The sequence below is a fragment of the Massilia suwonensis genome (assembly GCF_042655665.1).
Taxonomy (GTDB): domain Bacteria; phylum Pseudomonadota; class Gammaproteobacteria; order Burkholderiales; family Burkholderiaceae_D; genus Telluria; species Telluria suwonensis.
The window spans coordinates 225,909-283,579 of the sequence record NZ_JBHSMR010000001.1; the positions used below are offsets into that span (position 1 = coordinate 225,909).

Annotated in this window: 34 protein-coding genes (2 of these 34 cut by a window edge); 11 read left to right on the plus strand and 23 right to left on the minus strand. The window is 64.6% G+C overall.

The window, feature by feature from the left end; translation table 11 throughout:
* The 10 genes from nusA to aroG all read right to left on the minus strand — a co-directional run.
* Positions 1 to 934 carry the 5' portion of a transcription termination factor NusA gene (nusA, locus tag ACFPQ5_RS01075; RefSeq protein ID WP_379751047.1) on the minus strand. It extends 632 nt beyond the left edge of the window, so the window shows 934 of its 1,566 coding nt (coding positions 1-934); its start codon is at positions 932 to 934; its stop codon lies beyond the left edge, outside the window.
* Complete coding sequence (rimP, locus tag ACFPQ5_RS01080) at positions 931 to 1,419, minus strand: ribosome maturation factor RimP (protein ID WP_379751049.1); 489 nt, start codon at positions 1,417 to 1,419, stop codon at positions 931 to 933. Before rimP ends, nusA begins: the two co-directional genes overlap by 4 nt.
* Before the next feature lie 490 nt (positions 1,420 to 1,909).
* Complete coding sequence (gene rluB / locus ACFPQ5_RS01085; protein ID WP_379751616.1) at positions 1,910 to 3,865, minus strand: 23S rRNA pseudouridine(2605) synthase RluB; 1,956 nt, start codon at positions 3,863 to 3,865, stop codon at positions 1,910 to 1,912.
* On the minus strand, positions 3,852 to 4,586 hold the full coding sequence (gene scpB, locus ACFPQ5_RS01090) for an SMC-Scp complex subunit ScpB (RefSeq protein ID WP_379751051.1): 735 nt from the start codon (positions 4,584 to 4,586) through the stop codon (positions 3,852 to 3,854). The genes rluB and scpB overlap by 14 nt, the downstream gene beginning before the upstream one ends.
* Before the next feature lie 380 nt (positions 4,587 to 4,966).
* The gene (locus ACFPQ5_RS01095) at positions 4,967 to 5,980 is read right to left on the minus strand and encodes a glucokinase (RefSeq protein ID WP_379751053.1); all 1,014 of its coding nucleotides are present in this window, start codon (positions 5,978 to 5,980) and stop codon (positions 4,967 to 4,969) included.
* Between the two features lie 142 nt (positions 5,981 to 6,122).
* On the minus strand, positions 6,123 to 7,067 hold the full coding sequence (locus ACFPQ5_RS01100) for a DedA family protein/thiosulfate sulfurtransferase GlpE (RefSeq protein ID WP_379751055.1): 945 nt from the start codon (positions 7,065 to 7,067) through the stop codon (positions 6,123 to 6,125).
* 79 nt (positions 7,068 to 7,146) lie between these two features.
* Entirely contained in the window at positions 7,147 to 8,838 is a 1,692-nt protein-coding gene (locus ACFPQ5_RS01105) for an ABC transporter ATP-binding protein (protein ID WP_379751057.1), read from the minus strand.
* A complete protein-coding gene (locus tag ACFPQ5_RS01110) occupies positions 8,835 to 9,842 on the minus strand; it encodes an ABC transporter permease (protein WP_379751059.1) in 1,008 nt (335 codons plus the stop codon). The genes ACFPQ5_RS01105 and ACFPQ5_RS01110 overlap by 4 nt, the downstream gene beginning before the upstream one ends.
* Entirely contained in the window at positions 9,839 to 10,777 is a 939-nt protein-coding gene (locus ACFPQ5_RS01115) for an ABC transporter permease (protein WP_379751061.1), read from the minus strand. Before ACFPQ5_RS01115 ends, ACFPQ5_RS01110 begins: the two co-directional genes overlap by 4 nt.
* 128 nt (positions 10,778 to 10,905) lie before the next feature.
* Positions 10,906 to 11,967 carry a 3-deoxy-7-phosphoheptulonate synthase AroG gene (gene aroG / locus ACFPQ5_RS01120; protein ID WP_379751063.1) on the minus strand — a complete coding sequence of 354 codons (1,062 nt, stop codon included), beginning with the start codon at positions 11,965 to 11,967 and terminating at the stop codon, positions 10,906 to 10,908.
* On the opposite strand from aroG, the gene ACFPQ5_RS01125 reads away from it, so the two are divergent.
* Positions 11,966 to 12,286, plus strand: a complete 321-nt coding sequence (locus ACFPQ5_RS01125; RefSeq protein WP_379751065.1) for a hypothetical protein — start codon at positions 11,966 to 11,968, stop codon at positions 12,284 to 12,286. The genes aroG and ACFPQ5_RS01125 overlap by 2 nt on opposite strands.
* A gap of 165 nt (positions 12,287 to 12,451) precedes the next feature.
* The gene (locus ACFPQ5_RS01130; RefSeq protein WP_379751067.1) at positions 12,452 to 15,307 is read left to right on the plus strand and encodes a TonB-dependent receptor; all 2,856 of its coding nucleotides are present in this window, start codon (positions 12,452 to 12,454) and stop codon (positions 15,305 to 15,307) included.
* A 230-nt stretch (positions 15,308 to 15,537) separates the two neighbouring features.
* Here the strand turns inward: ACFPQ5_RS01130 and tldD are convergent, their stop codons facing one another.
* The 3 genes from tldD to ACFPQ5_RS01145 form a co-directional block, all read right to left on the minus strand.
* On the minus strand, positions 15,538 to 16,998 hold the full coding sequence (gene tldD / locus ACFPQ5_RS01135; RefSeq protein WP_379751069.1) for a metalloprotease TldD: 1,461 nt from the start codon (positions 16,996 to 16,998) through the stop codon (positions 15,538 to 15,540).
* Between the two features lie 89 nt (positions 16,999 to 17,087).
* Positions 17,088 to 17,885 (minus strand): carbon-nitrogen hydrolase family protein, encoded by a 798-nt coding sequence (locus tag ACFPQ5_RS01140; protein WP_379751071.1) that lies wholly within the window; start codon positions 17,883 to 17,885, stop codon positions 17,088 to 17,090.
* A 3-nt stretch (positions 17,886 to 17,888) separates the two neighbouring features.
* Positions 17,889 to 22,052, minus strand: a complete 4,164-nt coding sequence (locus tag ACFPQ5_RS01145; protein WP_379751073.1) for a YhdP family protein — start codon at positions 22,050 to 22,052, stop codon at positions 17,889 to 17,891.
* A 165-nt stretch (positions 22,053 to 22,217) separates the two neighbouring features.
* On the opposite strand from ACFPQ5_RS01145, the gene glnE reads away from it, so the two are divergent.
* Together glnE and ACFPQ5_RS01155 are read left to right on the plus strand one after the other, a co-directional pair.
* Positions 22,218 to 24,950: a bifunctional [glutamate--ammonia ligase]-adenylyl-L-tyrosine phosphorylase/[glutamate--ammonia-ligase] adenylyltransferase gene (glnE, locus tag ACFPQ5_RS01150; protein WP_379751075.1), complete on the plus strand. Its 2,733-nt coding sequence runs from the start codon at positions 22,218 to 22,220 to the stop codon at positions 24,948 to 24,950.
* Between the two features lie 235 nt (positions 24,951 to 25,185).
* Positions 25,186 to 28,002: a TonB-dependent receptor domain-containing protein gene (locus ACFPQ5_RS01155; RefSeq protein WP_379751077.1), complete on the plus strand. Its 2,817-nt coding sequence runs from the start codon at positions 25,186 to 25,188 to the stop codon at positions 28,000 to 28,002.
* On the opposite strand, the gene ACFPQ5_RS01160 is transcribed toward ACFPQ5_RS01155, so the two are convergent.
* A complete protein-coding gene (locus ACFPQ5_RS01160) occupies positions 27,990 to 28,397 on the minus strand; it encodes a hypothetical protein (RefSeq protein ID WP_379751079.1) in 408 nt (135 codons plus the stop codon). The genes ACFPQ5_RS01155 and ACFPQ5_RS01160 overlap by 13 nt on opposite strands.
* On the opposite strand from ACFPQ5_RS01160, the gene ACFPQ5_RS01165 reads away from it, so the two are divergent.
* The 4 genes from ACFPQ5_RS01165 (at position 28,385) to ACFPQ5_RS01180 (ending at position 37,389) form a co-directional block, all read left to right on the plus strand.
* Complete coding sequence (locus ACFPQ5_RS01165) at positions 28,385 to 31,363, plus strand: TonB-dependent receptor domain-containing protein (RefSeq protein WP_379751081.1); 2,979 nt, start codon at positions 28,385 to 28,387, stop codon at positions 31,361 to 31,363. The genes ACFPQ5_RS01160 and ACFPQ5_RS01165 overlap by 13 nt on opposite strands.
* Positions 31,364 to 31,471: 108 nt before the next feature.
* The gene (map, locus tag ACFPQ5_RS01170) at positions 31,472 to 32,239 is read left to right on the plus strand and encodes a type I methionyl aminopeptidase (RefSeq protein WP_379751083.1); all 768 of its coding nucleotides are present in this window, start codon (positions 31,472 to 31,474) and stop codon (positions 32,237 to 32,239) included.
* 251 nt (positions 32,240 to 32,490) lie between these two features.
* A complete protein-coding gene (locus ACFPQ5_RS01175; protein WP_379751085.1) occupies positions 32,491 to 35,262 on the plus strand; it encodes a TonB-dependent receptor in 2,772 nt (923 codons plus the stop codon).
* A 99-nt stretch (positions 35,263 to 35,361) separates the two neighbouring features.
* A complete protein-coding gene (locus ACFPQ5_RS01180; RefSeq protein WP_379751087.1) occupies positions 35,362 to 37,389 on the plus strand; it encodes a S9 family peptidase in 2,028 nt (675 codons plus the stop codon).
* Between the two features lie 101 nt (positions 37,390 to 37,490).
* On the opposite strand, the gene gap is transcribed toward ACFPQ5_RS01180, so the two are convergent.
* The 3 genes from gap to ACFPQ5_RS01195 all read right to left on the minus strand — a co-directional run bounded on the left by gap (position 37,491) and on the right by ACFPQ5_RS01195 (position 43,619).
* Entirely contained in the window at positions 37,491 to 38,501 is a 1,011-nt protein-coding gene (gene gap / locus ACFPQ5_RS01185) for a type I glyceraldehyde-3-phosphate dehydrogenase (protein ID WP_379751089.1), read from the minus strand.
* Positions 38,502 to 38,583: 82 nt separating this feature from the next.
* The gene (gene tkt, locus ACFPQ5_RS01190; RefSeq protein ID WP_379751091.1) at positions 38,584 to 40,581 is read right to left on the minus strand and encodes a transketolase; all 1,998 of its coding nucleotides are present in this window, start codon (positions 40,579 to 40,581) and stop codon (positions 38,584 to 38,586) included.
* Between the two features lie 170 nt (positions 40,582 to 40,751).
* Positions 40,752 to 43,619, minus strand: coding sequence for a TonB-dependent receptor domain-containing protein (locus tag ACFPQ5_RS01195; RefSeq protein WP_379751093.1), 2,868 nt, complete (start codon positions 43,617 to 43,619; stop codon positions 40,752 to 40,754).
* Between the two features lie 307 nt (positions 43,620 to 43,926).
* Here ACFPQ5_RS01195 and ACFPQ5_RS01200 point away from each other — a divergent pair, with 307 nt between their 5' ends.
* Entirely contained in the window at positions 43,927 to 44,655 is a 729-nt protein-coding gene (locus ACFPQ5_RS01200) for a 16S rRNA (uracil(1498)-N(3))-methyltransferase (protein ID WP_379751095.1), read from the plus strand.
* Between the two features lie 110 nt (positions 44,656 to 44,765).
* On the opposite strand, the gene ACFPQ5_RS01205 is transcribed toward ACFPQ5_RS01200, so the two are convergent.
* The 3 genes from ACFPQ5_RS01205 to ACFPQ5_RS01215 all read right to left on the minus strand — a co-directional run bounded on the left by ACFPQ5_RS01205 (position 44,766) and on the right by ACFPQ5_RS01215 (position 52,149).
* Complete coding sequence (locus ACFPQ5_RS01205) at positions 44,766 to 47,888, minus strand: TonB-dependent receptor (RefSeq protein ID WP_379751097.1); 3,123 nt, start codon at positions 47,886 to 47,888, stop codon at positions 44,766 to 44,768.
* Between the two features lie 661 nt (positions 47,889 to 48,549).
* Positions 48,550 to 51,621, minus strand: coding sequence for a TonB-dependent receptor (locus ACFPQ5_RS01210; RefSeq protein WP_379751099.1), 3,072 nt, complete (start codon positions 51,619 to 51,621; stop codon positions 48,550 to 48,552).
* A 351-nt stretch (positions 51,622 to 51,972) separates the two neighbouring features.
* Positions 51,973 to 52,149, minus strand: a complete 177-nt coding sequence (locus ACFPQ5_RS01215) for a hypothetical protein (RefSeq protein WP_379751101.1) — start codon at positions 52,147 to 52,149, stop codon at positions 51,973 to 51,975.
* Positions 52,150 to 52,400: 251 nt separating this feature from the next.
* Here ACFPQ5_RS01215 and ACFPQ5_RS01220 point away from each other — a divergent pair, with 251 nt between their 5' ends.
* Together ACFPQ5_RS01220 and ACFPQ5_RS01225 are read left to right on the plus strand one after the other, a co-directional pair.
* Entirely contained in the window at positions 52,401 to 54,038 is a 1,638-nt protein-coding gene (locus ACFPQ5_RS01220) for an NAD(P)/FAD-dependent oxidoreductase (protein WP_379751103.1), read from the plus strand.
* Positions 54,039 to 54,040: 2 nt separating this feature from the next.
* Positions 54,041 to 54,895, plus strand: a complete 855-nt coding sequence (locus tag ACFPQ5_RS01225; RefSeq protein ID WP_379751105.1) for an EamA family transporter — start codon at positions 54,041 to 54,043, stop codon at positions 54,893 to 54,895.
* On the opposite strand, the gene corA is transcribed toward ACFPQ5_RS01225, so the two are convergent.
* From corA to glnL, 3 genes are all read right to left on the minus strand, one after another.
* Entirely contained in the window at positions 54,892 to 55,860 is a 969-nt protein-coding gene (gene corA, locus ACFPQ5_RS01230) for a magnesium/cobalt transporter CorA (protein WP_379751107.1), read from the minus strand. The genes ACFPQ5_RS01225 and corA overlap by 4 nt on opposite strands.
* Positions 55,861 to 56,035: 175 nt before the next feature.
* Positions 56,036 to 57,502, minus strand: coding sequence for a nitrogen regulation protein NR(I) (ntrC, locus tag ACFPQ5_RS01235; RefSeq protein WP_379751109.1), 1,467 nt, complete (start codon positions 57,500 to 57,502; stop codon positions 56,036 to 56,038).
* A gap of 61 nt (positions 57,503 to 57,563) precedes the next feature.
* On the minus strand, positions 57,564 to 57,671 hold the 3' portion of the coding sequence (gene glnL / locus ACFPQ5_RS01240; RefSeq protein ID WP_379751111.1) for a nitrogen regulation protein NR(II). It continues 975 nt past the right edge of the window; the window shows 108 of its 1,083 coding nt (coding positions 976-1,083); its start codon lies off the right edge, out of view; its stop codon occupies positions 57,564 to 57,566.

Consider the following 57,671-nt stretch of genomic DNA (forward strand, 5'->3'; position numbering starts at 1 on the left):
CGACCACGACGTCCATCGCGTGCTTTTCTTCGTCGACCATGATTGACGACACGTTCGCCGGCGCCAGGGCGCCGATCACGAACTGGGCCGGATCGTCCGACCACAGCACGATGTCGACGCGCTCGCCGCCCAGCTCGCCGGTGACGGCCTGGACGCGCGAACCTCGCATGCCGACGCAGGTGCCGATCGGGTCGATGCGCTTGTCGCTGGTGAAGACCGCGATCTTGGCGCGCACGCCGGCGTCACGGGCCGCCGATTTGATTTCCAGCAGGCCCTGCTCGATTTCCGGCACTTCCAGCTCGAACAGCTTCATGATGAATTCCGGCGCGGTGCGCGACAGGATCACCTGCGGGCCGCGCATATTGCGGTCCACGCGCAGGATGTAGGCACGGACGCGGTCGCCGATGCGCAGGTTTTCCTTCGGGATCATCTGGTCGCGCGGCAGGCGGGCTTCGATCTTGCCCGACTCGACGATCGCGTCGCCGCGTTCCATGCGCTTGATGGTGCCGGTGACCAGCGAATCGCCGCGCTCGAGGAAGTCTTGCAGGATCTGCTCGCGCTCGGCGTCACGCACGCGCTGCAGGACGACTTGCTTGGTGTCCTGGGCGAAGCGGCGGCCGAACTCGACCGATTCCACCGGCTCTTCGATGTATTCGTCGACTTCAATGTCGGCGATCTGCTCTTTCGCTTCGAAATGCAGGATTTCCTGGTCCGGCAGCTGCAGGCCGGCTTCGTCCGGCACCACGTGCCAGCGGCGGAAGGTTTCGAATTCGCCCGTGTCGCGATCGATGCTCACGCGAATGTCGACCTCGCCTTCATAGCGTTTTTTCGTGGCCTGGGCCAGGGCGAATTCGAGCGCCCCGAACACCACTTCCTTATCGACGTTTTTTTCGCGCGCAAGCGCATCAACCAGTAACAAAATTTCGCGACTCATGCTTTGCGACTCCTAAAATCCACCTGCGGCACCAAGCGTGCCTTGTCCAATTCGGCCAGCGTAAATTCCAACAACGCCGGCCCATCTTTACCTTCAAATTCCAGACCGATCTTGTCGCCTTCCGGCGCGACCAGGATGCCCGTATAGGTCTTCCGGTTCGCGGTGCCCGGCATGGCGACGCGCAGCTTCACCGTGCATTCGTGGCCGGCGAAGCGCTCGAAATCGGCCAGGGTGCGCACCGGGCGGTCCAGTCCGGGCGACGAAATCTCGAGACGCTCGTAATCGACGTTCTCCACCGTCAGCATGTGCGACAACTGGTGGCTCACCGTTGCGCAGTCCTCGACGGTAATCAAGCCCTTTTCTTCCGCGACTGCAGCCGGGAAATCGATAAACACGCGTAGAACCCCGCGCTCGCCCCGTTCGACATCAACGAGCTCGTAGCCCAGGCCAGACACTGTCTTGGCGATCAAATCAAACTGCTGCACGACACTTCTCCAAGGGCGTTAAAACGTTTTACCAAAAAAAAAATGGGCATCTGCCCATCTTTTTGTATTCACAACCCAACCAGATGTAAGCACTTGCACCAAATTAATACTGGGGAAGGACTTCGATTAGGCTGCAAATTATAACGTATTCGAGGGCGTGCTGCAATCGACATACCATTTTATGAGCAAGCAAACAACGGCCGCGCACGTTATCAAAGCAAAAACAGGCGGTATCGGGAACACAATGAATCCTTGGCGCCTGATTTCACCCCGGAACCGTTGCGTAACGTACGGGGTCACTGAGGCCAATGGCCTCAGTGACAGGTTCACCGGGCATGCCCACGCGTTCAACATCGGCATAGAGCTAGCGGCGAGCCAGGTCCCTTACATAAGGACATGGCGCCGAAATTCAACCGTTGTTAACGCGTGGGCATGCCTACCCTACGGTGCACCGCCGTCGCGGGCAATAACCGGCGACGGCGGCGTGCCATCAACCCCGACGACCGCGGCGCGGCAGGCCGTGCTCGGAACCGCGCGGACCCTGGCCGCCGCGACGGCCACCGCCGCCCGTGCCGGCAAAGCCGAAGGTCGTCTGCAGCGGATCCGGCTGCTTCGGACGGCTGCTGCCGCCACTGCCCGGGCGGCCCGAGCCGCCGCCGAAGCCGCCGGCATTGCCGCGGCCCTTGCCACCCGCAGGACGCCCCATCGGCGCCGCAACACCACCGCGCGGCGGCACGCCGGCGCGCGCCACCGGCGGGCCGAACGGATCGACGTTGCGGTTGGCGTCGGCGCGGTCGATGCGATTGCCGTCCGAACGGCGCGGATCGGCCTGCTGGGCGCCCTTGCCGCCCTTGCCGCCTTTGCCCTGATCGGCGCCGCCGCCCTTCTTCTCGATGCCGAAGGCGGCCATGAAGTTGCGCACGTCGTTTTCTTCCAGCTCTTCCCAGCGGCCGCGCTTCAGGCCCGACGGCAGGGTCATGGCGCCGTAGCGGGTACGGATCAGGCGCGAGACGGTCAGGCCGACTGCTTCGAACATGCGGCGCACTTCGCGGTTGCGGCCTTCGCCGATCACCACGCGGTACCACTTGTTGATGCCCTCGCCGCCGCCATCGGCGATCTTGGTGAAGTTGGCCAGGCCGTCTTCCAGCTCGACGCCGGCCAGCAGCTTCTGGCGCATGCCTTCTTCCAGCTCGCCCAGCGTACGCACGGCGTATTCGCGGTCGATGTTGTAGCGCGGGTGCATCAGGCGGTTGGCCAGGTCACCGGAGGTCGTGAACAGCAGCAGGCCCTCGGTGTTGAAGTCGAGACGGCCGACGGCCAGCCACTTGCCGGTCTTCATGGTCGGCAGGCGGTCGAATACCGATGGACGGCCTTCCGGGTCGTCGTGGCTGACGATTTCGCCGGCCGGCTTGTGGTACACCAGCACGCGCGGCGGCTTGCTGCTGTTGACGCGGCGCTGGATCAGCTTGCCGTTGATGCGCACGGCGTCGGTCGGCAGGATGCGCTGGCCGATGTGGGCCGGCTCGCCGTTGACCGACACGCGGCCGGCGACGATCAGTTCTTCCATGTCGCGGCGCGAGCCGAGGCCGGCTTCGGCCAGCACCTTGTGCAGCTTCGGCGCGTCATCGTCCGCGGTCAGGTCGCGCCGTGCCGGCTTCGACTTCTGCTGGCCCTGGCCGCCTTCGTTGGCGTCGAAGGCATCCGAGGTGACGAAGGAGAACACGGCGTCGGCGTCGTTTGGTTTACCGCCCTTGCCCTTGCCTTTGGCATGCTGCTTGCCGCCCTGCTGACGGCCTTGCTGGCCTTGCTGGCCGGCTTGCTGGCCGCCCTGCTGCGCGTTGCGCTGGCCGTTCTTGCCATTCTTGTTCTTGCCCTTGCCCTGACGCTGTTCGCGGCGGACTTCGCCGCCCTGCTCGCCCTGTGCCTGGACCGGCGCCGCATCGGCTGCCTGGTCCTGGGCGACAGCTGGCTGGCGCGCTTCGCGGCCGGCGCGCTGCTCGCGCATCTGGCGCGGACCGCGCGGCTTGCGCTGGCCGTCGGCCTGGTTCCGTTCCTGACGCGGCGTATCGGCGGCGGCCATGTTGTCCGTCGTCGGAGCGACTGCAGGCGCGGCGGACGGCTGCGGCCAGGTTTCCATCGCCTGGGCCGGGGCCGGCGCCTCGGCGGCCGGCTTGGCCTTGGCGGCGCGCGGCTTGCGGGCCGGCTTGAGGTCGGCAACAGGCGCGGCGGCAGGCGCAGCAACTTCGGCGGCTGCCGGTGCGGCGGCCTCGGCTGCGGCTGCAGCCTTGGTGCGGCGTTTCGGCTTCTCTACGGTCGGCGCTGCGGCCGGCGCAGCATCGGCAGCAGGCGCGGCCTTCGGTGCGGCCGCCTTGGTGCGGCGCTTCGGCTTGGCCGCCTCGTCCTGGCCAGGTGCGCCAGGCGTGGTATCGGTGTCAGTAGGATTCATCATTGGTTTCGTTGTTGTCGACCCTGTCCACGCCGTAGGCCGGTTGCGGGTCGTGTATCGGGACTTCAACGGGTGAAGTAGTTTGTTCTTCTTCGACGTCCGCCGCTGCGTCCGTCTTTTCGAAATTCTGTTGCAGGGCCGCTTCCAGCGCCTCCAGGCTGCGCCCGTCCTGGGCATCGGCAATGCTCTCAAGTGGAGGCAATTGCCCCAGCGATGCCAGGCCGAGGTCGTCCAGGAACTGCTTCGTCGTGCCCAGCAGGGCCGGCCGTCCGACCACTTCGCGGTGGCCGACGACGTCGATCCAGCCGCGGTCTTCCAGCATCTTGATCGTCTGCGAGTTCACCGCGACGCCGCGGATCTCCTCGATGTCGCCGCGCGTGACCGGCTGGCGGTAGGCGATGATCGCCAGCGTTTCCAGCGTTGCCCGCGAATACTTGGGCGGCTTTTCCGGCGTGATGCGGTCGAGATATTGCTTCATCTCGGGGCGGCTCTGGAAGCGCCAGCCCGAGGCCAGGCTGACGATCTCGATGCCGCGGTCCTGCCAGTCGTGGCGCAATTCCTCGAGCAGCAGCTTGATCGTATCGAGCCCGACCGGCGTGCCGAGCATGCGCCCATTGGCGTCGACGTCGGCAAACAGCTTCTTCATGCCGTGCAGCGACATCGGCTCGCGCGCGCATAGCAAGGCGGTCTCGAGGACCCGCTTGGCCTCATCAGTCTTCATTCTCGATGTCGTCAGGCCCGGGGCCAGGAAACGTTCAAACAAATACGCGATCGGCGGGCAGCGGCTGGCCGGAGTCGGCGCAGCGCAGGCCATCACGCCGACGCGGTTCGCGGTGCTGCTCGCTAAAACTGGAATCAGTGGCCCGCGCTTGGACGCGGCGGGCGCAATAACGGTGGCGGGACAGGACCCGGCCACAGTGCTCTCCGCGTGCCAGGCGGACAGCCACAGGTGATTATTCAGCGAAACGCGGACGTGTCACGCGGCTTCGAGGTGCGCGTACCATGACAGCAATCGACGTCGTTTCTTCCAACTGCGGGCCATTGTAACCGATAAAACCCAGGTCGGGCCACTTGCGCAAGGGTGCGCGCCCGGCATTGGCCTTAAGCCGACAGTTTTTCGGCCAAAACGGCGGACACGCCAAGGAAAGCCGGATATTCGGCAGTGATGACGTAGGTCGGCACCCCGGCCAGGTAGGAAGCGAAGCGGCCCTTCTGTTCGAAGCGGCTGCGGAAAGGCGAAGCGGCGAAGCGTTCGCCCAGGCGCGGCACGATGCCGCCGCCGATGTAGACGCCGCCCTGCGCGCCCAGCGTCACGGCGAGGTTGCCGGCCACGGTGCCGAGCATGCCGCAGAAGACCTCGAGCACCTGCTTCGACAGCTCGCACTCCCCGGCCAGCGCGCGGCGCGAGATTTCCGGCGCCGCCAACGGTTCCAGCGCCAGGCCCTGCACGTGCGCCAGTGCGCGGTAGATCAGTTCGACGCCGGCGCCGGACAGGAAGCGCTCGGCCGAGACGTGTTCGAACTCGCGCCAGGCGTATTGCAGCACCGCGACCTCGAGTTCGTTGGCCGGCGAAAAGGTGACGTGCCCGCCTTCGCTGTTGAGCGCGGTCCAGCTGTCGCCGGCCGGGATCAGGCCCGACACGCCCAGGCCCGTGCCCGCACCCAGCAGGCCGAGCGGCGCGCCGGCGCGCGGACTGCCGCCGCCGACCTGCACCTTGTCGCCTTCGCCCAGGTGCGGCAGCGAGCGCGCCAGCGCATAGAAATCGTTGACCACCAACAATGTCTGCAGCCCTACTTCGCGACGCACGGCCTCGATCGAGAATTGCCAGTGGTGATTGGTCATGCGGATCCGGTCGCCATCGACGGGATTCGCAATCGCCACCGCCGCATGCTCGACCTTGCCGAAGGCAGCCACTTCCGGCGAGGCCAGGTAGGCGCGCATGGCGTCGGCAAAGCTCGCATGGTCGCCGCAGGCCAGCACCTGCACCGCCTCGAAGCTGCCCGGCGCCAGCTCGAGCGCGAAGCGCGCATTCGTGCCGCCGACGTCGGCCAGCAGGCGGGCGCTATCGAAAGACGCGGCGTGGGAAGCGGAGTGTGCAGGCAGAGAAGCAGTCATTGCAGGACATAAGGCTGGGGATGTCCAAGCTTACTGGATTTCTTTGCTGACTTACAAGAAGATTTTGTAGTTTAGGTACAGAGTTGCCCTACCTATGTGTCGATTAGCCGCAGCGAGTCAAGTAGTACGACTACGCGGGGCCTCAGCACGGCGCCGGCTGCGCTCCCTCCGGCCGGGCATGGTGCGCATGCCAGGCGTCGAGCCCGCCATGCAGCGGACGGGTGCGGTGAAAACCGTTGGCCAGGAACGCCTTGGCCACCTGCGCCGCCGTGACGTCGTTCGGACAGCTGCAATAGACGACGATGTGGCGGTCCTTGTCGAGGCTGGCCATCAATTGACCCGGCTCGCAGCTGTTGTACAGCAACGCACCGGGAATGGCGTGCTCGAGCGCCTGGGCGGTGACGCTGCGCGCATCGATGATCAGGGGATCGTGCCCGCCTTCCATCAGCGCCTTGAGTTCGGCAATGGCGATGCGCGGTATGGCGAGCGTGGCGCGGTGGCGCCGGCGCTCCACATATTTATAGACGACGAACAGGGCCAGCAGCCCGGCCAGCACCATCAGCGCGGCGCTGCCCATGGTGTCGAGCATGGCCAGGATGCCGTCGACGCTGTCGTGGAAGATGGCGCCCAGCGCGATGCCGGTGCCGCCCCAGAGCAGCGCGCCGCTGGCCGAAAAGCCGAGGAAGGCGCGCGTGCGCGTGCCGAGCGCGCCGGACATCGGCGCGGCGATGGTATTGAAGCCGGGGACGAATTTCGAGACCAGCAGGGATTTCGGACCGTAGCGGCGGAAGCGGTCTTCGGTCTGGTTGACGCAGGAATCGGGCGACAGCGAAATGCGGCACAGCAGGCGCAGCACGCGCTTGCCGTAGTAGCGCCCGGCGCTGAACCAGAAATAGTCGCAGATCAGGCAGGCCAGCAGCACGGCCGCCAGGCACAGCTGCCAGCTGGCGCCGCCGTCGACCGCCATCGCCCCGGCCAGGATCAGCACGGGAAAGGCGGGAATCGGCAGGCCGAACTGCTCCAGCAGCACGGTGCCGAAGACGAGGATGACGCCGTATTGCTGGATCAGGAGAGTGAGCTGGGACATCCGTTCATGGTAGCCCAAATCCCTGTTTCCAGCTGGCGGCCGCAGGGTTTTTGCAACGCTTTTGGCGCCTTCCCTATCTTCAGGCCAGGCGTGGAATCGCCGCCAGCAGCGATTGCGTATAAGGATGCCGGGGATTGCGGTACAGCTCGTCCGAATCGGCCATCTCGACCACGCTGCCATGGTGCATCACCATCACCCGGTCGGCGATGTAGCGCACCACGGATAAATCGTGGGAGATGAAGATGTAGCTCAGCTTGTACTCATCCTGCAGGTCCTGCAGCAGGTTCAGCACCTGGGCCTGCACCGAAACGTCGAGCGCCGAGACCGATTCGTCGCAGACCAGGATTTCCGGCTTCATCGTCAGGCAGCGCGCGATCGCGATGCGCTGGCGCTGGCCGCCGGAAAACTCGTGCGGATAGCGGTGGAAGGCCTGGGCCGGCAGGCCAACCCGCTCCAGCAAATTTTGCACTGTTTTGGTGCGTTCGTGCTCGCTTGCGCCGATGCCGTGGATGCGCATCGGTTCCAGCAGGATCTGGCCAACCGTAAAGCGCGGATTCAGCGAAGCATACGGGTTCTGGAAGATGATCTGGATGCGCCGCTTATAGGCCGCATACTCGCGGTCCGACAGCGCGAACAGGTCGCGTCCGTCGAAGTGGGCGCTGCCGCCGGTGGCGCGGTGCAGGCGCAGCAGGGTCAGGCCGACCGTGGTCTTGCCGGAACCCGATTCGCCGACCACGCCCAGGGTTTTCCCGCGCGGCAGCGTGAACGACACGTTTTTTACCGCGTGGAAGACGCGCTTGCCGAACAGGCCTTCGCGCAGCGTAAAACTCTTGGCCAGGTTCTGCACCACCAGCACGTTGTCGTCGCCGGCGGCGTACCCGCGCGTGCGCTGCGGCAGCACGTCGAGCGGGTCGCTGCGGCCGCTGAGGTAATCGTCGATCACGGGCAGCCGCACCGGACGGCTATCCAGGCTCGGCCGGCAATGCAGCAGCGCGCGCGTGTAGGCGTCGCGCGGCGCGCCGAACACCTGGGCCGCACTGCCCTCCTCGCGCACTTCGCCATGGCGCATCACGATCACGCGGTCGGCAATCTCGCCCACCAGCCCGAGGTCGTGGGTGATGAACAGGACCGACATGCGGTGCTTCTTCTGCAGCGCCGCGATCAGCTCCATGATCTGCTTCTGGATCGTCACGTCGAGCGCCGTGGTCGGCTCGTCGGCGATCAGCAGTTTCGGCTCGCAGGCGATCGCCATCGCGATCATCACGCGCTGCTGCTGCCCGCCCGACATCTGGCCGGGATAGGCGTCGATCTTGTTGGCCGGGTCGGGAATGCCGACCTCTTCCAGCAGTTCCAAAGTACGCGTGCGCGCCGCGCGCTTGCCCATGCCCATGTGCCGCTGCAGCACCTCGCCGATCTGGAAGCCGACCGTGAACACGGGATTCAAGGAGGACATCGGCTCCTGGAAAATCATGGCGATGTCCTTGCCGCACAATCCACGGCGCGCGGCCGGCGGCAATTGCAGCAGCTCGCGCCCGTCGAACAGCACCTGCGAGCCCGGCTCGATGATGGTCGTCTCGGGCGGCAGCAGGCCCATCACGGCGAGCGAGCTGACCGACTTGCCGCTGCCCGATTCGCCGACCAGGGCGACGGTGGCATTCCTCGGCACATCGAAGGAAATGCCCTTGATCGCTTCGACCGTGTTTTTCTTATCGACGCGGAAGGCGATGCGCAGGTCGCGCACCTGGAGGAGCATGTCGGTATCGTGTGTCATTTGAGTTTCGGATCGAGCGCGTCGCGCAACGCATCGGTGAACAAACTGAATGCCGTCACCAGCAGCGCCATCGCGCCGGCCGCGGCCGCCAGCTGCCACCATTTACCCAGGATCAGTTCGTTCTGCGCTTCGTTCAGCATGCTGCCCCAGGACACGGTCCCGACCGGCACGCCGAAACCCAGGAAAGACAGGATCACTTCGGCCTTGATGAAGCCGACGACGAGGATCGACAACTGCACCAGGGCCACGTGCGAGACGTTCGGGAAAATGTGGGAGAACATCTTGCGCCAGCTCGATGCCCCGATCGCATCGGCCGCCATCACGTATTCGCGCGCCTTGTGCTTGATGTACTCGGCGCGGATCAGGCGATAGGGCCCGGTCCAGCCGGTGAGACCCAGGATCAGCACGATCGTCATCACGCCCTTCTGCTGCAGCACGGCGGCCACCGTCAGGATCATCAGGATCGAGGGGATCGAGGTAAAGATGCTGTAGAACCAGTTGAACAGGTCGTCGACCACGCCGCCAAAAAAGCCGGACAGCGCGCCGAACAAGGTTCCCAGCGCCACCGCCACGAAAGCCGCCACCAGGCCGACGACGATCGAGGTCTCGCCGCCCTTGATGGTTTTTTTCAGCACGTCGTGGCCCCACTTGTCGGCGCCGAAAGGCAAGGTCACTGCCTTGGCGCGCGGAGGGTGACTCGCTTGCACCTCGGCCTTCAAGACTTCGAGTTCCTGCGCCAGCGGATCGAAGGCATTCGGCGGCACCGGCGCCTGCGGACGGGCCAGCGCGGCGCTCGCGGCATCGGGTCCCACAAAAGTAGGCGGCGCGTAATTGACCGCCACCTCCTCTTCCCAATCGTTCGCCACCAGTCCGCTCCAGGACAGCAGCAGCAAGAGGATGAAGGCGCCGACGACGGCCAGCGCCGCCATCGCGATGCGGTCGGCGCGCAGGCGGCGCCAGGCGAGCGTCCAGAGGCCGGGCGAATGCAATTCGTTCGTCATCATTTCAATTGCACACGTGGATCGACCGCGCCATACAGCAGGTCGGCCAGCAGGTTGAACACCATGGTTGCCGCCGCGACGTACACGGTAATCGCCTTGATGACGGGGAAATCGCTGCGCTCCACGGCCAGGATGACTTCGCGCCCGATGCCGGGAATGCCGAAGAAACGTTCGAGCAGAAAAGCGCCGATCAGGAGCGCCGGCAGATTCGCCATCACGTGGGTGATGATCGGAATCGCGGCATTCCTGAGCACGTGGACCCAGACGATGCGCCGCTCCGGCAAGCCCTTCGCGCGTGCCGTGCGCACATAGTCCTGATGCACTTCGTCGAGCACGAAGCTGCGGTACAGGCGTAGGGTCGGCGCGATCGAGACGGCCAGGCCGATGATGATCGGCAGCAGCGCATAGCGCAGCAGGTTCTCGCCCAGGCTTTCTCCCCAGCCCTGCACCGGGAACAGGCCGAGTTTATAGGCGAAGAAATACTGGAACACGATGATGTAGACCAGGATCGAGATCGACATGCCGACCGTGCAGGCCACCATCACGGCGCGGTCCGTCAGCGAGCCGCGTACGAAAGCGATGGCCAGGGCCAGCGCGATGCCGAACAGGGTTTCCAGGATGGTCAGCGGCACCAGCACCGTCAGCGAGGGGCCAAGGCGGCTGGCGATGATGTGCGACACCGGTTCGCCCGTGCTCCAGGCATTGCCGAAATCGAAGCTCGCGATCTGCTTCAGGAAGATGCCGAGCTGAACATAGTACGGTTGGTCGATGCCGAGCTGGGCGCGGATGTTCGCGATCGCCGCCTCGTCGGCCATCTTGCCCGCCAACAGATAGGACGGATCGCCGCCCACCCAGTTGAAGAGCACGAAGACGAGCACGATGACGCCTGCCATGGTCGGCAGCATTTGCCACAGGCGCCTGAGTATGTAAGCCAGCATGGAGCTTCCCGCGGCCGCAGCTTGCCTGGCTCGGCCGTTTGAAAAACGCTCACGATAACGCAATTTGCCGCGGGCGGGTCATCAAGTTCTGTTGTTGACCTATAACCTGGGGGCGATGCCCCCCTTCCTTACGCGTCCTCGCGCAGCCGGCGCTGGCGCACCGCCGCCGCCAGTCCTTCCAGCACCCCCACGCTGGTCTCCCAGTCGATGCAGCCGTCGGTCACCGACTGCCCATAGGTCAGCTCCTTGCCCGGCACCAGGTCCTGGCGCCCGGCCAGCAGGTGCGATTCGACCATCACGCCGACGATGCGCTCGTCGCCGGCGGCGACCTGGCGCGCGATGTCGGCGCACACCGGCACCTGGTTTTCCGGCTTCTTCGAGCTGTTCGCATGCGAGGCGTCGATCATCAGGCGCGAAGCGAGACCCAGGGCGGCGATCTGGCGGCTGGCGTCCTCCACGCTGGCGGCGTCGTAGTTCGGCGCCTTGCCGCCGCGCAGGATGATGTGGCAGTCCTCGTTGCCGGCGGTCGAGACGATGGCCGAGTGGCCGCCCTTGGTCACCGACAGGAAATGGTGCGGCGTCGAGGCCGCCTTGATCGCTTCCACCGCGATCTTGATGTTGCCGTCAGTCCCGTTCTTGAAGCCGACCGGGCAGGACAGGCCGGAGGCCAGTTCGCGGTGCACCTGCGATTCGGTGGTGCGCGCGCCGATCGCGCCCCAACTGATCAGGTCGGCGATGTACTGCGGGCTGATCACGTCGAGGAATTCGGTCCCGGCCGGCAAACCCATCTCATTGACGTCGCGTAGCAGCTCGCGCGCCATGCGCAGGCCGTCATTGATGCGGAAGCTGTTGTCCATATAGGGGTCGTTGATCATCCCCTTCCAGCCGACCGTGGTGCGCGGCTTCTCGAAATACACCCGCATCACGATCTCGAGCTCGCCGATGAAGCGGCGGCGCTGCTCGACCAGGCGACGCGCGTATTCCATCGCGGCCTTCGGGTCGTGGATCGAGCATGGGCCGATCACCACCATCAGGCGGTCGTCCTGGCCGTGCAGGATGCGGTGCAGCGCCACCCGCGCCGCGGATGCGGTGTCTTCGGCCGCGGGCGTCACCGGAAACTCGCGGATCAGGTGCGAGGGCGGCGTCAATTCCTTCATTTCGCGGATGCGTAGATCGTCGGTACGAGGCATGCGGTACTCCGTTTCGTTTATCTGGGCTGCAAATGAAAAAACCGCCATCGCTGGCGGTTTCTGGTCGTTCGGGCTGTTCTCTTGCTGCGTGAACCTGCCGCTACTCCACCGCCTGAAGGCTGGAATGGCTAAACCAAAAATAGGTAAAGAAGGCAGCGTTGCGCATAGGGAATCCGAAATGGTTAAAACGACTATAACCCTTGGCTATGAAGCTTGGCAAGCGTTTTGTCGCACTGCGTCATTTGCGGCACCAAGTGGGAATGACTGGCAAGTGGTTGCGACAAACCGACAGCATTTTGAACAGGAGACTTCTGTTTGAGGGATATCAGACATGGCCTTGTCATGACTGCAAAAGTCGAGGCAAGCCCCCGTTCAGCTGCGTTTCTTTGTGCTGGATCAGCTCGCTTCGCTCCAGACCATGAGGTTAATTAAGCTGCGGCGCCTGGATGGGAATGTGAAACCTCACAACCCTTGGAGTCCGGACATGAACGAAACCTTGTTATCCCGATCCGTGCGCCGCCTGTTCGCCGGCGGCGGCGCGATCGGCCTGGCCTTGCTGGCGCAGCCGCAGGCAGCGGCGCAGCAAGCGGCCGAGCAGCCGGTGGCACGCGTCGTCGTCACCGGCAGTAACATCCGCCGCGCCGAAGCCGAAACCGCGTCCTCGGTGCTGACCGTCAACCGCGCCGACATCGAACGCTCCGGCAAGACCACCGTGTCCGAACTGCTGCAGACCCTGGCGGTCGACAATCAGGGCTCGGTGCCGGCCGGCTTCGGCAACGGTTTCGCGGCCGGCGCCACGGGCATCTCGCTGCGCGGCCTCGGCGCCGCTTCGACGCTGGTGCTGCTCAACGGACGGCGCATGGCGCCCTACGGCCTGGCCGACGACGGCCAGAAAGTGTTTGCCGACCTCAACGTCATCCCGACCGATGCGGTCGAACGCGTCGAGATCCTGAAGGATGGCGCGTCGGCCATCTACGGCTCCGACGCCATTGCCGGCGTCGTCAACATCATCCTGCGCCGCGACCTCAAAGGCACAGCCGTGCGCGCTTCGCTCGGCATCACGGAGGAATGGGATGGAGAGAAGCAGAACTTCGCCATCACCCACGGTTTCGGCGACCTCGACCGCGACGGCTTCAATGGGCTGCTCAATTTCGAATTCAAACGCAGCAACAACATCTGGCTGCGCGAGCGCACCGACCGCCGCCAGGTCGGCCGCATCGACCTGCGCCCCTGGGGCTTTTCGGCTCAGGAAGCGCTGGGCGGTACCGGCGCCATCACCGGCAACAACGCCTCCGGCAATGCGATCAACGGCAACGTGCGCAACCCGGCCACGAACGACTACTTCAACCGCGGCAACCTGTCCCCGGCAACCGGCTTCACCCAGCTGTTCCCGGGCGCGGCCTGTGCGAATTTCACCAGCCACCCGCAGGGCGATCCCGGCGGCGGCTGCCTGATCGACTCGACCCAGGTCTACAACCAGGTCCAGCCGCAGCAGGAGAACTACAGCCTGTTCGGACGCGGCACCTGGCGCCTGACACCGGACATCGAGGGCTACACCGAGGTGAACCTGTACTCCAGCAAGACCGCAACCTCGACCACGCCCAGCTCGATCAGCGGCAATGCCGGCTTCCCGGGCGGCCCGGTCAGCAACGCCGGCGTGCAGCTCGGTGCCGCCCATCCCGACAACCCGTACTTCGGCACGGCGGCCCGCCTGCGCTATTTGCCGGCCGACGTCGGCCCGCGCACCTCGACATTCGACTCCTTCTTCGTGCGCGCGCTGGCCGGCGTGCGCGGCACCCTGGCTGGCTGGGAGTACGACAGCGCGCTGCTGTTTTCGCGCAGCACGGTGCAGAACAACCGCAACGGCTACCTGCAGCGCGACGTCACCTTCGCCCTGCTCGATCCGAGCCCTGCCAACGTCGCAGCCGCGCTGGCAAACAGCCCGGCCTATGCCGCGCTGCCGCCGGGTACCGTCTGGCGCATTGCCGAGAATGCCGGCCTGAACGACCCGGCCGTGTACGCGGCGCTCTCGCCCACGATCGGGGCCGACGCCCACTCCAAGATCATCCAGGGCGACCTCAAGGTCACGCGCGAATTCGGCAAACTGGCCGGCGGCGCGATCGGCGTGGCGGCCGGCGCCGAATGGCGGCGCGAGGAGTCCGAGCTGAAACCGGTCACCGGCACCGAACGCGGCAACATCATCGGCCTCGGCTATTCGGCATTCCGCGGCGCGCGCAACGTGTTCGCCTTGTATGGCGAGGCGCTCGCCCCCGTGCTGCCCGGGCTGGAGGTGACCGGCGCGCTGCGCTGGGACCATTTCACGGATGTGGGCAACTCCTACACCCCGAAGGTCGGCGTCAAGTGGCAGCCCTCGCGCCAGCTGGCGCTGCGCGGCACCTTCTCCCGGGGTTTCCGTGCCCCGAGCCCGGCCGAGAACGGCGTCGGCGGGCTGGCGGCATTCTCCACCGCCGCCGACCCGCTGCGCTGCAGCCTGGGCGTGGAAGCCGCCTGCGATCCGGCCGCGATCGCGCTCGTCACCTCGCCCAACCCCGACCTGTCGCCGGAGCGCTCGAAGAACTTCAACATCGGCATCGTCTGGGATCCGCTGCCGCGCACCAGCATCTCGGTCGACTTCTGGCGCATCAAGCGCAAAAACGAAATCAACCAGGAGCTGGTCGATGTCGCCATTGCCAACGGCAGCGTGGCGCGCGACCCATCCACGGCGGAAGTGGGCATTCCCGGCGACCCGGGCGCCATCACGGCAGTGCTCGCGAACTACGTCAATTCGGCGCAGTCCGAAGTGCGCGGCATCGACCTCGACGCCCGCTACACGCACCGCCTGCCGAATGGCTGGGGCAATCTCCTGCTCGACGGCAAGTGGACGTATATCGACAAGTGGGAGCGCACCGAACGCGACGGCAGCTCGCGCGATTTTGCCGGCACCCACGGCAACTGCGACGTCACCAACTGTATCGGCACCCCGGACCACCGGGTCAATCTGCGCGCCGCCTGGGACTGGACCGACTGGCGCGTGGCGCTGAACGCGAACTACCGCGCGCCGATCGACAACGTGCGCTTCAAGGGCGCCCCCTGCGCCAGCCACTTCGCCAATGGCGACGACGCGCCGGCCGGTTGCGAAATCGCCTCGTTCACGGTCTTCGACCTGGTGCTGCGCTGGAAACCGATGCCCAACCTGGAGGTGTTCGGCTCGATCGAGAACCTGCTCGACAAGATCGCGCCGCTCGACCCGCTGACCTTCGGCGCCCAGTCCTTCAACCCGCTCGATTACCAGGGCGCGGTGGGACGGACTTACAACATCGGAGCGCGCTATACCTTCTGACGGCAGGCCAGGATCCGCGTTACAGGGCCCCGCTCGGCGGGACGGTGTACGCGCGGCTGACCTACAAGTTTTAACTGTAGGGTGGGCACCCCGTGCCCACCAGCGGCAAGCGCCGCGTTAGCGCATCGTTTCGGTGGGCACAGGGCGCCCACCCTACGCCTTCCGCTGTAGAGTATTGGACAAAAAAAATGCCCGGCTTGCCGGGCATTCCCTCATCGCAGCAGCGCGAATTACGCAGTACCGCCCACCGTCACGCCATCGATCCGCAGCGTCGGCTGTCCCACGCCCACCGGCACGCTTTGTCCCTCCTTGCCGCACACGCCCACGCCCGAGTCGAGCGACATGTCGTTGCCGATCATCGAGATGCGGTTCATGACGTCCGGGCCGTTGCCGATCAGGGTCGCGCCCTTCACCGGGTAGGTCACCTTGCCGTCTTCGATCATGTAGGCCTCGCTGGCCGAGAACACGAACTTGCCGTTGGTGATGTCGACCTGGCCGCCGCCGAAGTTGACCGCGTACAGGCCGTTCTTGACCGAGGCCAGGATTTCGGCCGGGTCCTTGTCGCCCGCCAGCATGTAGGTGTTGGTCATGCGCGGCATCGGCAGGTGGGCGAAGGATTCGCGGCGCGCGTTGCCGGTGATCGGCATCTTCATCAGGCGCGCGTTCATCGTGTCCTGAATATAGCCCTTCAAGATGCCGTCCTCGATCAGGGTCGTGCACTGGGTCGGGTTGCCTTCGTCGTCCATGTTGAGCGAGCCGCGGCGGTCCTTCAGGGTGCCGTCGTCGACCACCGTCACGCCCTTGGCCGCGACGCGCTGGCCGATCATGCCGGCATACGAGGACGAACCCTTGCGGTTGAAGTCGCCTTCCAGGCCGTGGCCGACGGCTTCGTGCAGCAGCACGCCGGGCCAGCCCGGGCCGAGCACGATGGTCATCGGGCCGGCCGGCGCCGGACGCGCTTCCAGGTTCACCAGCGCCGACTTGACTGCTTCGGTCGCGTAGCGGTCGAGGATCTCGTCGTCAAAGTAACCGTAGTCGAAACGGCCGCCGCCGCCCGAGGAACCGGTCTCGCGCCGGCCGTTCTGCTCGGCGATGACGGTGACGGACACGCGCACCAGCGGGCGGATGTCGGCCGCCAGCACGCCGTCGCTGCGCACCACCAGCACCACGTCGTATTCGCCGGCCAGGCCCGCCATCACCTGCACCACGCGCGGATCCTTGGCGCGCGCCATCTTCTCGACGCGCTCGAGCAGCTTGACCTTGGCGGTGGCGTCGAGCGAAGCGAGCGGGTCGCGCGGCAGGTAGAGCGAACGGCCGCCGGTCGGCGTCGTCGCGGCAGCTACCTTCACGCGGCCGGCGCCGGCGCGCGCGATGGTGCGCGTCGCGGCCGCGGCGTCCAGCAGCGCGGATTCGGAAATTTCATCGGAGTAGGCAAAGGCCGTCTTCTCGCCCGAGATGGCGCGCACGCCCACGCCCTGGTCGATCGAGAAGCTGCCGGTCTTGACGATGCCCTCTTCCAGGCTCCAGCCTTCGCTCTTGGTGAACTGGAAATACAGGTCGGCGTAATCGACCTTGTGGGTGAACATCGTGCCCAGCGTGCGCAGCAACTTGCCTTCGTCGAGGCCAAACGGCGTCAGCAGCACATCGCGTGCGACAGCCAGGGAAGAAAGGTTCGGTTCGAATGGAGTCATTTTGCGTCTTTGTCTCGGTCTCGGTTGGATGGGGGCATTGTGCCATATCCGGTTGGATCGTACCGATGCGGACGCGGGTGTGGGCAAGATTACATTTTGCGGTGCTTCAGCGCCGGCAAGCTCTCGCGCACCGAAGCCAGGAAAGCCGGATCGAGTTCGCCCGACACCACGCCTTCACCCTCGCGCAGCACGTCTTTCACTTCGCCCCAGGGATCGACCAGCATGCTGTGCCCGAAAGTACGGCGGCCATTGGCATGCGTGCCGCCCTGGGCCGAGGCCAGCACGTAGCACTGGTTCTCGATGGCGCGGGCGCGCAGCAGGACTTCCCAGTGGGCGCTGCCGGTGGTGTGGGTAAAGGCGGCCGGCACCACGATCAGGGCGCACTCGCCCATCGCACGGTAGAGTTCGGGGAAGCGCAGGTCGTAGCAGACCGACAGGCCGACGCGCCCGAACGGGGCGTCGAAGCTGCCGACGGCCGCGCCGGGCACGATGGTGCGCGCCTCGTCGTAGGATTCGCTGCCCTTGTTGAAGCCGAACAGGTGGATCTTGTCGTAGCGGCTCACGGGCGCCCCGCTCGGGTCGTACACGAGCGTGGTGTTGAGCACCTTGCCGTCTTCAAGCGAACGCAGGGGCAGCGTGCCGCCGATCAGCCAGATGCCGTGCTCGCGCGCCAGCGCGGCCATGCAATCCTGGATCGGGCCGCTGCCCTCGGGTTCGGCATGCCCGACCTTGTCGGCGTCCGTCATGCCCATGATCGGCCAGTATTCGGGCAGGGTCACGAGCGTGGCGCCGCCGGCGGCGGCCTGGCCCACCAGGCGGCGCGCGGTCGCGAGGTTATGGGTGACGTCGGGGGTGGACACCATCTGGACTGCGGCGACACGGGTCATGTCTTATTCCTTCGCTTTGGCGGCCGCGGCGGGCGGCGGGTTGTCGAGTTTGACAATGGTAGGCGATTTCCACGGTCCCGTAACCCGCATGTGATAAGTCAGCGCCTTCATCACCGGCGCGCGCAGGAACAGCTGCGCCAGGTAGGAGCCGAGGCCGATCACCGGGTTGACCGCCAGGCCGTAGACCAGCGGTCCGGTGCCGAGGTTGAATTCGGGAATCACGACCACGTGCAGGTCGGTCGATTCGTTGGCGATGTCGGCCGTGCCTTCCATCAGCACGGTAGCCGCCACGCCATGCATCTTGAGGTTGTCGGTCTTGACGACGCCGCGCGTGATCATCGCGTTCGCGCTGATGCCATCGAACGCCAGGCCTTCCGAGAACACGTCGTGGAAGTCGAGCTTCAGCAGGCGCGGCAGGGCCTGCAGGCTGAGCACGCCCAGCAGCTTGGCGGCGCCCGGATCCTGCTTCAGGAACTGGCCGCCGGTCACGTTCATCTCGATCTGGCCCGACAGGCTCGGAATGTCGAGCGCGTAGGGCAAGCCGGCCCAGGACAGGTCGCCCGACAGTTTGCCCTTGCCTCGGCGCAGGGTTTCCGGGAAGCCGAGGCGGTCGAGCAGGCGCCCGGCATCGAGGATGTCGAGCGTGAAATTCATGCCGGTATTGCTCTTGCCGTCCTTGGTCAGCCAGCGTCCGGTGGCCTTCAATTGGCCGTCCGGATTGGTCAGCGACAGGCGGTCGATGCGCCATTCCTTGCCGGCCAGGGCCTGGACATTGCTCGCCTGCAGGTCGAGGCGGCCGAACTGCTTGTTGAAGAGCTCGAAACGTTCGGCCACGATGTCGAGCGCCGGAATGGTGGCGCTGGCGCCGCGGTTCGATTCGAGCAGGTCCTTCACGTCGGCCGCCTGCGATTCCGGAATCACGAGCGAAGCCAGGCGCGCCGTGACCTTGCCCACGCCCTGCCCCTGCCCTTCGCTCCAGGTGAGGTAGCCGGTGGCCTGGCGCGAGTGGATGTTGGCCTGCCAGGCCGTTCCCCGGTGGGTGGCGCCGACCACGACGTCGGCCATGCGCCGCTCGCCGATGAAGAGTTCCGAGGCGCGCGCGGCGATGGTGGTCGGCAGCACGTATTGGGAGAAGTTCGGTCCCGCCGGGCCTGCGCTGGCCGTTCCCGTGTCCTCGCCCGCGATCGCCCGTCCCGCGGCCAGCCAGGCATCGACGTTGACCGACTTCATGTCGACGTTGATCATCATGCCCTCGTCCGGCTCGGGCGCCGGCAGGTTGACGCCGATGCCGCCGCGCTCCACGGTCCAGGCACCGCGCGGCGCCCTGCTGCGCAGGTAGCGCGCGGCCACCGCATTGCCCAGCGACAGGCGCAGTTCGTCGCGACCCGCCCCCTCCGGTGTCGTCGGGGCGCCATTGAGCACGAAGCGCAGCGGCAAGGCATCGGCTTCAGGCTTGTTCAGCGGCGCCGGCAATTCGATGCCGAGGCCGGCAAGACTGGAATCGAGCGTAATGCTGAGTTGATGGTCGCGCAGGCCAATCAGGCCGGTGTAACGCGTGCTGCCCGACAGGCGCTGCCCGAGGCGCGCCAGGGCCGGCGCCGGCGCGGTCCGGCGCATGCCCTCGGCCGACAGGGTACCGCCCAGGCGGATCGCGATGGCGCCATCGCGCTGGGTGCCGCCGGACAGCGCCACCGGCCCGCCCAGGAAATTCGCGCCGACGCCGTTCAGGTTGACGCCGCGCTCGGTGAACTCGACCTTGCCGACGGCCGCCTGCAGCGGCGGCAGGTCCGGGAACAGGCGCACCTCGTTCTCCAGCAACTGCAGCGCGCCCTGCACCTTGGTTTCATGCAGGTCCGCCAGCGGCATCTGCAGCTTCAGGCCCAATTTGGCGTTGCCGGTGCCGAGCGTGTCTTCCGTAAAGTGCCCGATCCAGCCCAGCACCGGGCTAGCGGCGACATAGCGCAGGAAGTCCTGCAGCGCGCCGGCGGCGTTGCCGTCGATGTCGAGCTGCGATTCGTGCGAGCCGAGGTTCGGGATCACGGCGCGCACATTGCTCAGGTTCAGGCCCTGGGTGCGCAGGGTCTCGCCCACGATCTCCATGCGCGCGCGGTCGAACACGATGCTGCCGTTGATGGCTTCGGCCAGCGGCCAGGCCGGCTTGTTGTCCGGCGTGCGGTGGCCTGGCGCATATTCCAGCACGGCATTGTGCAGGCGCCCGGCGACGCGGAACTCGCCCTTCGCGCGCGTTGCCGGGTTATCGGCGCGGAAAGGGAAATCGGCCAGGTCGCCGCGCAGGCGCAGGCGCACGTCGTTCAGCATGCCGCCCTGCAGCGCCCCGGCCAGCCAGTCGCGCAGGTGCTCGGGCGTGGCCAGCGGCAGGAAACGGCCGACCTGGGCGATCTGGAAGCCGTCGAGCGAGCCTTCGATGTCGGCCACGCCCGGACCGTGGTGCGCGCCCAACGGCAGCAGGTGGCGGCCCGACAGATTGCCGCGCAGCGCGCCTTGCGCGAACTCGAGCTTGTCGACCTCGACCAGCAATTGCTCCTGCGGCTGGTAGGTCCAGCGCGCGCCCAGCGCCAGCCGGTCAAGCGGCATGGCGGGGTCGGCGAACCAGGCCGGCATGCGCAGCGCCAGCTCGGTCGAATCGAGGGTGATGCTGCCGCCCTTGTCGGTGGCGTCGATGGAGCCGCTCAGGTTGTCGAAGCCGGGCAAGGCCGGCATGGCAGGTTGCGCCGATCCGGCCGGGGCACCCGGCGCAGCCGGCACCGCCTCGCGCGCCGCCTGCGGCCGCAGGCTCAATCCCGCCACTTGCCCCTTGATGCGGTAGCCGGCCAGGCGCGGATACTGCCCTTCCCAGGACGCCGAGAAATCGAGCAGGCGTCCGCGCGGCGCGAAGTCGGCCAGCGCCTGCCTTTGGTACGCCGACAGCGGCAGCTGGGCCGCCAGTTCGCTGAGGGCCGCCAGGTCCACCTGGCGCGCCTGGACCGAAACCTGCTGCGGCCTGCCGTTCCTGGCCGGAACGAAGGTTTCGGTCAGGGTGGCGGGCGGCAGGCTGCGGCCGTCGTGCGTGGCCACCAGAAAATTGTCGAGGCTCACCGTGTGGCCGTTGGCGCCAAACGTCGGCTTGCCGTCTTCCTTGCCGGGCAACAGGGTTTCCTGGGCCGACAGCCGGCCCGACACGCGCGCCAGCCTGAGCGGCGGCAGGTCCGGTTTGATGCGCGCCGAGACGCCGGCCAGCGCGAGGTCGGCGGTGAAGCCGGCCAGGCGCGCATTATCGAGCGTCATCCAGGCGCGCAGCGAGCCGCGGCCCTGGCTGAGGGCGAAGGGATAGTCGATATAGCGCTGCCAGGCCGCCAGGTCGGCTTCGCGCAGGTCGGCGTAGAGTTCGCCTTTCCAGAGTGCGATGTCGGAGGCGCGCCCGCCGAAGCGCGGATGGGCGAAGCGCGCGCGCACGTCGAGCGGCTGGGCCAACTCGCCCGGGGGCGTGGCCTTCAGGGCAAAACGGTGCGTGGTCCAGTGGTTCTGCAGTACCAGGCCGACTTCGCGCAGGCTCAATGTCGGGGCGCCGCGCTGGGCGTCGGTCCAGTCGACCCGGCCTTCGCGGATCAGGATCTCGCGCTGGCGGAACACCCAGTCGCCGCCCTCGCCGCCCTTCTCGTCCTTCGGGTCGATGCGCATGCCGGCGACCTGGATCACGCCGTCCGGCCCCCGCCGCACGTCCAGCTGGGGCCGGATCAACTCCAGCGTTTCGAAACGCGGTTCGGCCGCCAGCACGCTCCACCAGGAAAAGGTGGCCGAGACCGAAGGCAGCGCCAGCACCTGGCGCCCGGCCGCATCCTTGAGCGACACGTCGCCCAGGAACAGCGAGGGATTCAGTCCGCTCCAGGTGGCGTAGATGCGGGCGATGCTGACCTGGTTGCCGAGCGCGCGGCTGGCGGCGCGCTCGATGTCGCCTTTATAGAGGTCGATATTCGGGAGGATGGCGTAGCGCAGCGCGAGGAACAGCAGGCCGAGGCCGAAGTAGACGAGCAGCGTCAGCTTGACGGTGAAGCCGAGTACATGATGCGAAGCCAGGTTGGCATAGCGATAGGCGGCACGCAAGCGCCGCCAGCGTTCCGCCAGCGGCACGGGCGCCGCCGGGGGCGCCTGCGGTTCCGGATTTTGCATCAGGGTGCTAATAACAAAAGGCTCGCCGTAAATATGTTCTTAAAAGAAGAGCGCTTGCTTGAATTGCGGCGTCTACCTTACCATCGTGCTGACCGGGGCGGCACGGCGGGCAATTCTACCGCAAGCTGCTTGTCGGAACGTTTTTCCTCTCGTGCCGGACCACCGATGACCCCTGCCTGCCCCGCCAATACCTCGCGCTTCTATCAACGCTGGATCGCCGGCGCACCCGGACGCGAAGAACGCGTCGCCCAGTTGGCCCAATTATCGCTGGCTTGCCCGGATTTCGGCGCGTTATTGGAGCACGAGCTGGCAGCCGGGATTCCCCTGCCGCGCGCCATGCGGCGCCTGCGCAATCTCGTGCTGGCGACCCTGATCCGGCGCGAGCTGGAAGGCTTGTCCGACATGGACGAAGTCGTCAGCGCCATGACCGGCCTGGCCGACTTCGCGATCCGCACCCACCTGGCCGACCTGATGGCGGAGATGGTGGCCGCCCACGGCATGCCGATCGGCGTCGAATCCGGCCGCCCCCAGGAAATGATGGTGCTCTCGATGGGCAAGGGAGGCGGCGGCGAACTGAACGTCTCCTCCGACATCGACCTGATCTTCGTGTATCCGGAAGACGGCGAGACGGCTGCCGGACCGAACCAGCGCGAATTGTCGAACCACGAATTTTTCGTGCGCCTGGGCCGGCGCCTGATCGGCGCGCTGTCGGAAGTGATCGAGGACGGTTTCACCTTCCGCGTCGACATGGCGCTGCGCCCGAACGGCAACTCGGGGCCGCTGGCGGCCAGCCTGAACATGGTCGAGGAATACCTGATCGTGCAGGGCCGCGAATGGGAACGCTATGCCTGGGTCAAGGCGCGCGCCGTGACCGGCAACCCCGAGGACATCGCGGCGCTGGAAGCGATCGTGCGGCCCTTCGTGTTCCGGCGCTACCTCGATTTCGGCGTGATCGACGCGATCCGCAACATGCATGCGCAGATCCGCGCCGAAGTCAAACGCCAGGAACGCCTGCATCCGGACCGCAGCAACAACGTCAAATTGGGACGCGGCGGCATCCGCGAGATCGAATTCCTGGCCCAGGTCTTCCAGCTGATCCGCGGCGGGCGCGACCCGGCCCTGCGCGAGCGCTCGACGCGCCTGACCCTGCGCCTGCTGGCCGAGCGCGAGCTGATGATGCCCGAGACGGTAGAGCGCCTGCTGGACGCCTACACGTTCCTGCGCAATCTCGAGCACCGCCTGCAATACCTGGACGACGCCCAGACGCATACCCTGCCCGCCAATGAGGCCGACCGCGAGACCGTGGCGACGATGATGGGCCTGCCGGACGCGGCCACCCTGCTCGCCCGACTCGAGGAAACCCGCAATTTCGTCGCCGCCCAATTCGACGACATGTTTGCGGATAAAAGCGCGCCCGCCGGCGAGGAGCGCGCCGAACTGGACGCGATCGCGGCCGACCCGGAAGCCCTGGCCGCGATCGAAGCCCACATGCGGGCCCTCGGCTACGACGACCCGGCCGCAAGCGCCCGGCGCCTGGCCACGACCTGGTCCGCGCCGCGCCTGCAGAGCCTGCCCGACGCCAGCCGCGCGCGCCTGCTGGCGCTCGTCAACCTGGCGCTGCCGCTGGTATCGACCGTCGTGCGCGAAGCCGGGGTCGGCAGCCATGGCGCCACCCTCGGGCGCCTGCTCGACTTCCTGGAAGCGATCGCCCGGCGCTCGGCCTACCTGTCGCTGCTGACGGAATACCCGCACACCCTCGAACGCGTGATCCGGATGATGCACGCCAGCGGCTGGGCGGCGACTTTTTTGACCCTGCACCCGATCCTGCTCGACGAGCTGCTGGACGACCGCGGCGGCATCGACTCACCAAGCCACCTGGCCGCCAGCCTCGATGCCAAGCTGGAAGAAGCCGCGGGCGACACCGAGCGCCAGCTCGACATCCTGCGCGACACCCACCACGCCCAGCTGTTCCGCCTGCTGGCGCTGGACCTGGCCGGCGAACTGTCGGTCGAACGCCTCGCCGACCATCTATCCGCACTGGCCGACGTGGTGGTCGCCGCCACGGTGCGCTGGGCCTGGCAGACGGTGGCCACGCGCCACCGCGAGGACCCGCGCTTCGCCGTCATCGCCTACGGTAAGCTGGGCGGCAAGGAGCTGGGCTATGTTTCGGACCTGGACGTCATCTTCCTGTTCGACGACGAGGACGACATGGCGCCCTCGAACTACGCGAAACTCGGCCAGCGCTTCATCACCTGGATGACGGCGCACACGCCGGCCGGCATCCTGTTCGACATCGACACGGCCTTGCGTCCGGACGGCGCCAGCGGCATGCTGGTCAGTTCCCTGTCCGCCTTCGAGCGCTACCAGCACAATGCGGCCTGGGTCTGGGAGCACCAGGCGCTCACGCGCGCGCGCTTCTGCGCCGGTGACGCCGCCATCGGCGCGCGCTTCGAAGCTATCCGCGAAGCCGTGCTGCGGCGCGACAGGAGCAGCCAGGAAGACGAACTCAAGCTCGAGGTGATCAAGATGCGCCGGCGCATGCACGAGGCGATGCCGAACCGCACTGCCCTGTTCGACCTGAAACAGGACACGGGCGGGATGATCGACATCGAATTCATTGTCCAGTACCTGGTGCTGCGTTACGCTTTCCAGCATCCCCAACTGACGGCAAATGCCGGCAATATAGCGCTTCTGCACCGAAGTGGCGAACTCGGCCTGATCGATCCGCCCCTCGCCGCCGGCGCCGCCGACGCCTACCGCGCGATGCGCAAGCTGCAGCACCAGTTGCGTCTGCAGGGTCGGGAAGCGCGGGTCGAGCCTGCCCTGGTGGAGCGACACGCGGCTGGCGTAACCCGGCTTTGGCAGGCGCTGTTCGGTCCGGCATCCGCTGCAGCCTGAGCAAGGACTTTTGAAGTACATATGCACGCCATACGTACAAATTAGGGCGAAATTAAGCGTATTTACAACAGTTTACTTTCTTACAAATCGTGCGCGTTGACAGCGCTATCCCCCAATGTTTTTATGCATTCGTGACAAGACGGCGTTGCTTTCCACGCCGAGAAGCTGACATACGTTTGCCGGGCTTCCACGCGGATCGCCTGGCATTCCCATGCATATATAAATAGGGACAGCCATGTTTAACGAAACAGTGTTGGCGCAATCCTTGCGCCTGATGTTTTCCGGCGGCGTCGCTTTCGGCCTGGGCGCCGCCGCCCTCCCCGCCTTCGCACAAGAGCAAACGGAACAGCCGGTAATGCAGCGCGTGGAGGTGACCGGTTCCTCGATCAAGCGGATTGCCGCCGAAGGCGCATTGCCGGTCACGACCGTGACCGCCGAAGCCATTCGCGCATCGGGCGTCACCTCGATGGCCGACCTGGTGCAGCGCATGTCGACGGTGCAGGGCTCGACCGGCGAATCGGCCTCGGTCGGCGGCCAGACCTTCGGCTTCTCGGGCATCTCCATCCACAACGTGGGCGAGACCCGTACCCTGGTCCTGCTCAACGGCAAGCGCCTCGCGCAATTCGGCGGCCAGACCCTGACCGGCTTCGCCGCAGGCTTCGACCTGAACTCGATTCCGCTGTCGGCCATCGACCGCGTCGAACTGCTGACCGACGGCGCCTCCGCACTGTACGGTGCCGACGCGATCGCCGGCGTCGTCAATTTCATCACCAAGCGCGACCGTACCGACGCCGACATCACGATCGGCTATTCGCACCCTGAAGACGGCGCCCGCGAGCGCCGCTTCAGCCTGACCAAGGGCTTCGGTTCGCTCGAGGACGACGGCTGGAACGTGATGCTGACCTTCGGCCACGACGAACGCACCAAGCTGAGCTCGGACAGCCGCTCGTTCGCCAACACTGGCCAGCGTACCTTCTCGGCGAACGGCAAGCAGTACCGCATCCAGCAATTCTCGGCCAGCCCGATCCCGGCCAACGTCCTCAACGACCGCGGCGAGCTGATCAGTCCTGCCCTGCGCACCGCCGGCAGCTGCCCGGAGAAGACCTTCCGCGTTACCCAGCCTTACACCGTCGACGGCGAGAATTTCGTCGACGACTATTGCGGCTACGACTTCGTGAAGGACCTCGAGATCTTCCCGGAACGCAAGCGCGATAACCTGATGGTGTCCGCCACGGCCAAGGCCTTCGGCCAGGAACTGTACGCCGACGTGCTGCTCTCGCAAACCAAGCAGAACTCGCGCATCGCGCCGGTACCGGGGCAGGTCTCGATCGATGCCGGCTCGGCCCTGCACAACCAGTACCTGGCGCCGCTCGGCATCACCGGCGACACGGTCGCCTTCTACCGCCTGTTCGACCTGGGCCAGCGCACCTCGAAGGACGTCGCCCAGTTCGCCAGCGCCGTGCTCGGTTCGCGCGGCAGCTACGCCGGCTGGGATTACGACGCCTCGTACAACTTCTCGAAGAGCAAGGTGCGCGGCGATATCTCCGGCTATCCCGGCGCCCTCGCCGTCAGCAATCTGACCAGCAGCGGCCTGCTCGATCCCTTCGTCGGACCGGGCCAGCAAAGCGCCGCCGCACAGGAAGCGATCAACGCGATCGCCTTCGACGGCTACTGGGATGGCGGCGTGTCCGAACTCAATTCGGTCGCGCTGACCGGCTCGCGCCCGCTGATGCAGCTGGCGGGCGGCGCCATGATGCTGGGCGTCGGCGTCAACTTCAACCGCGAGGAATTCTCCTCGAAGCCCAGCCTGTTCGCCCAGGGCGCGCTGGCCGATCCGGTCGCGGGCACCCTGTGCGGCCCGAGCACCGGCCTCGAATGCGACCAGCGCTTCGGCGATGCCGCCAGCTCGCTGCCCTACACGGCGAAGCGCAATTCGAAAGGCGTCTTCGCCGAGTTGGTGATGCCGGTTATCAAAAACGTGGAACTGGGCGCCGCAGCCCGCTACGACCACTACTCGGACTTCGGCAGCGCCTGGACCGGCAAGGCCAGCTTCAAGTGGTCGCCGACGACCAGCTTCCTGGTCCGCGGTTCGGTCGGGAACGGCTTCCATGCACCAACGGTGCCCCAGGTCAATGCCGCGCTCCAGAGTTTCGGCGTGACGAGCGAAAACTACACTTGCACGCCCGAATTGCAGCAGGTCGCGACGGCCAACGGTGCGATCTGCCGTCCCGGCAGCGCCCAGTACGACCAGCTGGCCGGCGGCAACCAGGGCCTGAAGCCGGAAAAATCGCGCCAGGCCACACTGGGCTTCCGTTACGAGCCGTTCCGCGCGCTGAGCCTTGGCGCCGACATCTGGACCGTGTCGATCCGCGATACCTTCGGCCAGCTGAGCGAGCAGGTCGTGTTCGCCAATCCGCTGCAATTCCCGAACTCCTGGGGTTCGCAGGTGGACATTGCAACGGGCCGCAACTACCTGGCCTTCAAGGCGGATAACCAGAACCTGGGCAAGTACTACGCCACCGGTATCGACTGGGACATCACGGGCCGCTACCGGACGCCCTGGGGCGCGCTGACTTCGCAGCTGAACATCTCGCAGATGCTGCGCGAGAAGAGCCAGCTGGAAGAAGACGGCGAGTATTTCTCGGCCATCGGCAACTTCGCCGAGCTGGGCACGGTCACCTTCCGCAACCGCGGCACCTGGCGCAACACCCTCAAGACGGGCGACTTCTCGACCACGCTGAGCGCGAACTTCAAGTCGGGCTACAGCGACCAGGCAACCCTGGTCGACGTGCTCGACGCCGGCGGCAACGTCACCGGCCAGGAAGAAGTGCGCTACAAGGTCAAGTCCTTCGCCACCTTCGACCTGCAGACGGTCTGGACCCCGAACCCGACCTGGTCGGTCACCGCCGGCATCCTGAACCTGACCGACAAGGATCCGCCCTTCGTTCCATCGACCTCGGGGGCGAACCGTGGCCAGCAGTTCGGCTACGACGACCGTTACTACGATGCGCGCGGCCGCACCGCGTACATCAACGCGTCCTACAGGTTCTGACGCGACTCATGCAGCGTGGCGGCCGCCACGCTGCGCCAGCCCAGATATCCGCCGGCCTCCCCGGCGGATTTTTTTCGTGCATACGGCATACATATAAGCTGCCTCGCCGGGCCGGCACCAAGGCTGGCCGCCTGCCCAGCATTAACTGCTGCCGGGTATAGCGTCAAGACGCGCACGGTTGGAACTTTGTAATTACACAATTTTGCAACATTTCTAAATTTAAAATTGAGTCTAATTGACAAGCTTGCATCCGAGATGATTCCATTGCCCGGTTGTGTATTTGCGCGGCAGTTGTTTTTGATTAAAACAATGGCCAGCATCACGATGTAGCCAGTGGCCTGCTTGCAGGTTTGACTGATTTTTTTCTGAGGAGTGTTGCAAAATGATGGAAACAATTTTGTCCCGGTCGATCCGCGTGATCTGCCTGAGCGGCCTCGCCGTGGGCATGAGCACCGCGTACGCGCAGGAGATGCAGACGCAAGGCGGGCAAAACCAGAGTGGTGCTGCCCAGCAGCAGGCCGCCGCGGCAACTGAAGCCCAGCAGCCTATGCAGCGCATCGAAGTGACCGGTTCGCGCATCCGCTCGCCGAACGCCGATTCGCCATCGCCGCTGCAGGTGCTGTCGGCCGCCGACATCGCCGCCTCGGGCGCTGCCAACCTGCAGCAGGTGCTGCTGGATAACCCGACCATGGGCTCGCCGGCAATCAGCCGCACCAACTCGGCTTTCCAGACCGCCAGCGTGGGCGTGGCTACCGTCGACCTGCGTAACCTGGGCACCTCGCGTACCCTGGTGCTGGTCAACGGCCGCCGTTTCGTTTCCGGTATCCCGGGCGAATCCGCAGTCGACCTGAACTCCATCCCGACCGACTTCATCGAACGCGTCGAACTCCTGACCGGCGGCGCCTCGGCAGCCTACGGCTCCGATGCAGTGGCCGGCGTGGTCAACATCATCACCAAGCGCAGCTTCAACGGCATCATGCTGGACGCCCAGATGGGCGAGAGCTCGAAGAACGACGACCAGAAGCGCAAGTTCTCGGCGACCTTCGGCACCAGCAACGACGACGGCTTCCTGATGGGCCACCTGGGCTACTCGCGCCAGGGCCAGGTATGGTCGCGCGACCGTGAGCGCTCCTCCGTCGACCAGCAGACCCGCGCAGCCAGCACCGGCAACAGCGCGGACCTGTTCACCGTCCAGCGTCCTTTCTACTCCAGCTTCGCGCCACAGGGCACTTTCTTCCCTGACAGCGGCAGCTTCACCTACGACCGCAGCGGCAACGTCATTCCGGCGAACACCAACGGCACCAATGGCGGCGTGGCCACCGGCTTCAACCGCAACGAGTTCCGCTCGATCGCCGTGCCGGTCGAACGCTACCTGTTCGCCACCAACGGCGAACTGAAGATCAACGAAAAGACCCGCGCCTTCATGGAAGGCACCTACGCGTCTTCCCACGTGTCGACCAGCATCGAACCGTTCGCCCTGGGCGCGGAAGACATCTTCCCGTCGACCGGCGGCTCGGTGCCGGCCGGCTCCATGGTCAACGGCAGCCTGGTCATGAATCCGCTGGTGCCACAGTACCTGCGAGACCGCATCAGCGACAACGATGGCGACGGCATCCCTGACTACTACTTCACCCGCCGCCTGTCGGAAGTCGGTAGCCGCGGCAGCACCGCCGAGCGCGACACCTTCCGCTTCGTCACCGGCGTCAAGGGCGAATTCGACGCCTGGAAGACCTGGAACTATGAAGTCTACGGCGGCTATGGCCAGACCAAGGAAGCCCAGCAGTCGACCGGCCAGGTCAATGTCCTGAACTTCGCCAACGCGCTGCAGGCCATCCCGGGCGAGAACGGCGGCGCCCCGGTTTGCGCCAGCGCCGACGCCCGCATCCAGGGTTGCGTGCCGATCAATATCTTCGGCTTCAACACGATCTCGCCGGAAGCGCTGAAATACGTGACGGCACCTGGCTCGCTGCTGACCCGCACCACCCAGAAACTGGTGGGCGGCCAGATCAACGGCGAAGTCTGGGATCTGCCGGCCGGCCCGCTGGGCGTGGCGGCAGGCTTCGAATGGCGCAAGGAATTCTCGAGCGCCGTGCCGGACGCCCTGACCCAGGCTGGCCTGAACGCCGGCAATGCGACCCCGCCGACCTCGGGTGAGTTCAGCGTCAAGGAAATCTTCCTCGAATCCCGCGTACCGCTGCTGAAGGACATGCCGTTCGTCAAGAGCCTGGACTTCCTCGGCGCCTTCCGCCATGGCGATTACTCGTCGGTGGGCAGCACCAACAGCTGGAACGCCGGCGTCGAATGGTCGGTGATCGACGACGTCAAGATCCGCGGCACCCGTTCGCTGTCGACCCGCGCGCCGAACATCAACGAACTGTACCAGGCGCCGAGCCAGGACTTCCCGTCCGGCCTGAACGATCCTTGCCTGGGCGTGACCGCGACCTCGAACGGCCAGTACGATGCACTGTGCCGTGCCAACCCAGGCGTGGCGGCAAATATCGCCGCCAACGGCGAGTTCACCCTGAACCAGGCCGACATCCAGGGCGTCAGCGGCTTCAACCGCGGCAACCCGGACCTGAAGGCGGAAAAAGGCCGTTCGACCACCTTCGGCGTGGTCTGGACCCCGCGTGGGATCGATGTCCTGAAGCGCTTCACCTTCACGGCTGACTACTTCAACATCAAGATCGCCGACGCCATCCTGTCCACCGGCCGCCAGTACGCGCTGCAGAGCTGCTACAACGGTTCGAACCCGGCAATGTGCTCGTTCATCACCCGCCGTCCGACCGCCACCGGCAACAACAGCGCCGGCTCGCTAGACCTGGTCGACACCGCCGTGTCGAACACCGGCGGCTTCACCACCGAAGGTATCGACCTGACCGCAGCCTGGAACGACCGCGTCGGCCCTGGCCGCCTGTCGACCAAGCTGGCCTATACCTACGTGAAGCAAGGCTGGATCAAGGAAACGCCGGACGCCGAACAAGATCCGTTCGCAGGTGAAATCGGCGCGCCGAAGAACAAGGCCCTGTTCGACATCGGCTACAAGTGGAACGACCTCAGCGTCAGCGCGACCATGACCTACATCGGCCGCTCGGCGCTCGACGACCAGTTCCTGGCCGCCCTGACCCCGGCTCTGCCGGCGAACTCGGTCAAGTTCGGTTCGCGTACCTACACCGATCTGCAGGCTTCCTACCAGATCATGAAGGGTACCGAGCTGTACTTCGGTCTGAACAACGCGTTCGACACCAAGCCGCCTGCAATCATCTCGGGCATGCCGGGTAGCGACACCGGCGTCGAAACCGCTGCCGGCACCTACGATCCGATCGGCCGCCGCTGGTACGCCGGCGTGCGCGTCGCGCTCTGATCCTTCCCTTTCGGGAACTGAAAACGCCGGGTCCGCCCGGCGTTTTTTTATTCCCGGTTATCATAGGGGCCAAGCCGGCGCACCCGTCCGGCGATCACACTCATATTTATGGCCATCAAACTCAAGAACGACAAGGACATCGCGAAAATGCGCGTGGCCGGCCGCCTGGCCGCCGAGGTCCTGGAAATGATCAAGGAATACGTCGTCCCCGGCGTCTCCACCGAAGAACTCGACCGCCGCTGCAACGACTACATCCGCAAGGTGCAGAAGGCCACGCCGGCCAATGTCGGCTACCACGGCTTCCCGAAAACCCTGTGCACCTCGGTCAACGGCGTGGTCTGCCACGGCATCCCGAGCGAGAAGGAAATCCTCAAGGACGGCGACATCGTCAACATCGACGTCACCGTGATCAAGGACGGCTGGCACGGCGACACCAGCCGCATGTATTATGCAGGCACCCCGAGCCCTGAAGCGAAGCGCCTGGTCGATACCACCTTCGACTGCATGATGGCGGGCATCCGTACCGTGCGTCCGGGTTCGCGCCTGGGCGACATCGGCCATGCGATCCAGAAAATCGCGGAAGCGGCCGGCTATTCAGTGGTGCGGGACTATTGCGGCCACGGCATCGGCCGCGTCTACCACGAAGACCCGCAGGTGCTGCACTATGGCCGCCCGAATACGGGTCTGCTGCTGAAGGAAGGCATGACCTTCACGGTCGAACCGATGATCAATGCCGGCGACGACGAAGTGGCCCAGCTGGACGACGGCTGGACCGTGGTCACGCGCGACGGTTCGCTCTCGGCCCAGTGGGAGCACATGATCGCGGTAACCGCGCACGGCTTCGAGATCCTGACTCCCTGGCCGCAAGAACGCTAATTCTCCTGGCGCTTGCAAGACCTCCTGTGCTTCAGCATAGCCGCCCCCGTGCAGTCCTGAGTAACATAAAGTAACAACGCGGGCGCCTGGCTGCTTGGTGCTGCCTAAAAACAACAACTTGTGTTGTTGTGCATGTTTCTATCTTTGTTTTCTTTGATGCAAGGTAATTTTCTGCGAGACTTGCTCGTCCATTCCTTGCGGGTGGACAGACAAAAAGAGAATTGCAATTTGCAATAACGAACGGAGAGATTTTGAAACAAGCATTCGCATTGAAACCAAGCGTCATCGCAGTTGCGCTGACCATCGCCGCCGGCTCGAGCCTCGTGCCGGCCTCTGCATTCGCGCAGACCCAGGGCACGACCACCGGCACCGCTGAAGAAAGCCAGCCGGTCGCCAAGGTGTACGTGACCGGTTCGAACATTCGCCGGATCAACGCCGAAACCGCGTCCCCGGTCCAGGTCATCACCCGTGACGAAATGGTGCGCGGCGGTGCAACCTCGCTGACCGAAGTACTCAAGGGTATCTCGGCCAACGTCGGCGGCATCAGCGAAGACCGCACCGGCGGCTTCTCGGCCGGCGCCTCGAGCCTGAACCTGCGCGGCATCGGCAGCCAGGCTACCCTGATGCTGATCAACGGCCGCCGCCTGGCGCCGTATGCCCAGCCTGAATTCCAGACGACCTTCGTCGACCTGAACTCGATCCCGGTCGGCGCCGTCGAGCGCATCGAAGTGCTGAAGGATGGCGCCTCGGCGATCTACGGTTCGGAAGCCATTGCCGGCGTCGTCAACATCATCATGCGCGACAGCTTCGAAGGCGTGGAGATCGGCGGCTCGGTCGGCAAATCCTCGCGCGGCGACGGCCAGCAGGTGCGCAGCACCCTGAGCGCCGGCTTCGGCAGCCTGGTGGACAACCACTGGAATGCGTATGCCACCCTCGACGTGCGTCAGCGCAAGCCGATGTTCCTGAGCAACCGCGACGACTACATCGGTACCCAGGACTGGCGCGAGTGGGGCTACCGCGATGCGCGTACCCTGTACACCTACCCGGGCAACATCTACTGGACCGACAAGGCCACCGGCAAGTTCGTTGCCCGTACCCTCGACGGCAACTGCCCGGCTGACCGCCTGGTTCCAGCCAGCACCCAGTTCGGCGCCGGCACCCAGGGCAACGTCTGCGTGTTCGACGACCTCGCCGACGGCGACGTCAATTCGGGCGGCAAGACCGACCGTATCGGCATCACCAGCCGCGCGACCTGGCAGATCAATGCCAACACGACCGCCTTCGCCGAAGTGATCGCGCACCAGAACAAGGCACGCGTTACCGGCCTGTACCACTGGGTCGCCGGCCAGAATGGCCAGCCTACCGGTGCACTGCCGATCACCTCGCCGCAGTATCCGAAGGACCTGATCGGCCCTGACGGCAAAACCCTTGCCGGCGGCAACGGAACCGTGCGCGTGCGCGCCAGCCTGAAGGACCTGCCGGGCCAGGGCCAGGACAACAAGACCGACTTCGGCCGCTACCTCGCCGGCGTCAAGGGCTCGATCGGCAACTGGGACTGGGAAAGCGCTGCCTTCGCCAGCACCAGCAAGGTCGAATCGCACAACACCAGCGGCCTGCTGCTCACGCCATTTACGCAAGCTTACAACAGCGGCAAGTTTATCTTCGGCAACGCAGCCGGCAATGCCGACCTGCTGAAGTCGATCATGACCGACTCGGTCGACGGCTTCAAGTCGTCGCTGTACCAGATCGACGGCAAGATTTCCGGCGAGCTGTTCACGCTGCCGGCAGGCGCAGTCGGCATCGCAGCCGGCGTCGAAGCGCGCCGCGAAAAACTGACGACGTCGCCGGATCCGCTCTCGGTCGAAGGCGAGCTGTATCACCATGCCCAGAGCCCTCCAGGCTACACCAACAGCCGTACCATCAAATCGGTCTACGCCGAGATGACGGCTCCGATCCTGAAGAGCCTGGAAGCACAGCTGGCCGTGCGTCATGACCGCTATTCGGACTATGGCACCTCGACCACGCCGAAACTCGGCCTGAAGTGGAGCATCTCGCCACAAGTCGTCGTGCGCGGCACCTATGCCGAAGGCTTCCGTGCCCCGACCCTGGTGGAAAACTCGAGCGACGTGCGCCACGCATTCCTGAACGGCTTCCGCGATCCGGCACGTTGCAACGCAACGTTCAAGGAAGGTTGCAACTCGAGCAGCGCCTACGACAGCGGCGCCAACCCGGCGCTGGCGCCGGAAACGGCCAAGAGCTACACCATGGGCCTGGCGATCGAGCCGACCTCGTGGCTGGTGGCTACCCTGGACTTCTGGCGCATCCGCCGCGACAACGAGATCGGTACTTACGATCTGACGCGCGTGCTCGAAGATCCGGCCCGTTACGCCAACGACCCTGCCGCAGTGATCGTGCGTGATCCGCTGACCGACGCCGACAAGGCCCTGGGCGCAACCGCCGGCGAAATCTCGCTGGTCAAGCTGCTGCTGACCAACGTGGCGGTAACCGACGTGCGCGGTGTCGACCTCGACCTGCGCGGCAAGTTCAACTTCGGCGAATACGGCCGCCTGGAACCACGCCTGCAACTGGCGTACCAGCACTCGTACAAGTACGCGCCGTCGCTGGAAGACGAGCAGATCCAGTACGTCGGCACCCGCGGCACGCCGCGCCTGCAAGGCACCTTCGGCCTGGCGTGGAAGAAGGCGGCATGGCAGCTGTCGGCTGACGCCGTCTTTGTCGGCCACATGGCGCCGGTCGGCGACTACACTGTCGATTGCGTGTACGAAACCGAAGGCTTCCCGGCATTGTGCGAAAACAAGATCCCTTCGTTCACCGTGTTTAACCTGGGTGGCAGCTACAAGGGCGCATTCGGCGTGAAGGACCTGAAGCTGGGCTTCGCGATCCAGAACGCATTCGACCGCAAGCCGCCGTTCAACCCGTACAGCGGCCTGGGCTTCTACCAGCCACTGCACAACCCGATGGGCCGTTACTTCCAGGTCAGCGCGGATTACAGCTTCAAGTAATCTGACTGTTTGACAAGTAATTGAAGGACGAGAAGCGCCGCAACCTCCGGGTTAAGGCGCTTCTTTTTTCATACAGCTGAACGTTTGCGAGAACGAACTTTGAAAAAAAACCTCATCCATGCGCTGCTGGCTGCAGCCCTGTTCGGACCCGGCCTGGCCGCTGCCGCCGCCGACGTCCCTACCCCGACCGTGAACATCCACGGCGAGCGCCTGATTCCGATCGCCGATTTCTTCAAGAAACCCCAATTCGGCGGACAGCCGATCCTGTCGCCGGACGGCAAGAACATGGCCGTGCTGACCCCGCGTAACGGCCGCTTCGTGCTGGCCGTGATCGACCTCGATACGCGCCAGCCCAAGGTGGTCGCCTCCGACCCGGACTGGAACATCAGCTCGCCCATGTGGGTCAACAACAAGCGCCTGGTATTCGGCATCAGCAAGGGCAGCGACGAGACGATGGAGAAGAACGACGGCGGCGGCGGCCTGTACGCCGTCGACCGCGACGGCGGCAACTTCCGCAAGCTGAGCGCCAGCCTGCAGGAAGCGCGCAACGCCAACGTGCCGTTCAAGCCGGTCAGCGTGCTCAAGCGCGCAGGCGGCGACAGCAACGACCTGTACGTGGTCGACAATGCGCGCGGCCGCGATGCCGCGCTCGGCGCCAGCGACGTCTTCCGTCTGGACACCACCACCGGACGCCGTACCCTGCTCACCTTCGACAACCCGGGCAAGGTCAACGGCTGGCTGCTGGACCACGCCAACGTGGTGCGCGTCGGCACGGCGATGACCGTCGAAGCGGACAAGCGCATCCGCCAGACCGTCTACTACCGCGATGACGAAAAGTCGGCCTGGAAACCGATCTATTCGGCCTACCTCAACGAAGGTCAGGAAATGGATCCGCTCGGCTTCGATTTCGACAACAAGACCATGCTGGTGGCGGGCCGTTTCAACGGGCGCGACAAGGCGGCGGTGTTCGTGTGGGACTTTGCCAACAACAAGCCTGGTGAACTGATTGCCGAGCATCCGCAGGCCGACATCGATGGCCTCCTGCTGTACGACGAGCAGCGCAAGAAAATCGTCGGCATCGGCTTCAGGAGCATGGTCGACGAGCTGTATTATTTCGACGAGGACTACGCCAGGATGCAGGCCACGCTCGACGCCAGCCTGCCCGGACAGAAGGTCAGCTTCTCCTGGCGCGGCGATCACGTGGTGGCAGTGGCGCACAGCGCTACCCAGCCCGGCCAGATCTACTTCTTCGATACCGCGAAAAAATTACTGGAGCCGGTGTTCAGCCTGATGCCGCAGTTCGACAACAAGAAGTTGTCGGCGCAGACCGTGATCAACTACGCGGCGCGTGACGGGCTCAACATCCCGGCCTACCTGACCTTGCCGGAAGGCCGGGCTCCGAAGGCGCTGCCGCTGGTGGCCTACATCCACGGCGGCCCGCACGCGCGCGACCAGCCGGGCTACGATCCGATGACGCAGATGCTGGCCTCGCGCGGCTACGCGGTGCTGCAGCCGCAGTTCCGGATGTCGACCGGCTTCGGCTGGAAGCACCACACGGCCGGCTGGAAACAGTGGGGCATGGCGATGCAGGACGACATCACCGATGGCGTGGCCGCGCTGGTCAAGCAGGGCATCGTCGATCCCAAGCGCGTCTGCATCATCGGCGCCAGCTACGGCGGCTATGCCACCATGTACGGGATGGCGAAAGACCCCGACCTGTACAAGTGCGGCGTGAACTGGGTGGGCGTGACCGATATCAGCCTGCTGTTCTCGGTGTCCTATTCGGATACCAGCAACTCGCCGTTCATGGACGACCTCGGCGTGCGGATGCACGGCGATCCCAAGACCGACCTGGCCTACATGAAGGAACGATCGGCGCTGGAAAACGTCAGCAAGATCAAGGCGCCGGTACTGATGGCCTACGGCAGCGAAGACGTGCGCGTGCCCCTGGTCCATGGCGAGCGCATGCGCGACCTGCTGCGTAAAAAGGGCAACGAAGTCGAGTGGATGGTCATGACGGGCGAAGGCCACGGCTGGGCCAAGGAAAGCAACAACATCAAGTTCGGCGAAGCGGTCATGAGCTTCATCGACCGCCACATCGGCGACGCGCCGGCAGGCAAGCAGTAATCGCGCCGCGGTAACGAAGCACAACCGCAGCAAAAAAAAACCGTTCGGGGCAATGTCCCGAACGGTTTTTTTACATCCGCGCCCCAGGGCGCATCAGGGGATTACTTCGCGTTCATCAGCGCGACGGTGGTGTCGAGCATGCGGTTCGAGAAGCCCCACTCGTTGTCGTACCACGACGAGACCTTCACCAGGCGGCCCGAGACTTTCGTCAGGGTAGCGTCGAAGTTCGACGATGCCGGGTTGTGGTTGAAGTCGACCGAGACCAGCGGATCGGTGTTGTAGGTCAGGATACCCTTCAGGGCGCCTTCCGATGCCGACTTCATGATCTGGTTGACTTCATCGACGGTGGTGTCGCGCTTGGCGATGAAGGACAGGTCGACGATCGAGACGTTGATGGTCGGGACGCGGATCGCGAAGCCGTCCAGCTTGCCGTTCAGCTCAGGCAGCACCAGGCCGACCGCGGCGGCGGCGCCGGTCTTGGTCGGGATCATCGACTGGGTGGCCGAACGGGCGCGGCGCAGGTCTTCGTGCATCACGTCGGTCAGCACCTGGTCGTTGGTGTAGGCGTGCACGGTGGTCATCAGGCCGGTTTCCAGGCCGATGGCGTCGTGCAGCGGCTTGACCAGCGGGGCCAGGCAGTTGGTGGTGCACGATGCATTCGAGATGACGGTGTCGCTCGACTTCAGCACGTCCTGGTTGACGCCGTAGACGATGGTCGCATCGACGTCCTTGCCGCCCGGTGCCGAGATGATGACTTTCTTGGCGCCGCCCTTCAGGTGGGCCGAAGCCTTTTCCTTGGTGGTGAAGAAGCCGGTGCATTCCAGCACGACGTCCACGCCCAGCTCGCCCCATGGGATTTCGGCAGGGTTACGCTGTGCGAACACGCGGATCTTGTCGCCGTTGACGATCATGTTGTCGCCTTCGACCGTGACGGTGCCCGGGAACTTGCCGTGGGCAGTGTCGTAGCGGGTCAGGTGGGCGTTCGATTCGGCGTTGCCGAGATCGTTGATCGCCACGATCTGGATGTCTTGCTTTTTGCCGCCTTCGTAGAAGGCACGCAGGATGTTGCGGCCGATGCGGCCATAACCGTTGATTGCAACTTTGATCGTCATTGCTTTAGCTCCTGATTAGAAAAAAACTTTTTTCGGACCTCGAATACGAAACGGGCCACCCGCAGGCAGCCCGTGAAAAACATTACGCAGCGATCACGCCCTTGGCCTTGGCCACGACGTTTTCGACGGTGAAGCCGAAGTGCTTGAACAGCACCGGCGCCGGAGCCGATTCGCCGAAGGTGTCGATACCGACGACGGCGCCTTCCAGGCCCACGTACTTGTACCAGAAGTCGGTGACGCCGGCTTCGATCGCGACACGCGGCACGCCGCGGGTCAGCACGCTCGCTTTATACGCTGCATCCTGGCGCTCGAACACGTCGGTCGACGGCATCGAGACGACACGGGCGGCAATGCCCTCGCCTGCCAGCGCATCGGCTGCCTTCATCGCCAGTTCGACTTCGGAACCGGTGGCGATCAGGATCACCTTGGCGTCAGCGGCGTCGCGCAGCACGTAGCCGCCCTTGGCGACGTTGGCCACGGCAGCGGCGTCGCGCTCCATGAACGGCAGGTTCTGGCGCGAGAAGATCAGGGTCGACGGGCCATCACGACGCTGCACTGCCGCGCCCCAGGCCACTTGCGATTCGACCGTGTCGCATGGACGCCAGTTGTCCAGGCCCGGGATCAGGCGCAGCGACGAGACGTGCTCGATCGACTGGTGGGTCGGGCCGTCTTCGCCGAGGCCGATCGAGTCGTGGGTGAACACGAACAGCGAACGGATCTTCATCAGGGAGGCCATGCGCAGGGCATTGCGGCTGTAGTCCGAGAAGGTCAGGAAGGTCGCGCCGAAGGGGATGAAGCCGCCGTGCAGGGCGACGCCGTTCTGGATCGCGGCCATGCCGAATTCGCGCACGCCGTAGTTGATGTGGTTGCCCGGGATGCCCGAACGCACGGCGACGATCTCTTTCCAGTTCGTCAGGTTCGAGCCGGTCAGGTCGGCCGAGCCGCCCAGGAATTCCGGCAGGATCGGGGCCAGGGCCTGGATCGCGTTCTGCGAAGCCTTGCGGGTGGCAATGGTTTCTTTCTTGTCGATGCAGGTGGCGATGGCGGCGTTCAGCACGTCGTCGAAGTTACCCGGCAGCTCGCCCTTCATGCGGCGCTCGAATTCGGCGGCCAGCTCAGGGTGCTGGGCGCGGTATTCGGCGAACATCGCGTTCCAGCCGTTTTCCAGCTCGGCGCCGCGTGCTTTCGCATCCCATGCCTGGTAGATTTCGCCAGGAATGTCGAACGGGATCGGGTCCCACACCAGGTGCTGGCGCACGGCCGCGATTTCCTTGTCGCCCAGCGGGGCGCCGTGGACCTTGTCGCCGCCTTCCAGGTTCGGAGCGCCCTTGCCGATGATGGTCTTGCAGCAGATCAGGGTCGGACGGTCCGACTTCTTGGCTGCCTCGATCGCGTTCGAGACGGCGGTCACGTTGTGGCCGTCGACCTTCGGGATCACGTTCCAGCCATAGGCCTCGAAGCGTTTCTGGGTGTCGTCGGTGAACCAGCCTTCGACCTTGCCGTCGATCGAGATGCCGTTGTCGTCGTACAGCCAGATCAGCTTGTTCAGGCGCAGGGTGCCGGCCAGCGAGGCGACTTCGTGCGAGATGCCTTCCATCAGGCAGCCGTCGCCCAGGAATGCATAGGTGTAGTGGTCCACGACTTCGAAGCCTGGACGGTTGAATTCGTACGACAGCAGCCACTCGGCCAGCGCCATGCCGACCGCGTTGGCGATGCCCTGGCCCAGCGGGCCGGTGGTCGTTTCCACGCCCGGCGTGATGCCCACTTCCGGGTGGCCCGGGGTCTTCGAGTGCAGCTGGCGGAAGTCGCGGATGTCGTCCATCGACACATCGTAGCCGGCCAGGTGCAGCAGCGCGTAGTGCAGCATCGAACCGTGGCCGTTCGAGAGCAGGAAGCGGTCGCGGTTCGACCAGTGCGGGTTGGCCGGGTTGTGGCGGTAATGCTTGTCCCACAGGGCGACGGCGATTTCCGCCATGCCCATTGGCATGCCTGGGTGGCCGGAGTTGGCTTTCTGGACAGCGTCCATTGCCAGCGCGCGGATTGCGTTGGCCATCAGGGTCGTGGTTTGCATAGATGTCATGATTGGTAAGTCTGGATTTGGAAGGCGGCGGCGCTACGGGAGGCCGTAGCCCGCTATTCTACCAGAGCCCGTGCTGCCTATTTAAAAAGCGTTCAAGCAACTAGTGCAGCGCAAAAAAAGAAAATGGCGGACCGAAGTCCGCCATTTCATTCCTTACTGGCCGGCAGCGATCAGAACTTGACCGAAGCGCCCAGGGTCACGTAACGCCCCACCGCGTCGTAGCTTTGCGGGAAGGTGTTGCCGCTGTTCGGACCGGTACCGCCGATCGAACCGCCGACGATCGGCGGCTTCTTGTTGGCCGCGTTGGTCACCGAGGCCACCAGGCGCACGTTCTTGGTGACGTTCCAGCTGGCGTTCAGGTCGACGTAGTGGTACGACGGGATGCTGGCGAAGGCCGGCAGGAACACGGTGCCGCCCGGCTCCTCGATCACGCCGCTGACATAGCGCCAGTTGTAGCCGACCGCCCAGGCGCCGAAGGTCCAGTTGGTGCGCTGGTTGAACTTGCGCTTGTAGACCGGCGCCGACACGATGTTGTTGCAGGCCACGCTGTAGTAGCCCAGGCAATCGCGCTCGACCGCGGTCGGCGTCGCCTGGAAGGTGTAGCTGTTGACCTGGTTGGCGCCGAGGCTGATGTCGAAGTTGCCCCAACGCGAATCCAGGCCCACGCGGCTGGCGGCCAGGCGGTACGAGATGTTCAGGTCGACGCCGCTGGTGCTTTGCGAGCCCAGGTTCGACAGCGGCGTGGCGACGCCGCGCGCCTCGTTGCCGTTGAAGGTGCCGTTGATCGTGTTACGACCGATCATGCCGCAGAACTCGTTGAGCGTGAAGCCCGGATTCTGGCCCGCGCTGTAGCAGCGTTCCAGGATGTCGGTGGTCGCCGGCGACGAGACGGCATCGGTGATGTCGATCTTGTAGTAGTCGAGCGACAGGTTCAGGCGCGGCAGCGGCTCGATCACGAAACCGATGGTCTTGGTCTTGGCCGACTCGGGTCCCAGCGCCGGGTTGCCGCCGGACAGGTTGTTGATCTGGCCCGAGGACGGCGCCGGCAGTGCGCCGACTTCGCTCAGCGGCACGCCGGTCTGCACGCACAGGTTCGACAGGGTACCGGCGCGGGCGGCGTCGGCCTTGTTGATGTTCGTGCCCTGGCAAGGATCGGTGGCCAGGTTCGACAGGCCGGTCACGGCCGGTGCGAACAGCTCGTTCACGTTCGGCGCGCGGGTCGCTTTCTGGACCATGGCGCGGAAGCGCAGCTTCTCGATCGGCGCCCACTCTCCGCCTGCTTTCCAGCTGCCGTAGTCGTTCTTGGCGCTGGCGGTGGAGAATTCGGTCTGGCGGTAGCCCAGCTCGACGTTCAGGGTCTTCACAAACGGCAGGTCGCGTACGACCGGCACCAGCATCTCGACCGCGTATTCCTTCAGCGAGAAGCGGCCCGAGCGGTCAGGCGTCGGCGCACCGGTGCCCAGCACTTCGCCCTGCAGCTGCGAAGCGGCGTCCGATTGCGTACCGGCCGTGACTTTGCGGTTTTCGGCCAGCAGCGACATGCTGATCGGATCCTGCGCGAACGGGCTGCGGATGGTGTCGCCCAGGTTGCCCGAGAGCGCAATGGCGGCCACGTCCTGCTTGACGCTCTGGTTCAGGATCGCGCTGTTGTTGATGAAGGCAGCCTGTGCCGGCGTGATCGAACCTTCGGCGCCGAACACGTTCAGCGGCACGCAGCCGTTGGTGTTGTTGACGCAGGTGGTCGTGTTCAGCGCGTTCAGGGCCTGGCCGACTTTCGCCAGCGAGCCCCAGTTGCGGCGCGTCTGGGTCTGGTCTGCGGTGCCGCGGGTCCAGTAGGCGTCGTAGGTCCAGTCGTAGGCGATCTCGCCCTTCAGGCCGATCGTGTACTGCAGCGTCTTGTTGTCGAAGTCGTTGTAGCGCGGGCCGAGTTCGGTGAAGCGGCGGTTGACCAGCAGCGGCACGATGGTGTTGTTGCCGGCGACGCAGTTGGCGGCCGGAATGCCGCGCCGTGCGCAGATCTGCTCGCGCGCCGCCTGCGGGATGTAGGGGTTACCGATCGGCACGTTGAAGGTGTTGCCGAAGGTGCCGGTCGAGGCCAGCGCCGAAGCGACCTTGCTGTTGGTGACGAACACCTCGGTATAGGCTTCGGCGTACTCGTTGATCTTGTAGTTGCCGAGCGCGGTCGCCTGGGTGCGGTCGAGACCGGTCACATAATAGTTCGGCGGATTGGTGTTGTAGAGCGCGACAGGCTGCACCAGCGTGCCGGTGGCCGGATTGATTTGCCATGCGCCGGACAGCACGTTGGCGTTGCCCGCAGTGCCGGCACTGGTCGAGAAAGCGGCCGGTACGGTCGTGCCCGAGCCGGTCGGCGCGCCGGTCACCGAGTTCAGGCTGGTGACGCCGTAGTCGCGCTCGCCCTGGGTCAGCGGATCGGACTTGGTCTTGCCGATGCTCAGCACGACATTGCCGCGGCCGCCGTCCAGGTTAGCGCCCATGGTGACGTCGGTGCGGCGGCGCTTGGCGTCGTGCTGGTCGCCGGTCATGCCGTAGGAGGTGGTGACGTCGACGCCGGTGAAGTTGCGGCGCAGGTTGAAGTTGGCCACGCCGGCGACGGCGTCAGCGCCGTACACGACCGAGGCGCCGCCGGTCAGGATGTCGACGCGGCTGAGCAGGGCCATCGGGATCGAGTTGGTATCGACCGTGCCGCCGAGGCTGTAGGGAACGAGGCGGCGGCCATTGACCAGTACGAGGGTACGGTTGGTACCGAGGCCGCGCAGGTCGATCGTCGCGGCGCCGCCGGTGCCGTTGTTGGTGGCCGGACCGACTGCGGGAACCGCGGCCGGCAGGGCCTTGAAGAACTCTTCCACGGCGACCGGCTGGGTCGAGCGAATCTCTTCCGCGCTCACGGACCCGATCGGGCTGCTCGAATTGAAGCCGGGCGCCGTCATGCGCGTACCCGTCACTTCGACGACGGCGGGTTTCTGCTCCTGCGCCCAGGCGCCGGCACTCAGGCCGGCCAGCACGGCACCGGAAAACATCAGGCGTACAGACCGCGACAAAATCTTCTCTTTAGTCATTATTGTGATCTTCCTCGTATGAACAACCGAACAGTGCCGGTCCGGATCGCGGTCCCGGGACGCTCCCCTCAGCAAGCAATCAAGCCATATGCCATGACGTAAATACTGCTAGAAAGATATGACCATTTTGTATTGACGTGTGTCAATACGTTAAGGGTAGAGTTTCGTAAATACAACAGTTGCAATGATGCAGCGACTCTGATCTTGCATGCGGTAATGATCGGTGCCTATTACAATGCGCCCTTCCCTTTCTCCTTCGCAGCTGCTCATGCCACGTTTCTACTGCCCTCAACCCCTCGCCGCAGGCACCGTCGCCGACTTGCCGGAAGCGGTCGCCCACCATCTGCACGTGGTGCGCATGCAGCCGGGCGAAGCATTGACCCTGTTCGACGGGCGCGGCGGGCAGTACCGGGCCAGCCTGCTCGAGGCCGGCAAGAAACGCGCGAGCGCCGCGGTCGAAGCGCATGAAGCGGTCGAGGCCGAGCTGCCGTACGCGCTCACGCTGGCGCAGGGCTTGCCCGAGGGGAGCAAGATGGACTGGATCATCGAAAAGGCGGTCGAGCTGGGCGTGGCCGCGATCCAGCCGCTGGCCGCACGCCGCAGCGTGGTGCGCCTGGCGGGCGATCGCCTCGACAAGCGGCACGCGCACTGGCAGGGCGTGATCGTCGCGGCCTCCGAGCAATGCGGCCGCAACCGCCTGGCCGGACTGGCGCCGCTGGCCGGCGTCGATGCCTGGCTGGCCGCGTCCGCGGGCGCGGCGCAACCGACCATCCTGCTGTCGCCGCGCGCGCAGCAGTCGCTGTCGGGCTGGGCGCGCGCAGCGGGACCGCAAGACGTGCGCATCATGATCGGGCCCGAGGGCGGCTTCAGTGCGGAGGAAGAGGATGCGGCCGTCGCCGCCGGCGCGATTGCCCTGTCGATCGGGCCGCGCGTGCTGCGCACGGAAACGGCCGGGCTGGCGGTGGTGGCTGCATTGAATGCGCTGTGGGGCCAGTGACCCGCCGATGAGGTATCGAAGGACGTAAAAAAACCGCAGCCGAGGCTGCGGTTTTTTTCCAAGTGCAATGCGTCGGAACTGCCGGCGGCAAGCGCCGGCAGCCCTGATGCTTAGAACTTGTGGTTGTACTCGACGGTCAGGCGAACCGAGCGTGGAGCCTGGTAGTAACGCACTTCGCGGTAGTACGGCGAGATGATGGTCTCGTCGCCTTCGTCGTATTGCGACTCTTCGGCCAGCGAACGCTGCGAGTTCAGGGCGTTGAACACGTCGACCTTCACGGCCAGGCCCTTGACCAGGGCTGGTGCGTAGGTGGCGCTCAGGTCCAGGCGCTTTTCCCAAGGCAGACGGCCTTGCGAGCCGCGTGGGCTGTTCTTGCCGCCGCAGTAGTAGTACTCGTAGGCGTAGCCAGGACCGCCGTACTCGTAACCCAGTGCCCACGATGGATCTTCACCCGCGTCGACAATGTTGTTGGTACCGTAGCACAGGCGTGGACGGCCCGACTGGATCAGCACGTTGCCGCCGACGGTCAGCTCAGGCGTGACCTGGTAGAAGCCGAAGGCTTTCAGGGCATGCTTGCGGTCGTTCGGCAGCAGGCCGTTGGCGCCCACCGAGAACTCCGGGAAGTCCCATGCCGCCGAGGTGCCGACGTCGGTCTGGCCGGTATCCGAACGGGTCTGGCCTTCCATGTTGCCCTTGCTGCGCGACAGCGTGTAGTTCACGCGGCCGTACCAGCCGTTACGCAGTGGGTGCTCCAGGAACATGTCCAGGGCTGCGTAATCGCGCTTGGCTTTCGGCTGGCCGACTTGCTCAGGCGAGAAGGTCGCGTACTGGCCCTTGCCGGTGACGACAGGGTTGCCCGCCGCGTCATTGCCGTCAACCCACACCGTCAGCGGACGGCCAGGATTGTAGATCTGGCAGCCGAGAGCGTTCGTGTTCTGGACGTCGATGCCGTTCTTCAAGGCAAAGTCGTACAGCAGGCGCCAGTCGCAGGTATCGTCGATACCGGCGCCGAGCTTGCGGTAGGTGAAGCGCGCACCGAAGTTGACGTCAGGCGTGTACGAACGCTCGAAGCCCAGGGTGAACTCGTCCTGGTAGTTCGGCTTCAGGTCCTGCGTGACGATCGCGCGGATGTCCTTCTTCTGGCCGTATTCGCCGTTGTTCGAGCTCGGCACGTTGATCGGATTGATGCCGGTCGGCACGCCCGTGGTTGGATCGATGCCGGTATAGGTCACGTCCTGGGTGGTGTAGGTCGAGCGCGATGCCGCACGTGCTGCGACCTGGGTCGGCAGCTGCAGGTAGTAACGGCCGAGGCTACCGTAGACCTTGAACGAGTTGTCGCCGTTCACGTCCCACGATGCGCTCAGACGCGGCGCGATCTGGCGCTTCATGTCGATGAATTTTTCGCCATCGCCGTTGCTGTTGCTGTACGAATCGTTACGCAGGCCGGCAACGATCAGCAGGTCCTTGGTTGCCTGGTAGCGGTCTTCGATGTACTGGGCCGACTGCTTCGACGAAGCGGCGGTGACCGAGCTGAAGATGATCTGGCGAGCGTAGTAACCGTCGACGCCCGAGCCGCCGAAGTTGGAAACGATGGCGGTACGGCCGTTCGACATCGGGGACGAGACGTTCGCATTGCCCGCACCCACGTAGCGGTAGGTCCACTGGCTGCCGCCGCTGGTTGCGTAACCGGCGGTGCTGCTTTCCAGTTTGCTCTGGTCGATACCGGCGCGCAGCGTGTGCTTGCCCAGCTTGTATTCCAGGTCCAGGCGGCCGGCCTTGACTTCGTCGTCACCCGGGTTGCTGCGCGAGCCAGGGAAGACGTTGTAGTTGCGGTAGAGGCCCGAATTGAGCGCCGGCCACTGGTTCACGGCTGCCGTGGTACCGATGGTCGGTGGCAGGACGCCGCTGACGGTGTTCGCGCCGGCGAGGTTGTAGACGGTGCCGCGCTCGGTCTTCATGATGCCGTAGAGCGCCGTGACCGTCAGGTCTTCGGTGACGTTGCCGATGTAGCGCAGGCTGTTCAGCTTGGCGCCTGGGGTGCCCGGGTAGGCCGGATCGGTTGGGCCGAGGTTGTGCGCCGTTGCCGACGTGTACAGGTTGTTGGTGCGGTTGCCGTCCAGCGTTGCACGCGCGTTCGGATTGTTCGGATTCAGCGCGTAGCCATACTTTTCGTAGGTCGTCTTGAAATCGTCGCCGGCGCTGGTGAATTCCAGGCGGTGTTCGTCGGTGATGTTCCAGTCGATCTTCGCCAGCCAGCGGTTTTCGCCCGAGCGGTTCTGGTTCCAGCCCTGCTGGCCGATGGTGGTCGCGTTGGTCTGGGTGGTCGAAGCGACGTAGCCGTCGTCGGTCGTGGTGCGGTCGGCCGCGACGAACATGAACAGCTTGTCCTGGACGATCGGGCCGCCGACGTAGACGCCGTACTGGCGGCTGCTCAGCTCGCGGTTGTCGCGACGCAGGTCGAGCTTGCCGTCGGTGCTGACGTTGTTCGCGTCGCCGGTGTTCGGGTAATAGATGTTCTTCTGCGAGGCGCGCAGGCTGTCCGGGGTGATGCTGTAGGTCGCGCCGGCTTCCCACTTGTTGGTGCCGCTCTTCGAGGTGACGTTCAGCACGCCGCCGATCGAACGGCCGAATTCGGCGCCGAAGCCGCCGGTCAGGACCGATGCCTGCTGGATCGCGCCGAACGGCAGTTCCATGCCGCCGAGCTGGCTCAGCGGGTTGGTGATCGGGAAACCGTTCAGGTAGAACGAGTTTTCGGAAGCACCGCCGCCGCCGATCGAGGTCGTGTTGCCGAAGGCCGAGTCACCCTTGGTGGTGTTCGGCGCGAGCAGCACGATCGAGGTCAGGTTTTGCTGGACCGGCAGCTTGGCCAGTTCCTTTGCGGTGAACACGGCGCTGTTGGTGGTGTTCGACACGTCGATGCGGCTGCGGCGGCCGGTCACGCGGACCGACTGCACGCCTGCGCCGTTGGCGGCGACTGCGGCGGCAGGTGCGAACTGGGCTTCCGCGCCCTGGCCGGCGACGACGTCGAGCTGGGTCGTACCGACAGCAGCGCCACCCTTCATCAGCGTTGCGGTGTAGGTACCAACCGGCAGGTTGGTCACGCGGAACGAGCCATTTGCGTCCAGGGTGCCCGTACGGGTCTGGTTGGTGTCGTTGTTCTTCAGGACGACCGTGTCGCCGCTACCGGCGGCAACGGTGCCATAGACCGAACCTGCGGCGTTGGATTGCGCCATGGCGGTCGGCATTGCGGCTACGGTAATAGCACCGGTTGCGAACGCAACCTGCAACGCGCGAACCAAAACTGTGTTTCTCAACATACTTTGTTCCTATTTGATTTTGAACCTATGACAGTCGTGCCGTGGCACGGAGCCCCCCAAGCAGCTCCAGCCACTCTCCTCGGCACGATGCCTGCGAGGTCAAGTAGCACGGCAAGTGTTACTTAACTTACAAATATAAACACGTGGCATCTGTATGTGTCAACGGCAACAGACACACATGTGCAGGAATGCAACAGTATTTTTCTTGTAAGTACAGGTTCTGTAGAACACCCTGACTCAAAAAGTAGGTTTTATAGATTATTTTTATGAATAAATACGCTGATTGTTAATTATGCGATGGGGAAATATGTTTCCCTGTATTTATTCCGCGCTCTTAAAGCATCGGCACAATATGTAGTTTGACTATATTTACTACATTTTTATTTATTTTATTCTGGAAATGAATGTGAGGGAAGTCGACTGTCACGGATGCGCTTTCGCTGCACTCTTTCCAGCAATGAATTAACAAGAAACTAGAAACTTTGCGACGGACGAAAAAAAACCGCAGGCCGAAGCCTGCGGTTCATTGCAACTTAGGGGCTTGAACAGCCACCTTGCGGTGGCCGCCCTTAGCTCATCAGAAGCGGTGGTTGTACTCGACGCCCAGACGGACGCTACGTGGTGCGGTGTAGCTGATCACGCGGCCGTAGGTCGGGCTGACGTCAGTCGTGCTACCCACGTTGTAGGTCTCGTCGATCGTCTGCACGGTCTGCTTGTTGGCGACGTTGAAGACATCCAGCTTTACAGCCAGGCCCTTCACCATTGCTGGACGGTAGGCCACGCTCAGGTCGAGGCGCACGTCCCATGGCAGCTTGCCGCTGGTGCCGCGTGGAGCCGGACCACCGTTGCAGTAGAAGAACACCGAACCGTAGTCAGCTTCTGGCGGTACGTTCGGATCCCAGCCGAAGCAGTTCTTCGGACGGCCCGATGCAGCCAAGAAATTACCACCCAGCGTGACTTCCGGAGTCAGATCATAGTAGCCGAAGGCCTTGATCTGGTGCTCGCGGTGGTTAGGCAGCAGGCCATAGGCGTTGACCATCAGCTCAGGGTTATCCCAGGTCGAGGTCGCTGCGACGTCGGTCTGTGCATTGTCCGACTTGGTCTGGCCTTCGGTGTTACCACGGCTCTTCGACCAGGTGTAGTTCACGCGGCCATACCAGCCATTACGGTATGGGTGCTCGGCGAACAGGTCGACTGCCGTATAGGTACGCTTCGGATCGTCGAAGCCGAGGTCTGCCTTGCTCAGGTTGACTTCGGTCAGGTTGTTGCCCGTGCCTGCGTAGTCGACCAGGAAGGTCGAAGCTTCGCCTGGATTGAAGGATGCGCAACCGAAACCACCCCAGTTGTCGGTGTTGATGTTGTTACGCTCGGCGTAGGCTTCGAACGGACGCGGATCGCACAGGTCGTCGATGGTCGCCTTCAGCGTACGGTAGGTGATGCGGGCACCGACGTTCAGGTCTGGAGTCAGGGCGCGCTCGAAGCCCAGGGTCAGTTCATCCTGGTAGGTCGCTTCGATGTTACGGGCGCTGACAGTACGAGCATCCTTCGCCTGGCCCAGCTCGTTGTTGGTCGAGTAGACGCCCGAGATCGGGTTTAGGCCGGTCGGCTGGCCGTACTGGTCGGTGCCGGTGTAGGTGAAGGCCTGGCGGGTGAAGGTCGAACGGCTGGCGCCGCGCACTGCCAGGTGGGTCGGGATCTGCAGCGCATAGCGGCCTGCCGAACCGTAGACCTTCAGCGAAGCATCGCCGAAGACGTCCCAGCTTGCCGCTGCGCGCGGCGAGATCAGGTCCTTAGCTTCGAGGAAGGTTTCGCCGTCGCCGTTGATGTTCTTGAAGCTCTCGTTACGCAGGCCAAGGGTCACCAGCACATCCTTGTTGACTTGCCAGCGGTCTTCGATGTACTGGGCTTCCTGCTCGGAGCCGGCACTGGTCAGCGAGTCGAAGATACGACGCGAGACATAGTAGCCCTGGGTACCCAGGCCGCCACCGCTGGCGGTCGAAGCGCGGGTCGGACCAAAGGCCAGTGGCGTATTCGGGTTTGCGGTTTTCGCATAGACCCAGATACCGCCGCCGCCGTACACCTGGCCGATGGCTTCCGAATCGAGCTTGTTGCTGTCGATACCGGCGCGCAGGAAGTGGTCGCCCAGCTTGTATTCGACGTCGAAGCGGCGCGACTTGACCTTGCTTTCCGAGCTGCCGCTGGAGACGGCGCCGGACAGCACTTGCGGGCTGAAGTAGTTCAGGCCAGGAGCGCGTGCATTGCTCGGTGCGCTGATCTGGAAGATATCAGCAGGAACATTGCCGACTGCATCGTACGACGCCGACGCCGGCGTCTTCATCTGGCCGACCAGAGCGGTCACGGTCAGGTTGTCGGTCAGGGTGCCGGTATAGCGCAGGATCTGGACATTACCGCCGACGCCAGGACCGAAGTCTTCGCTGTTCTTGTAGTGTTGCGAAGCGGTCTGGGCGCCGATGGTGCCGCCGGTCACGCCACTGGTCGGATAGGTGTAGCCGTACAGCTGGCGGTCTTCCTTGCCCTCGTCACCGATGAAGGTGGCTTCCAGGCGGTGGTTGTCGGTAATGTTCGCGTCCAGCTTGACCAGGTAGCGGTCGGTCTTGTCCTGGGTGCTTTCGAAGCCGGTCGATGCCAGTGCGCTCGAGGTGCGGATACCGATGACACGGTCGAGATCGTCGGTTCGGCGCTCGATGGCGGCGAACATGAACAGACGATCCTTGATCAGCGGGCCGCCGACGTAGGCGCCGTACATTTTCTCTTCGCGCTCGAGGTTGTTACGCTGGACGTACAGGGTACCGTCGGTCGTGGTATTGAGCGGCGAACCGGTGTTTGGATAGTAAATATCCTTCGGGCTGGCGCGCAGCGACTTCGGGGTGATGTAGGCGCTCGCGCCTGCTTCCCAGGTGTTGGTACCGGACTTGGTGGTGATGTTGACCACACCGCCGACCGAACGGCCGAACTCGGCGCCGAAGCCGCCGGTCAGGACCTGAGCCTGGGCAATCGCGCCGAACGGCAGTTCCGATGCGCCGAGCTGGGTGACTGGGTTGGTGACCGGGAAGCCGTTGATGTAGTACGAGTTTTCCGAAGCACCGCCGCCGCCGAAGGAGGCGCCGGCCGAGTAACGCGAGTCGGCACGGGTGGTGTTCGGTGCCAGCTGGATGATCGCTTCGACGTTCTGGGTGGTCGGCAGGCGGGCCAGTTCCTTGGCGGTGAAGACTGCACCGTTGTTGGTGTTCGACACGTCGATACGGGTACGGCGGCCGGTCACGCGCACCGACTGGACGTTGGAGGCGACGGCAGCCGAAGCGAACGATGCGTCCACACCCTGGCCGACGATGACGTCGACTTCGGTCGTGTTGGCAACAGCGCCGTTACGGAGCAGTTCCACACGGTAGTGGCCTGGCGCCATCGACGTAGCGGTATAGCGGCCGCTTGCGTCTGGCGTGATCGAACGGCGCGTACCGGTCTCGGTATTGATCATGTTGATCGTCGCGCCCGCCGGCGAGTCAACGGTACCGAAAATGGTACCGGCCGCATTGGACTGGGCCATTGCGGTTTGCATCGTCCCGACGGTCAGCGCTGCGCCGCCAAAGGCGATCGCGAGTGCGTGTACTAATACGGTTTTCTTGAGCATGTGATTCCCTATTATTTGTATCGGACTGTTCTGTCGACCAGCCGTCTACAACAGTTTTTGATCACCAAAACGGCTTGTTACAGTACGTTCTTCCCTCTATTCACAGCCACGGATAATAAGCCTCCGTTGCAACACGAATATGTATTAATAGAAACATACATATTCTTCGGCTGTCAATTGCCCGCATTCGAGCTTTACGCATAAGAAAATGCGGAAAACATGCACCAAACCGGTGCAAGCATGCATACACAATTTGGGCTGCGCAGCAATGTGCAGATAAATAGCCGTGCTAACAGCACAATTTCGGCTAAAACCCTCACAAAATTGCCTCAGCAGACGCGAACTCAATATTTACGCATTACATTGCGGTGCACCAATAAATGTCGTCGGATTTCTTGGACTCGCACGCATTTCGCGCATGAAAGCTTCGTAAATATTTTCGTGGAGATACAAAAATTTGTTGGTGCGATACAACGCCTCGTCTATCTCACCCGTTTTCAGGCCTGCGACGCTGCCGCCAATGAGCATGGATGCAATCCATCGGCACTGCAGCGCATTTTCTGACAACCATCCATGTCAAAATAACAGTCATCACGAAATAATTTTTTACTAATGAAAGATTAAACGATTTAATTTCAAGAAAATCGCTTTTTAAGCAATATTTACACCATTTCGTTTGATTTGTTGGAGGAATCGTCCATCATACGATCCGCCCAGTACGCGCGCAGCAAGGTACAATGGCAGGTTGAACCGACCAGCTCCAAGCAAACCGACATCCGATGCTGCGCATTAACGAACTCAAACTCCCCCTCGACCATCCCGACCACGCGCTGCGCGACGCCATCCTCGCGCGCCTGGGCGTCGGCGCCGCCGACCTGATCGACTTCAATGTCTACAAGCGCAGCTACGATGCGCGCAAGAAGGCGGCGATCGTCCTGATCTACGCGATCGACGTCGAAGTAAAAAACGAAGCGGCCGTGCTGGCGCGCCTGAAGGGCGACCAGTACGTGGTACCTTCCCCCGACACCGGCTACAAGTTCGTCGACGCGCCGCGTCCGCCCGCCGGTACGCCGCGCCCGGTTGTGGTCGGCACCGGTCCCTGCGGCCTGTTCGTGGCGCTGATCCTGGCGCAGATGGGCCTGAACCCGCTGGTGCTCGAACGCGGCAAGGTGGTGCGCGAGCGCACCGTCGACACCTTCGGCTTCTGGCGCAAGCGCAAGCTGAATACCGAGTCGAACGTGCAGTTCGGCGAAGGCGGCGCCGGCACCTTCTCGGACGGCAAGCTGTACAGCCAGATCAAGGACCCGAAGCATTACGGCCGCAAGGTGCTGACCGAGTTCGTGAAATCCGGCGCACCCGAAGAGATCATGTATGTCAGCAAGCCGCACATCGGCACCTTCCGCCTCGTCAAGATGGTCGAGCAGATGCGCGCCGAGATCCTGTCGCTGGGCGGCGAGATCCGTTTCGAAACCCGCGTGGACGACATCCGCATCAGCGAGACGAATGGCGTGCGCCAGGTGCGCGGCGTGGTGCTGGCCAGCGGCGAGGAGATCGCCACCAACCACCTGGTGATGGCCGTCGGCCACAGCGCGCGCGACACCTTCCAGATGCTGTACGACCGCGGCGTGTATGTGGAGGCGAAACCGTTCTCGATCGGTTTCCGCGTCGAGCACCCGCAATCGCTGATCGACGTCTGCCGCTTCGGTCCGAACGCCGGCAACAAGATCCTGGGCGCGGCCGACTACAAGATCGTGCACCACGCCTCCAACGGCCGCTCGGTGTACAGCTTCTGCATGTGCCCGGGCGGCACCGTAGTGGCGGCGTCGTCGGAAGAAGGCCGCGTCGTCACCAACGGCATGAGCCAGTATTCGCGTAACGAACGTAACGCCAACAGCGCCATCGTGGTCGGCATTACGCCGGAAGACTATCCGGGGCACCCGCTGGCCGGCATCGCCTTCCAGCGCGAGCTGGAATCGCGCGCGTTCCTGCTGGGCGGCAGTACTTATGATGCGCCGGGCCAGCTGATGGGCGACTTCGTGCGCGGCGTGCCCTCGAAAGAATTCGGCTCCGTGATCCCTTCGTTCAAGCCGGCCGTGCACCTGACCGACCTGGCGCCGTCGCTGCCGGAGTATGCGATCACGGCGCTGCGCGAAGCCTTCGTCGCCTTCGACAAGCAGATCAAGGGCTACTATAAGGAAGACGCGGTGCTGACCGGCGTCGAGACCCGCACCTCTTCGCCGATCCGCATCAAGCGCCGCGACGACGACCTGCAAAGCCTGAACACGCGCGGCCTGTTCCCGGCCGGCGAAGGCGCGGGCTACGCCGGCGGCATCATGTCGGCGGCGGTGGACGGCATCCGCGTCGCCGAAGCCGTGGCCATGGCGATGGGCGTGCCGGTGCCGGCACTGCAGGACTGATCTTGCAGGCCGCGCCCGCCCGCAGCTTCGCGCCCTTCCTGGCGATCGTTGGTTCGCTGATTTCCGTGAACGTGGGCGCGGCCTATGCCAAGGGCCTGTTCCCGCTGGTCGGTCCGGCCGGGATCACGGCGACGCGCGTCGGCCTGGCGAGCATCCTCCTGATGGCCTTCTGGCGGCCGTGGCGCGCGCCGCTGGCGCGGCCCGATGCGATCAACGTCGTCATCTACGGCGTCATGCTGGGCATGATGAACCTGCTGGTGTATGCCGCATTTGCGCGCATCCCGATCGGGGTGGTGATCGCCATCGAGGTCATCGGGCCGCTGGCGGTGGTCGTGCTGTCCTCGCGCCACCTGCGCGATTTTCTATGGGTCGGCTGCGCCGCCTTCGGCCTGTGGCTGCTGGCGCCGACCACCGCGGGCGCGGCCGCCCTCGATCCGATCGGCGTCGCCGCCGCGGCCGGAGCCGGCTTCTGCTGGGCCATGTACATCGTCTTCGGCAAGCGCGTTTCGACTTTAAAGGGCGGCCATGTGGTCGCCTGGGGCATGCTGGTAGCCGCGCTGTGCACGGTGCCGGTCGGCCTGGCCCAGGCCGGAAGCGCCCTGTTCGCGCCGCAGGTGCTGCTCGGCGGCCTGATGGTCGCCCTGCTATCCTCGATCCTGCCCTACTCGCTGGAGATGATGGCCTTGTCGCGCCTGCCGCGCCGCGTGTTCGGCATCCTGGTCAGCGCAGGGCCAGCCGTGGGCGCACTGGCCGGCTTCTTCGTGCTGGGCGAAGTGCTGACGACGACGCAGTGGCTGGCGATCGGCATGATCGTGGTCGCCACCGCTGGCAGCGCGGCCACTGCAGGAAAAAACTAGAGCCAGCCCGACTTCTTGAAACGGTAGTAGAGGTATCCGCAGACGGCGAACATGATGCAGACCGCCGTCGGATATCCATACTTCCACTTCAGCTCGGGCATGAATTCGAAATTCATGCCCCAGACGCCGGCAAAGGCGGTGAACACGGCAAAGATCGCGGCGTAGGCGGCGAGCTTCTTGTTGATGTCGTTTTCCTCGATCGTCACCATCGACAGCGTCACCTGGATCGCCGTGGCGATGGTGTCGCGGATGCTGTCCAGGCGCCCCGCGATGCGCAGCAGGTGGTCGTGGACGTCGCGGAAGTAATCCTGGGTTTGCGCCGCCAGGTCGGGCACCCGTCCACCGTGCAGGCGGTCGACGGCGTCCATCAGCGGGATCACCGCATGGCGCAGGACCAGGGTATTCCTCTTCAGGTCGTACAGGCGCTCGATGTTGTCGCGCTGCGCGCCCTTGCCGCCGAAGATGCGGTCCTCGATCGATTCGAGGTCGGATTCGAGCTTGTCGACGACGGGGAAATAGCGGTCGACGACGGCATCCATTAGCGCATACAGCACGAAACCGGAACCCATCTTCAGCAGGCGCGGCTCGCGTTCGGCACGCGCGCGCACGCCGAGAAAACCCTGGGCCGAATCGCGCCGCACCGACAGTACGTAATTGGGACCGGCGAAAATCGCGACCTCGCCGGCGCACAGTTCGTCGCCGTTCAGGTTCACCGTGTGGACGACGGTGAACACGGAATCGCCATACTCTTCCAGCTTCGGACGCTGGTGGCCGCGCGAGGCGTCTTCCACGGCCAGTTCGTGCAGGCCGAACTCCTCCTGCATGGTCGCCAGTTCGCGCGGATCCGGATCGCGCAGCGCGACCCAGACGAAGCAGCCGGGTTGTTTCAGGTACTCGCTGATATCCTCGACCGGGATATCGGATAGTTTCTTGCCTTCCTGGTAGGCGACGCAGTTGATCAGCATGGGGCGGTATGGATGGGACAGCGATGCAAGAGCTTACACCATCCCGTGCGTGGCGCCGATGGGCGGACGTTCACGCATTCGCTGCTCGTAGGGTGGGCACTCTGTGCCCACGCCGTTTCATTGCATGATCCGTGGCGACGCAACCGCAGTACCGCGTGGGCACGGAGTGCCCACCCTACTCCTCGCGCGCACCGTCGATGCCGAGCTCCACGATCTTGCGCGTGATCGTGTTCCGCCCGATCCCCAGGCGCATGGCCGCATCGTTCTTGCGCCCGTGCGTGTGCTTCAGCGCCGTCTTGATCAGCGCCGACTCGAACTGCTTGCCCAGCGTGTCCATCACCTCGAACTGGCCGGCACTGAGCATGCTGGCCGCCTGCAGCTCGAGGAGCCCGATCCAGCCGTCCGGCGTCGGCGGGGTGGTCAGCATGGGCGGGACCTGTGCTCCGCCATCGAGCGGTGCCGCCACGAAGGACGGCGTACCCGCCGGCGGCGCCTGGGTCAGGTCGCGCGGCAGGTCCTTGATCTCGACCGTCTGGCCCGGCGCCATCACCGTGATCCAGTTACACAGGTTTTCCAGCTGGCGCACGTTGCCCGGCAATTCCAGACTGCTGAGGAAGCGCATCGCGCTGTCGCTCATGCGCTTCGGTTCGACGCCCAATTGGTGTGCGCTCTGCACCAAAAAGTGGCGCGCCAAGAGCGGGATGTCTTCGCTGCGCTCGCGCAGGCTCGGCAGCCTGAGGCGGATCACGTTCAGGCGGTGATACAAGTCTTCGCGGAACAGGCCGTCGCGCACGCGCTGTTCCAGGTTCTGGTGGGTCGCGGCGATCACGCGCACGTTGGCCTTGACCGGCTGGTGGCCGCCGACGCGGTAGAAGTGGCCATCGGAGAGCACGCGCAGCAGACGGGTCTGCAGATCGAAAGGCATGTCGCCGATCTCGTCGAGGAACAGCGTGCCGTCCTCGGCCTGCTCGAAGCGGCCGCGCCGCATCGCCTGCGCGCCGGTGAAGGCGCCGCGCTCGTGGCCGAACAGTTCCGATTCGAGCAGGTCCTTCGGGATGGCCGCCGTGTTCAGCGCGATGAAGGGCTGCTGCGCACGCGGGCTGTGTTTATGCAGGGCGCGCGCGACGAGTTCCTTGCCGGTGCCCGATTCGCCCGTGATCAGCACCGTCACATTCGATTGCGACAGGCGGCCGATCGCGCGGAACACTTCCTGCATCGCCGGCGCCAGGCCGAGGATTTCGGGCGTCTCGGCGGGCGCCGCTTCGACGCTGGCTTCGCGCAGGCTCTCCTCCAATGCGCGCCGGATCAGGGCGACGGCCTTGTCGATGTCGAAGGGTTTGGCGAGATAGTCGAAGGCGCCGCCCTGGAAGGAGGCGACGGCCGAATCGAGGTCGGAAAAGGCGGTGATGATGATGACCGGCAGGCCGGGGTGCTTCGCTTTGACGGCCTGCAGCAGGTCGATGCCCGATTCGCCGGGCATGCGGATGTCCGATACCAGCACCTGCGGCGTGTCCGTTTCGAATGCGCTCAGCGCATCGCGCGCGTTGGAAAAGCTGCGCGTCTCCAGGTTCTCGCGCGCCAGGGCTTTTTCCAGCACCCAGCGGATCGATGCGTCGTCGTCGACAATCCAGATTGGTTTCATGTAGTTCGTGGCTTTCCGCAATATGGTGTCATCAATGACCGCGGCGGCCTGCCACGGCCACTCATGGCAGCGGCAGCAGGATCCGGAAATCCGTCAGTCCAGGCCGGCTTTCGCACTCGATCATGCCCAGGTGCTGCTGCACGAAGGTTTGCGCCAGCGTCAGCCCCAG

Bases quoted from the DNA above. Each gene is read 5' to 3' on its own strand.
- rluB (WP_379751616.1), bottom strand. From the start codon at position 3,865: ATGAATCCTACTGACACCGATACCACGCCTGGCGCACCTGGCCAGGAC.
- scpB (WP_379751051.1), bottom strand. From the start codon at position 4,586: ATGAAGACTGATGAGGCCAAGCGGGTCCTCGAGACCGCCTTGCTATGC.
- ACFPQ5_RS01095 (WP_379751053.1), bottom strand. From the start codon at position 5,980: ATGACTGCTTCTCTGCCTGCACACTCCGCTTCCCACGCCGCGTCTTTC.
- ACFPQ5_RS01100 (WP_379751055.1), bottom strand. From the start codon at position 7,067: ATGTCCCAGCTCACTCTCCTGATCCAGCAATACGGCGTCATCCTCGTC.
- ACFPQ5_RS01105 (WP_379751057.1), bottom strand. From the start codon at position 8,838: ATGACACACGATACCGACATGCTCCTCCAGGTGCGCGACCTGCGCATC.
- ACFPQ5_RS01110 (WP_379751059.1), bottom strand. From the start codon at position 9,842: ATGATGACGAACGAATTGCATTCGCCCGGCCTCTGGACGCTCGCCTGG.
- ACFPQ5_RS01115 (WP_379751061.1), bottom strand. From the start codon at position 10,777: ATGCTGGCTTACATACTCAGGCGCCTGTGGCAAATGCTGCCGACCATG.
- ACFPQ5_RS01125 (WP_379751065.1), top strand. From the start codon at position 11,966: ATGCGGTACTCCGTTTCGTTTATCTGGGCTGCAAATGAAAAAACCGCC.
- aroG (WP_379751063.1), bottom strand. From the start codon at position 11,967: ATGCCTCGTACCGACGATCTACGCATCCGCGAAATGAAGGAATTGACG.
- ACFPQ5_RS01130 (WP_379751067.1), top strand. From the start codon at position 12,452: ATGAACGAAACCTTGTTATCCCGATCCGTGCGCCGCCTGTTCGCCGGC.
- tldD (WP_379751069.1), bottom strand. From the start codon at position 16,998: ATGACTCCATTCGAACCGAACCTTTCTTCCCTGGCTGTCGCACGCGAT.
- ACFPQ5_RS01140 (WP_379751071.1), bottom strand. From the start codon at position 17,885: ATGACCCGTGTCGCCGCAGTCCAGATGGTGTCCACCCCCGACGTCACC.
- ACFPQ5_RS01145 (WP_379751073.1), bottom strand. From the start codon at position 22,052: ATGCAAAATCCGGAACCGCAGGCGCCCCCGGCGGCGCCCGTGCCGCTG.
- glnE (WP_379751075.1), top strand. From the start codon at position 22,218: ATGACCCCTGCCTGCCCCGCCAATACCTCGCGCTTCTATCAACGCTGG.
- ACFPQ5_RS01155 (WP_379751077.1), top strand. From the start codon at position 25,186: ATGTTTAACGAAACAGTGTTGGCGCAATCCTTGCGCCTGATGTTTTCC.
- ACFPQ5_RS01165 (WP_379751081.1), top strand. From the start codon at position 28,385: ATGATGGAAACAATTTTGTCCCGGTCGATCCGCGTGATCTGCCTGAGC.
- map (WP_379751083.1), top strand. From the start codon at position 31,472: ATGGCCATCAAACTCAAGAACGACAAGGACATCGCGAAAATGCGCGTG.
- gap (WP_379751089.1), bottom strand. From the start codon at position 38,501: ATGACGATCAAAGTTGCAATCAACGGTTATGGCCGCATCGGCCGCAAC.
- tkt (WP_379751091.1), bottom strand. From the start codon at position 40,581: ATGACATCTATGCAAACCACGACCCTGATGGCCAACGCAATCCGCGCG.
- ACFPQ5_RS01195 (WP_379751093.1), bottom strand. From the start codon at position 43,619: ATGTTTTCCGGTGCCGTGCTGGCCGGCCTGAGTGCCGGCGCCTGGGCG.
- ACFPQ5_RS01200 (WP_379751095.1), top strand. From the start codon at position 43,927: ATGCCACGTTTCTACTGCCCTCAACCCCTCGCCGCAGGCACCGTCGCC.
- ACFPQ5_RS01205 (WP_379751097.1), bottom strand. From the start codon at position 47,888: ATGGCGCAATCCAACGCCGCAGGTTCGGTCTATGGCACCGTTGCCGCC.
- ACFPQ5_RS01210 (WP_379751099.1), bottom strand. From the start codon at position 51,621: ATGCTCAAGAAAACCGTATTAGTACACGCACTCGCGATCGCCTTTGGC.
- ACFPQ5_RS01215 (WP_379751101.1), bottom strand. From the start codon at position 52,149: ATGCTCATTGGCGGCAGCGTCGCAGGCCTGAAAACGGGTGAGATAGAC.
- ACFPQ5_RS01220 (WP_379751103.1), top strand. From the start codon at position 52,401: ATGCTGCGCATTAACGAACTCAAACTCCCCCTCGACCATCCCGACCAC.
- corA (WP_379751107.1), bottom strand. From the start codon at position 55,860: ATGCTGATCAACTGCGTCGCCTACCAGGAAGGCAAGAAACTATCCGAT.
- ntrC (WP_379751109.1), bottom strand. From the start codon at position 57,502: ATGAAACCAATCTGGATTGTCGACGACGACGCATCGATCCGCTGGGTG.